The sequence below is a fragment of the Sporosarcina sp. CAU 1771 genome (assembly GCF_054482775.1).
In genome coordinates, this window is sequence record NZ_JBTLRN010000007.1 from 1 (window position 1) to 57,671 (window position 57,671).

Annotated in this window: 58 protein-coding genes, 2 riboswitches and 1 other annotated feature (1 of these 61 running past the window's edge); of the genes, 12 read left to right on the forward strand and 46 right to left on the reverse strand. The window is 37.2% G+C overall.

The features are described from left to right. Nucleotides 1-304: 304 nt before the first annotated feature. On the reverse strand, nt 305-1,738 hold the full coding sequence (locus ACXYMX_RS07280; RefSeq protein WP_459043587.1) for a M20 family metallopeptidase: 1,434 nt from the start codon (nt 1,736-1,738) through the stop codon (nt 305-307). Between the two features lie 181 nt (nt 1,739-1,919). Beyond that, nucleotides 1,920-2,196: a binding site (T-box leader), on the forward strand. A gap of 66 nt (nt 2,197-2,262) precedes the next feature. Between ACXYMX_RS07280 and ACXYMX_RS07285 the strand changes: the two genes are divergently transcribed. After that, on the forward strand, nt 2,263-3,123 hold the full coding sequence (locus tag ACXYMX_RS07285) for an SAM hydrolase/SAM-dependent halogenase family protein (RefSeq protein ID WP_459043588.1): 861 nt from the start codon (nt 2,263-2,265) through the stop codon (nt 3,121-3,123). Nucleotides 3,124-3,198: 75 nt separating this feature from the next. On the opposite strand, the gene ACXYMX_RS07290 is transcribed toward ACXYMX_RS07285, so the two are convergent. Then, on the reverse strand, nt 3,199-3,546 hold the full coding sequence (locus ACXYMX_RS07290) for a YkvA family protein (protein ID WP_459043589.1): 348 nt from the start codon (nt 3,544-3,546) through the stop codon (nt 3,199-3,201). Nucleotides 3,547-3,723: 177 nt separating this feature from the next. Between ACXYMX_RS07290 and ACXYMX_RS07295 the strand changes: the two genes are divergently transcribed. Continuing rightward, nucleotides 3,724-4,335 carry a DUF3298 and DUF4163 domain-containing protein gene (locus ACXYMX_RS07295; protein WP_459043590.1) on the forward strand — a complete coding sequence of 204 codons (612 nt, stop codon included), beginning with the start codon at nt 3,724-3,726 and terminating at the stop codon, nt 4,333-4,335. Between the two features lie 57 nt (nt 4,336-4,392). Here the strand turns inward: ACXYMX_RS07295 and ACXYMX_RS07300 are convergent, their stop codons facing one another. The 8 genes from ACXYMX_RS07300 to ACXYMX_RS07335 all read right to left on the reverse strand — a co-directional run bounded on the left by ACXYMX_RS07300 (nt 4,393) and on the right by ACXYMX_RS07335 (nt 13,071). Then, complete coding sequence (locus ACXYMX_RS07300; RefSeq protein ID WP_459043591.1) at nt 4,393-5,112, reverse strand: NAD-dependent protein deacylase; 720 nt, start codon at nt 5,110-5,112, stop codon at nt 4,393-4,395. A gap of 119 nt (nt 5,113-5,231) precedes the next feature. Then, nucleotides 5,232-6,809, reverse strand: coding sequence for a BCCT family transporter (locus ACXYMX_RS07305; RefSeq protein WP_459043592.1), 1,578 nt, complete (start codon nt 6,807-6,809; stop codon nt 5,232-5,234). A 109-nt stretch (nt 6,810-6,918) separates the two neighbouring features. Next, nucleotides 6,919-8,133, reverse strand: coding sequence for an MFS transporter (locus tag ACXYMX_RS07310; protein WP_459043593.1), 1,215 nt, complete (start codon nt 8,131-8,133; stop codon nt 6,919-6,921). Nucleotides 8,134-8,162: 29 nt separating this feature from the next. Further along, entirely contained in the window at nt 8,163-10,397 is a 2,235-nt protein-coding gene (locus ACXYMX_RS07315) for an EAL domain-containing protein (RefSeq protein WP_459043594.1), read from the reverse strand. A gap of 165 nt (nt 10,398-10,562) precedes the next feature. Beyond that, nucleotides 10,563-11,153: a YitT family protein gene (locus tag ACXYMX_RS07320; RefSeq protein ID WP_459043595.1), complete on the reverse strand. Its 591-nt coding sequence runs from the start codon at nt 11,151-11,153 to the stop codon at nt 10,563-10,565. A gap of 204 nt (nt 11,154-11,357) precedes the next feature. Continuing rightward, on the reverse strand, nt 11,358-11,675 hold the full coding sequence (locus ACXYMX_RS07325) for a DUF4870 domain-containing protein (protein ID WP_459043596.1): 318 nt from the start codon (nt 11,673-11,675) through the stop codon (nt 11,358-11,360). A 90-nt stretch (nt 11,676-11,765) separates the two neighbouring features. After that, nucleotides 11,766-11,999 carry a hypothetical protein gene (locus tag ACXYMX_RS07330; RefSeq protein WP_459043597.1) on the reverse strand — a complete coding sequence of 78 codons (234 nt, stop codon included), beginning with the start codon at nt 11,997-11,999 and terminating at the stop codon, nt 11,766-11,768. 589 nt (nt 12,000-12,588) lie between these two features. After that, nucleotides 12,589-13,071, reverse strand: coding sequence for a PaaI family thioesterase (locus ACXYMX_RS07335; protein ID WP_459043598.1), 483 nt, complete (start codon nt 13,069-13,071; stop codon nt 12,589-12,591). A 123-nt stretch (nt 13,072-13,194) separates the two neighbouring features. On the opposite strand from ACXYMX_RS07335, the gene ACXYMX_RS07340 reads away from it, so the two are divergent. The 3 genes from ACXYMX_RS07340 to pepF all read left to right on the forward strand — a co-directional run bounded on the left by ACXYMX_RS07340 (nt 13,195) and on the right by pepF (nt 15,954). Continuing rightward, nucleotides 13,195-13,644, forward strand: coding sequence for a hypothetical protein (locus tag ACXYMX_RS07340; protein ID WP_459043599.1), 450 nt, complete (start codon nt 13,195-13,197; stop codon nt 13,642-13,644). Nucleotides 13,645-13,742: 98 nt separating this feature from the next. Then, a complete protein-coding gene (locus ACXYMX_RS07345; RefSeq protein ID WP_459043600.1) occupies nt 13,743-14,051 on the forward strand; it encodes a hypothetical protein in 309 nt (102 codons plus the stop codon). A gap of 88 nt (nt 14,052-14,139) precedes the next feature. Beyond that, nucleotides 14,140-15,954 carry an oligoendopeptidase F gene (gene pepF, locus ACXYMX_RS07350; protein WP_459043601.1) on the forward strand — a complete coding sequence of 605 codons (1,815 nt, stop codon included), beginning with the start codon at nt 14,140-14,142 and terminating at the stop codon, nt 15,952-15,954. 60 nt (nt 15,955-16,014) lie between these two features. Here pepF and ACXYMX_RS07355 read toward each other — a convergent pair whose 3' ends face one another. The 4 genes from ACXYMX_RS07355 to ACXYMX_RS07370 form a co-directional block, all read right to left on the reverse strand. Then, complete coding sequence (locus ACXYMX_RS07355; RefSeq protein ID WP_459043602.1) at nt 16,015-16,827, reverse strand: MetQ/NlpA family ABC transporter substrate-binding protein; 813 nt, start codon at nt 16,825-16,827, stop codon at nt 16,015-16,017. 100 nt (nt 16,828-16,927) lie between these two features. Then, a riboswitch (SAM riboswitch) is annotated at nt 16,928-17,037 on the reverse strand. Nucleotides 17,038-17,089: 52 nt separating this feature from the next. Further along, nucleotides 17,090-17,902 (reverse strand): MetQ/NlpA family ABC transporter substrate-binding protein, encoded by an 813-nt coding sequence (locus ACXYMX_RS07360; protein WP_459043603.1) that lies wholly within the window; start codon nt 17,900-17,902, stop codon nt 17,090-17,092. Between the two features lie 20 nt (nt 17,903-17,922). After that, entirely contained in the window at nt 17,923-18,594 is a 672-nt protein-coding gene (locus tag ACXYMX_RS07365; protein WP_459043604.1) for a methionine ABC transporter permease, read from the reverse strand. Then, nucleotides 18,584-19,597: a methionine ABC transporter ATP-binding protein gene (locus tag ACXYMX_RS07370; RefSeq protein ID WP_459043605.1), complete on the reverse strand. Its 1,014-nt coding sequence runs from the start codon at nt 19,595-19,597 to the stop codon at nt 18,584-18,586. Before ACXYMX_RS07370 ends, ACXYMX_RS07365 begins: the two co-directional genes overlap by 11 nt. Nucleotides 19,598-19,722: 125 nt before the next feature. Further along, nucleotides 19,723-19,828, reverse strand: a riboswitch (SAM riboswitch). Between the two features lie 183 nt (nt 19,829-20,011). Between ACXYMX_RS07370 and ACXYMX_RS07375 the strand changes: the two genes are divergently transcribed. Next, entirely contained in the window at nt 20,012-21,175 is a 1,164-nt protein-coding gene (locus tag ACXYMX_RS07375) for an aminotransferase class I/II-fold pyridoxal phosphate-dependent enzyme (protein WP_459043606.1), read from the forward strand. Nucleotides 21,176-21,332: 157 nt separating this feature from the next. Here the strand turns inward: ACXYMX_RS07375 and ACXYMX_RS07380 are convergent, their stop codons facing one another. The 7 genes from ACXYMX_RS07380 to ACXYMX_RS07410 all read right to left on the reverse strand — a co-directional run bounded on the left by ACXYMX_RS07380 (nt 21,333) and on the right by ACXYMX_RS07410 (nt 26,870). Then, entirely contained in the window at nt 21,333-21,776 is a 444-nt protein-coding gene (locus ACXYMX_RS07380) for a hypothetical protein (RefSeq protein ID WP_459043607.1), read from the reverse strand. An 8-nt stretch (nt 21,777-21,784) separates the two neighbouring features. Continuing rightward, a complete protein-coding gene (locus tag ACXYMX_RS07385; RefSeq protein ID WP_459043608.1) occupies nt 21,785-22,132 on the reverse strand; it encodes an ASCH domain-containing protein in 348 nt (115 codons plus the stop codon). 183 nt (nt 22,133-22,315) lie between these two features. Further along, nucleotides 22,316-22,849 carry a hypothetical protein gene (locus ACXYMX_RS07390; RefSeq protein WP_459043609.1) on the reverse strand — a complete coding sequence of 178 codons (534 nt, stop codon included), beginning with the start codon at nt 22,847-22,849 and terminating at the stop codon, nt 22,316-22,318. Nucleotides 22,850-23,033: 184 nt separating this feature from the next. Continuing rightward, nucleotides 23,034-24,299: a glutamate-5-semialdehyde dehydrogenase gene (locus tag ACXYMX_RS07395; protein WP_459043610.1), complete on the reverse strand. Its 1,266-nt coding sequence runs from the start codon at nt 24,297-24,299 to the stop codon at nt 23,034-23,036. 19 nt (nt 24,300-24,318) lie between these two features. Continuing rightward, nucleotides 24,319-25,419 carry a glutamate 5-kinase gene (gene proB / locus ACXYMX_RS07400; protein ID WP_459043611.1) on the reverse strand — a complete coding sequence of 367 codons (1,101 nt, stop codon included), beginning with the start codon at nt 25,417-25,419 and terminating at the stop codon, nt 24,319-24,321. 146 nt (nt 25,420-25,565) lie between these two features. Beyond that, nucleotides 25,566-26,012, reverse strand: coding sequence for an OsmC family protein (locus ACXYMX_RS07405; RefSeq protein WP_459043612.1), 447 nt, complete (start codon nt 26,010-26,012; stop codon nt 25,566-25,568). A gap of 114 nt (nt 26,013-26,126) precedes the next feature. Continuing rightward, nucleotides 26,127-26,870: a FixH family protein gene (locus ACXYMX_RS07410; RefSeq protein WP_459043613.1), complete on the reverse strand. Its 744-nt coding sequence runs from the start codon at nt 26,868-26,870 to the stop codon at nt 26,127-26,129. Between the two features lie 158 nt (nt 26,871-27,028). On the opposite strand from ACXYMX_RS07410, the gene ACXYMX_RS07415 reads away from it, so the two are divergent. Genes ACXYMX_RS07415 through ACXYMX_RS07425 form a run of 3 tightly spaced genes read left to right on the forward strand, consistent with a single transcriptional unit; the run spans nt 27,029 to nt 29,684 of the window. Beyond that, nucleotides 27,029-27,703 (forward strand): response regulator transcription factor, encoded by a 675-nt coding sequence (locus tag ACXYMX_RS07415; protein WP_459043614.1) that lies wholly within the window; start codon nt 27,029-27,031, stop codon nt 27,701-27,703. Nucleotides 27,704-27,705: 2 nt separating this feature from the next. Further along, a complete protein-coding gene (locus tag ACXYMX_RS07420) occupies nt 27,706-29,127 on the forward strand; it encodes a sensor histidine kinase (RefSeq protein ID WP_459043615.1) in 1,422 nt (473 codons plus the stop codon). Further along, a complete protein-coding gene (locus tag ACXYMX_RS07425; protein ID WP_459043616.1) occupies nt 29,124-29,684 on the forward strand; it encodes an SCO family protein in 561 nt (186 codons plus the stop codon). The genes ACXYMX_RS07420 and ACXYMX_RS07425 overlap by 4 nt, the downstream gene beginning before the upstream one ends. Before the next feature lie 501 nt (nt 29,685-30,185). On the opposite strand, the gene ACXYMX_RS07430 is transcribed toward ACXYMX_RS07425, so the two are convergent. From ACXYMX_RS07430 to ACXYMX_RS07495, 14 genes are all read right to left on the reverse strand, one after another. After that, complete coding sequence (locus ACXYMX_RS07430) at nt 30,186-30,959, reverse strand: DUF2935 domain-containing protein (RefSeq protein WP_459043617.1); 774 nt, start codon at nt 30,957-30,959, stop codon at nt 30,186-30,188. 130 nt (nt 30,960-31,089) lie between these two features. Continuing rightward, a complete protein-coding gene (rlmN, locus tag ACXYMX_RS07435) occupies nt 31,090-32,154 on the reverse strand; it encodes a 23S rRNA (adenine(2503)-C(2))-methyltransferase RlmN (protein WP_459043618.1) in 1,065 nt (354 codons plus the stop codon). 113 nt (nt 32,155-32,267) lie between these two features. Continuing rightward, nucleotides 32,268-33,134 (reverse strand): 5-oxoprolinase subunit C family protein, encoded by an 867-nt coding sequence (locus ACXYMX_RS07440; protein WP_459043619.1) that lies wholly within the window; start codon nt 33,132-33,134, stop codon nt 32,268-32,270. Then, nucleotides 33,131-33,895, reverse strand: a complete 765-nt coding sequence (locus ACXYMX_RS07445) for a LamB/YcsF family protein (RefSeq protein WP_459043620.1) — start codon at nt 33,893-33,895, stop codon at nt 33,131-33,133. The genes ACXYMX_RS07440 and ACXYMX_RS07445 overlap by 4 nt, the downstream gene beginning before the upstream one ends. Next, the gene (gene pxpB, locus ACXYMX_RS07450; protein WP_459043621.1) at nt 33,895-34,644 is read right to left on the reverse strand and encodes a 5-oxoprolinase subunit PxpB; all 750 of its coding nucleotides are present in this window, start codon (nt 34,642-34,644) and stop codon (nt 33,895-33,897) included. The genes ACXYMX_RS07445 and pxpB overlap by 1 nt, the downstream gene beginning before the upstream one ends. Next, nucleotides 34,634-35,248, reverse strand: coding sequence for a pyroglutamyl-peptidase I (locus ACXYMX_RS07455; RefSeq protein WP_459043622.1), 615 nt, complete (start codon nt 35,246-35,248; stop codon nt 34,634-34,636). Before ACXYMX_RS07455 ends, pxpB begins: the two co-directional genes overlap by 11 nt. Nucleotides 35,249-35,266: 18 nt before the next feature. After that, nucleotides 35,267-38,122, reverse strand: coding sequence for a M14 family metallopeptidase (locus tag ACXYMX_RS07460; RefSeq protein ID WP_459043623.1), 2,856 nt, complete (start codon nt 38,120-38,122; stop codon nt 35,267-35,269). A 12-nt stretch (nt 38,123-38,134) separates the two neighbouring features. Then, nucleotides 38,135-39,034 carry an ABC transporter permease gene (locus ACXYMX_RS07465; RefSeq protein WP_459043624.1) on the reverse strand — a complete coding sequence of 300 codons (900 nt, stop codon included), beginning with the start codon at nt 39,032-39,034 and terminating at the stop codon, nt 38,135-38,137. Continuing rightward, complete coding sequence (gene nikB / locus ACXYMX_RS07470) at nt 39,034-39,966, reverse strand: nickel ABC transporter permease (protein WP_459043625.1); 933 nt, start codon at nt 39,964-39,966, stop codon at nt 39,034-39,036. The genes ACXYMX_RS07465 and nikB overlap by 1 nt, the downstream gene beginning before the upstream one ends. Nucleotides 39,967-40,039: 73 nt before the next feature. Next, nucleotides 40,040-41,617 (reverse strand): ABC transporter substrate-binding protein, encoded by a 1,578-nt coding sequence (locus tag ACXYMX_RS07475; RefSeq protein ID WP_459043626.1) that lies wholly within the window; start codon nt 41,615-41,617, stop codon nt 40,040-40,042. Between the two features lie 25 nt (nt 41,618-41,642). Continuing rightward, nucleotides 41,643-42,440, reverse strand: a complete 798-nt coding sequence (locus ACXYMX_RS07480; protein WP_459043627.1) for an IclR family transcriptional regulator — start codon at nt 42,438-42,440, stop codon at nt 41,643-41,645. Continuing rightward, complete coding sequence (locus ACXYMX_RS07485) at nt 42,437-43,435, reverse strand: ABC transporter ATP-binding protein (protein ID WP_459043628.1); 999 nt, start codon at nt 43,433-43,435, stop codon at nt 42,437-42,439. Before ACXYMX_RS07485 ends, ACXYMX_RS07480 begins: the two co-directional genes overlap by 4 nt. Next, a complete protein-coding gene (locus ACXYMX_RS07490) occupies nt 43,436-44,422 on the reverse strand; it encodes an ABC transporter ATP-binding protein (protein ID WP_459043629.1) in 987 nt (328 codons plus the stop codon). It abuts the gene before it with no gap. Between the two features lie 254 nt (nt 44,423-44,676). After that, entirely contained in the window at nt 44,677-45,870 is a 1,194-nt protein-coding gene (locus ACXYMX_RS07495) for a CynX/NimT family MFS transporter (protein WP_459043630.1), read from the reverse strand. Between the two features lie 214 nt (nt 45,871-46,084). On the opposite strand from ACXYMX_RS07495, the gene ACXYMX_RS07500 reads away from it, so the two are divergent. Next, nucleotides 46,085-46,453, forward strand: coding sequence for a hypothetical protein (locus ACXYMX_RS07500; RefSeq protein ID WP_459043631.1), 369 nt, complete (start codon nt 46,085-46,087; stop codon nt 46,451-46,453). 58 nt (nt 46,454-46,511) lie between these two features. Here ACXYMX_RS07500 and ACXYMX_RS07505 read toward each other — a convergent pair whose 3' ends face one another. After that, on the reverse strand, nt 46,512-46,685 hold the full coding sequence (locus tag ACXYMX_RS07505; RefSeq protein ID WP_459043632.1) for a hypothetical protein: 174 nt from the start codon (nt 46,683-46,685) through the stop codon (nt 46,512-46,514). Between the two features lie 235 nt (nt 46,686-46,920). Between ACXYMX_RS07505 and ACXYMX_RS07510 the strand changes: the two genes are divergently transcribed. Further along, a complete protein-coding gene (locus ACXYMX_RS07510; RefSeq protein WP_459043633.1) occupies nt 46,921-48,246 on the forward strand; it encodes a TrkH family potassium uptake protein in 1,326 nt (441 codons plus the stop codon). A 74-nt stretch (nt 48,247-48,320) separates the two neighbouring features. Here the strand turns inward: ACXYMX_RS07510 and hisC are convergent, their stop codons facing one another. The 8 genes from hisC to hisZ are packed head-to-tail and all read right to left on the reverse strand — an operon-like array spanning nt 48,321 to nt 55,239. After that, the gene (gene hisC / locus ACXYMX_RS07515) at nt 48,321-49,379 is read right to left on the reverse strand and encodes a histidinol-phosphate transaminase (RefSeq protein ID WP_459043634.1); all 1,059 of its coding nucleotides are present in this window, start codon (nt 49,377-49,379) and stop codon (nt 48,321-48,323) included. Further along, nucleotides 49,372-50,013, reverse strand: coding sequence for a bifunctional phosphoribosyl-AMP cyclohydrolase/phosphoribosyl-ATP diphosphatase HisIE (gene hisIE, locus ACXYMX_RS07520; RefSeq protein ID WP_459043635.1), 642 nt, complete (start codon nt 50,011-50,013; stop codon nt 49,372-49,374). Before hisIE ends, hisC begins: the two co-directional genes overlap by 8 nt. 6 nt (nt 50,014-50,019) lie before the next feature. After that, nucleotides 50,020-50,778, reverse strand: coding sequence for an imidazole glycerol phosphate synthase subunit HisF (gene hisF / locus ACXYMX_RS07525; protein ID WP_459043636.1), 759 nt, complete (start codon nt 50,776-50,778; stop codon nt 50,020-50,022). After that, nucleotides 50,768-51,490 carry a 1-(5-phosphoribosyl)-5-[(5-phosphoribosylamino)methylideneamino]imidazole-4-carboxamide isomerase gene (gene hisA, locus ACXYMX_RS07530; RefSeq protein ID WP_459043637.1) on the reverse strand — a complete coding sequence of 241 codons (723 nt, stop codon included), beginning with the start codon at nt 51,488-51,490 and terminating at the stop codon, nt 50,768-50,770. The genes hisF and hisA overlap by 11 nt, the downstream gene beginning before the upstream one ends. A 15-nt stretch (nt 51,491-51,505) precedes the next feature. After that, nucleotides 51,506-52,090 (reverse strand): imidazoleglycerol-phosphate dehydratase HisB, encoded by a 585-nt coding sequence (gene hisB, locus ACXYMX_RS07535; protein ID WP_459043638.1) that lies wholly within the window; start codon nt 52,088-52,090, stop codon nt 51,506-51,508. Between the two features lie 2 nt (nt 52,091-52,092). After that, nucleotides 52,093-53,367 (reverse strand): histidinol dehydrogenase, encoded by a 1,275-nt coding sequence (gene hisD / locus ACXYMX_RS07540; RefSeq protein ID WP_459043639.1) that lies wholly within the window; start codon nt 53,365-53,367, stop codon nt 52,093-52,095. 6 nt (nt 53,368-53,373) lie between these two features. After that, the gene (gene hisG, locus ACXYMX_RS07545; protein ID WP_459043640.1) at nt 53,374-54,000 is read right to left on the reverse strand and encodes an ATP phosphoribosyltransferase; all 627 of its coding nucleotides are present in this window, start codon (nt 53,998-54,000) and stop codon (nt 53,374-53,376) included. Then, on the reverse strand, nt 54,001-55,239 hold the full coding sequence (hisZ, locus tag ACXYMX_RS07550; protein ID WP_459043641.1) for an ATP phosphoribosyltransferase regulatory subunit: 1,239 nt from the start codon (nt 55,237-55,239) through the stop codon (nt 54,001-54,003). Nucleotides 55,240-55,369: 130 nt separating this feature from the next. Between hisZ and ACXYMX_RS07555 the strand changes: the two genes are divergently transcribed. Next, nucleotides 55,370-56,170, forward strand: coding sequence for a histidinol-phosphatase HisJ family protein (locus ACXYMX_RS07555; RefSeq protein ID WP_459043642.1), 801 nt, complete (start codon nt 55,370-55,372; stop codon nt 56,168-56,170). Between the two features lie 73 nt (nt 56,171-56,243). Here the strand turns inward: ACXYMX_RS07555 and ACXYMX_RS07560 are convergent, their stop codons facing one another. Beyond that, nucleotides 56,244-57,455 (reverse strand): argininosuccinate synthase, encoded by a 1,212-nt coding sequence (locus ACXYMX_RS07560; RefSeq protein ID WP_459043643.1) that lies wholly within the window; start codon nt 57,453-57,455, stop codon nt 56,244-56,246. A gap of 173 nt (nt 57,456-57,628) precedes the next feature. Next, nucleotides 57,629-57,671: the 3' portion of an NADP-specific glutamate dehydrogenase gene (gdhA, locus tag ACXYMX_RS07565; RefSeq protein WP_459043644.1), read on the reverse strand. The gene runs 1,340 nt beyond the window's last position; 43 of the gene's 1,383 nt are visible here — the last part of the coding sequence; its start codon lies beyond the right edge, outside the window; its stop codon occupies nt 57,629-57,631.

Here is a 57,671-nt window from a genome sequence, read left to right on the forward strand (position 1 = left end):
AGGGAATTTCACTTGTTTTCTATATTTATTTGAACTTATGTTCCTATACTCTCTTAGCTGATTGGAGTGCAGAGCGGCGACTCCTACGGGATGAAGCGGGACAGTTGAGACCCCGCAGGAGCATAGCGACGAGGAGGCTCAACGCACGCCCCGTGGAACGCGTCCGCTCGGAACGGAAATCAGCGGTTAATAGGATTTATCCAATATATTTATAAAAAATGACGTTAGTGAAATTCCATCCCTTTCTCTTTTATTAGAGAAGGGGATTTTCTTTCACCAACGTCATAAATTGTACAACCTTTTTTTAATGTTTAAGCGGTGAAGGTTTTACTTCTGCTGGTATCGGACATACATACGGCGTTTTAGCCAATTTCTTTTTGTGTTCTTCCTGTACAGCTTTAAGTACTTCAGGGTTGTGTAAAATATGGATTGCAGTTTGAGCCATTGCTTCTCCTGCACGTAACATTCCACTATGAGCAAATGACGTAATCCCCTGTGCAGTCATTTGCCATGTATGAAGTGCTGTACCAAGTGCAGATGTAGCTGCAGTACACTGCGCAGTTGGAACAACCCAACTAACATCTGCAACATCCGTTGAACCCGCCATTACTTTATCCGATGGACGATAAGATGAGATTGAATCACTTAAATATTTCCCCTCAAAATCATCTTCATCGCCAATGTATCCGAAACCTTGCATTAGATCGATAAAGTTATCCCTTTCTCCATCTGTTAAGCTGTTCCAAATCGATTTAGCATAGCTTACCTCATCATCTGCAGGTGTTCCTGCTCCTGCTTCCATCAACTTTTCATGAAGCACTTCTTCTAGTGCGCGGTTCGGGATATAGTTTGAACATGCTTTATCAAATATTATTGTCAATTCTGTTTCAGTCATTAAAGCTGCGCCTTCAGCTACTTTACAAACACGCTTAAAGATTTCATCCACTTGCCCCACTTTAGGAGCTCGAATTAGATATAGTACTTCCGCATCGGCTTGTACTACGTTGGGTGAATAACCACCTGTGTTTGTAACTGCATAATGCATTCTTGCATCTGTGATTACATGTTCACGTAAATAATTCACTCCTACGTTCATCAATTCGACAGCATCTAGTGCACTTCTTCCAAGATGCGGTGAGTTCGCAGCATGTGACGTAATTCCTTTAAACCGGAAGAATACTTGATAATTTGCAAGCGACGACATACTCATAATTGCATTTGCAGGGGATGGATGCCACGTCAATGCGATATCTAGATGATCAAATATGCCATCTCTAGCCATGAACGTCTTTCCTGATCCGCCCTCTTCTCCTGGACAACCGAAAAATTGAACCGTTCCGCTCAATTTGTTTTCCTCCATATAGGCTTTCACAGCAAACGCGGAAGTTAATGCACCTGTTCCAAGAAGGTTATGTCCACAACCATGCCCTACATCTTTACCTTCAAGTGCTTCATACTCGGTACTATTTGCTTTTTGACTTAAGCCGGATAATGCATCAAATTCACCTAAAAACCCTAAATAAGGTGCACCCTCTCCAAACGTTGCAACAAATGCTGTTTCAATCCCTGCAACATTTCGTTCAACTTTAAAACCTTCTTGTTCAAGCTTGGTAGCTAAATATTTGGATGACTCATATTCTTCAAAACGTGTTTCAGGATGTTCCCATATATATGTGCTTATTTCCTCAAATCGACTACGATTCTCTTCTAAGTAAGTTTTCACAAAAGACTTTCCCATCGTAACTCCCACTCCTTTAAAAATATCTAACTCCTTAAGTATACCTGATTTCCTTGTCAATTTCGTCCTACCATGCTTCATTTGCACTAATTTTTCAAGGATACTATTCAAATCTTAGCGGACTGAGTTTTCGAATGAATTTGACTTTTGTTATAACTTCGTGTATTTTATTGGTTAATACAAAAAAGCATTGATGAGAAAAGTAAAGTGGTTCGGGTTTCTTGACAGAAAGCTTCTGGAGATGAAAAGAAGTACTAAACCTTCACTTGAAAATGGCCTCTGAGCTCTGAATTGAACGTGCAGTATTTTTGCATTAGTAGATATCAGCGGGAATTGGTACCCGTTATCTATACCACAGTCTAAAATCCATTTCGACAGGATTTTGCACTTGCTGAGGTTACTTATGTAAATAAGTAACAAATAAAGGTGGTAACACGAGATGGAATCTCGTCCTTTCAATCATTTGATTGGTATGGGCGGGATTTTTTTGTTCTCAAAAATATTTTGAATGGGAGTCGATTTACATGACGAATGGCTTATTGGTTTTTCAATCGGATTTTGGGAACGGGGACGGCGCAGTAAGTGCAATGCACGGTGTTGCAAATTCGGTTCAACTCGGGATTTCTATTTTTGAAATTACACATCAGATCCCTCAATATAATATTCGAGAGGCTTCTTATCGTCTCTTGCAAACAGTTAGTTATTGGCCAAGCGGGACCGTATTTGTATCGATTGTAGATCCAGGTGTTGGATCTGACCGGCGCGGAGTTGTAGCCAAAACAATTGACAACCACTTTATCATTACTCCAGATAATGGAACACTGACACATCTAAAAGAATTTATCGAAATTACAGATGTTCGTGTAATTGACGAATCAAAAAATCGTCTACCGAATTCAGGTGAATCACATACGTTCCATGGACGGGATATTTTCGCATACACAGGTGCTCGCCTGGCAGTCGGTAAAACTGTTTTTGAAGACATAGGGCCCGCGGTAGAACCTTCTACAATTGTTGAACTTCCTTTAAGAACTTCAACAATCGTCGACGGGGTCATTACTGGAATCATCGAAATTATCGATAGTCCTTTTGGTAACTTATGGACGAATATTAGTCGCGTCCAGTTCCGTGAGCTAGATGTAGAGTTTGGAGATTTATTTGAGGTTTCAATAACAAGGGATGGGCGAACAATTTACAATAGCATTTTGAAATATGGGCGTTCTTTTGCAGATTCACATATAGGTGAACCACTTGTTTACATCAATTCGCTGGACAACATCGGCATCGCCATTAACCAAGGATCCTTCGCTGACGCTTATCGCGTACGTACAGGCACGAGTTGGGAAGTTTCAATTCGCAAAGTAAACAAGAAAAAACCCGAATAAAGCAAACAAAAAAATGAAGTATAGAAGACGTATCTCTATACTTCATTTTTTATTGTTTGCTAAAAAAGTAACTTGTCAATTTTTCATTAACTCATTCGAATGAAAAAGTCGTTTCATCTTTTCAGAGGCCTTATTTTTTACCTCATCGTCAATATGTGAAGCCACTTTGTACACTGCTGCAGCAATAACACTTGCATCATCGGCGAGTCCGATAACGGGTATAAAATCTGGAATCAAATCAATCGGTAAAATTAGATAACTGATTGCACCAACAATAATCATTTTGGAGGATTTGGGAACTGCAGGATTTTTAGCTGTATAAAATAGCAATAAGCTATAATAGATTGTTTTTTTACCAGCCTTTTCACCATAGTTCCTTAGCTTGCCCCAAAACTTTTTATCCGAGTTATTTTCTTTTTTCATACAATCACTCCTCGTATATCGCCTATAATTTCATAATACACGCCTTATTTAATCCTGTCATGTTCGGCTTTCTAGTAAATTTAATATAAGTACGTATTCAATCCGTACTAGAACCGAATCTATATAGGTACCTATGCATATCATGAACCAAGCCTACTTATAGAAAGGAAGTCGTTCATGCATCTGCCCCTATCCATTCGAACCAAAATATTGCCACATGTTTCCCCAAATGTAAAAGTGTATTATCCCGTTATCTTTAATTTATCCAATCATGGTGTTCAACAAAAAATGAATCATGCCATCGTAGCAACTTTAAATACAATCCTCATTGAACAAAGCTTTTACGAAAGCAGCTTAGTTGAGCTTATAGCTTACTATGAATTAAAAACCAATCAGCGTGGGATCCTAAGCTTGAATATTATAGTTTATTCATTCACTGGTGGCGCTCATGGAATGACAATCATTAAGTCCCTAACCTTTGATACCACTATCGGAAAACAATACACCCTCAAAGAGCTTTTTAAACCTGGTACTGACTATGAAAAAGAACTCTCTTCGATCATTAAGAAAAAAATCACAGATTGGGACATTCAATTGATAGGCAAGTTTGAAGGCATACGAGCTGATCAAGACTTTTATATTGCCGATTCTGTTTTAGTAATTTATTTCCAACTGTACGAAATTACTCCGTATGTATGGGGATTTCCTTACTTTCCTATTCCAATTATGGATATTAAAGAGATTATCGAACCTGGCGGAGCACTTGAACGAATGATGTCCTTCACATAGTGAGATTCTAATAAAACCAACCTGTACTCAACGTAACATACAGGTTGGCTTTCTATTTCAACGGCTTGATAACTGCTTATTTTCTTCTAAAAGCACCTCACCTATTTTTCGGTTATTAATTACTAAATCGGCATACTTATCAAATTCCGTTGGCTCTAAATTGACGATTACTAACTGAGCACCATTATCTTTTGCAAGTAACGGAAATTGGTTTGCTGGTGTAACCGTTAACGAAGAGCCTAATACGATAAATAAATCCGCCTTCTGGCTTTCAACAACAGCTTGGTTAAAAGCATCTTCTGGTAATCCTTCCCCAAAAAGTACCACTGATGGCCGTAATGTCCCACCACAACTACAATAAAACTGCTCAGATTCATACATATCATTCGCATATTTTTTTCCGCAACTCTCACAATGAACTTGTTGCAGCGTCCCGTGTAACTCCATTACATTCTTCGAGCCTGCCACTGAATGGAATCCATCGACGTTTTGAGTAATTATACTTTGTATCCTTCCATTTCTTTCCCATTCGACCAATATCTTATGGCCTGCATGTGGTGTACAATCTTTCACACCGAGGACGCGTTTACGATAAAACTCGAAAAACTTTTCAACGTCTCGATTCATAGCTTCTGTACTGGCAATTTTTGCAGGATCTTCTTGTTCCCAAAGCCCTGTCTTTTTTGAGCGAAAATCAGGCAATCCACTTTCTGTCGACATACCTGCACCGGTAAAGATAACTGTGTGATTCGAATTTCTTAGTAAATCTGCAAGCACAATTCACTACCCCTTCCATTAACATACTATCTTAAGTCTATCATTAATCACCAAACGAGCAACGGAGGAGGGATGAAAAATGCTCAGCCCTATCACTCAGGCTAAGCATTTCTTGAATATTACTTCTCTTTTACTTTGTTACTTCGACTTCTCGCTCTTTTTTTAACTTCTTTTTCTACATGTTCAAACTGCCTAATATCTGAAGGTCGAACGGTAATCGGCTCTTTCTTCAGTAATTTCATCATCGAAAACATTAATAGTATCAAAAGTAATGTAAAGGGCAATGCCGAAACGAGGGAAGCTGATTGCAGTGCTTCTAAACCTCCAGCATATAATAATACGCCTGCGATTGCTGACATTAAAACACCCCAAGTCATTTTTACAATTAAAGGGGGAAGCAAACTACCATTCGTTGTCATACTCGCTAAAATATATGTTGCAGAATCAGCAGAGGTAACTAGAAATGTTAAAATAAGAATGATTGACATAAACGAGATTACACCTGAAAGCGGAACTTGTTCAAACGTTGTAAATATAGCAGATGTAATGTCTGCATCTACTGCACCCGCAATATCAGAACCATTATATAAATCATTGTATAGTGCTGTTCCACCAAGTGTTGCGATCCACATACAAGCAAATATTGGCGGAATAACCATAACACCTGTTATAAATTCTCGAATCGTTCTCCCTTTCGAGACTCGTGCTACAAATGCACCAACAAAAGGAGACCATGCGATTGTCCAAGCCCAATAGAAGATTGTCCAATCTTGTACCCAAGTGCCTCCTTGATAAGGCTGTAAGCGCAAGCTATATTGAATGAAGTTCGTGATATAATCACCAATCCCAAGTGTAAAGGATTCTAAAATAAACACCTTAGGTCCAACCATAAAAATAAATAGTAAAAGTGCTATTGCCATACCTAAGTTAAAGTTACCTAAATAGCGAATTCCTTTATTTAAACCTGTTGAAGCTGATAACATATAGCCAATTAATATAAAAATGATTATTGAAATTTGTACTAAAAATGTATTTTCTATTTGGAAAACAGATTCGAGTCCCCCACTCATTTGTAAGACACCTAATCCGATTGATGTTGCAATTCCCATCACTGTAGCTATTACGGCCAGTGAATCGATACCCGTTTTTAAATATTTATTTGAACCTAGCAATGGCTCTAAAGCTGTAGATATTAATCCGTTTTCTTTTTTCCTAAACTGTAGGAAACCAATAACTAAGCCAACAATCGCAAAAATTGCCCATTGAGAAATACCCCAGTGAAAAAATGAATACCCCATTGCAATTCTTGCTGACTCTCTAGAAAGAGGTTCAACACCGTTTATTGGTGAGTTCAGAAAGTGACTCATCGGTTCAGCAACGCCCCAAAAAACAAGCCCTACACCAAAACCAGCTGAAAAAAGCATGCCTATCCATGTAAAGAAGGGATAATCTGGTCTTTCTTCATCTCCACCAATGCGTATCGCACCATATTTACTAATTGCAAGTCCTGCTAGGAATATAATAATGACAAATACAGATAATAAATAAAACCAACCAAAGTTCTGAGTTGTAAAACCATATAGCACTTCCGCAATTGCTTTGAATCCTTTAGGGTCTATAGATCCTGCGACGACTAAGAAAAATACTACAATTACTGAAATTAAAAATACCGGGTTCTTCCAAAACTTCCTATCCAAAAAGACCGACTCCTATATTATATTTGAATATTTCTATACCCCTAAAAAATATAGACTAAACATTTTTTAAAGCAAAAAAGCTAACCAATACGGTTAGCTTTTTCAATGTTTATGCATGTTTCATCGTTATTTTTTGATCACGAGGAAGCCCGAGACCTACAAGTCCAATAATCGGTAGAAATGAGATGATAATCATCGTTTGATAGACACCAATATCATCCATTAAAATACCGATAACAACTGAACCTATTGCGCCCATTCCGAATGCTAATCCCACAGTTAACCCTGCCATCGTGCCAATCTTACTCGGAACTAACTCCTGAGCATAGACTACTGTCACTGAAAAACTTAGCATTATAAAGAAACCAATAATTACCAACATGAGTATAACGACTGGTAAAGAAACATATGGTAATAAAATACACAATGGAATTGGGACAACTAGTGATAATACAATTACATTTTTTCGGCCAATAGCATCTGCAATAGGTCCACCAAAAAAAGTTCCGGCTGCTCCTAAAGCTAGAAACAAGAAGATGACTAATTGACCATTTTTGATTGTTAAACCATAGGCTTCCATCAAATGGAATATGTAAAAGTTCGTGATATTTACGACATAAAATGATCTAGCAAAAATAATAATCAACAAAAGCCCTAGCGCAATACCAATTTGTTTCTTTGTTAAATTTGCCATTGAAGATAAGAGAACTCGTTTTCGATTGTTTAACTTTTCCTGATCTAGCTGATTTTTATACCATATTGATATCTTCACCAATATAAACACCGCAAGCCCCGCCACGATTATGAATAACGCCGCGCCCGTTTGTCGAAAAGGAACTAAAATAAAGGCACTAATAAGTGGTGCTAGCGCTTGTCCTGTATTGCCCCCAACTTGATAAATCGATTGTGATAATCCCCTCTTTGGACCAGCAGCCATAAAAGAAACTCTTGAACCTTCAGGATGAAAAACGGCAGACCCAAAGCCCAAGAACATCACTGAAACGAGGATCATCCAATATTCAGGCGCAAATGCTAAACCCGCGATTCCAACAAGCGAAAACATCATTCCAATAGGAAGAGCGAAAGGTTTTGGCTTTCGATCACTTAGATAACCAACTACAGGTTGCAATACTGATGCAACCATATTTAATACAAAAGCAATGAGTCCTAACTGTGTAAACGTTAACCCCATATCTTCTTCCAATATCGGGAACATAGCTGGAATAACAGATTGCAATGAATCATTTAGAAGGTGGACCCCGCCGATTGCAAACATAACGGGATACACTGGATTGCCAACAATTGAAGATGCTTTCTTTTCCATAACTTATTCTCACACTCTTTCCGCACTTTTTAAAGCTCTATCACATCTCGCTGAATTTCTACAAATCTTGTTTCGAGCTCTTCCGCAGAAATTGGCTTACTATAATAAAACCCTTGTATTACATCACAGCTATGAAGACGTAAAAACTGCAATTGCTTGTCATTTTCGACTCCTTCTGCAACAGCTTCTAATTCAAGGTTATGGGCGACCTGAATGATTAAAGCTACGATGTTTGCATCGCTCTCCCCTTTTTCTATGTTTTGAATAAAAGAACGATCAATTTTCAGTCGATTAATATTAAATTTCGACAAGTAACTTAACGAGCTATAACCAGTTCCGAAGTCATCAATACTTATATAAACGCCAAGTTCTTGCAATCCATTCAAGATTGGAATCGCATGTTCCACGTCCATCATCATTGTTTCCGTTATTTCAATTTCTAAATACTCTGGGCGTAATCCGGTTTCAACTAGAGTTTCTCTTACAAGTTGAACTAAATTACGGCTTGCAAATTTTTTAGCAGATATATTTACAGCTATTCGAAAAGGAGGTAAGCCATCATCTTGCCATTTTTTATTTTGTATACATGCTGCACGTAACACCCATTTGTCGATTTCAATTATAAGCCCACTTTCTTCTGCATTGGGAATGAATTCCATCGGATACATTAAACCTTTTTCAGGATGCTTCCATCGAATAAGTACTTCCACTCCATTAATTAGTCCTGTTGCAACTTCAACTTGTGGTTGATAAAAAAGAACAAACTCCTCTTTCTCTATTGCTTTGCGTAATGATGAATCAAGAAGTGTACGTTCCTTCGATTTTGAATCAAGTTTCTCTGAATAATAGACAATTTGATTTTTCCCCATCTTTTTAGCATGAAACATTGCAGTATCCGCCTTAACAAATAAATCTTCCAACAACAAACTATCATCTGGGTAAATTGCAATTCCACTACTTGCCGTAATATGAAATTCAAAATTACCCATTGATAATGGATGACTAAATACTTGTGACAATCTTTTATCGATTAAGGTTAAATCTTTTTCTTTAGTAAAGGGCTTCACTATAATAAATTCATCCCCACCAACCCTTGAAATAAAGTCTTCTGGATCTAAAATATTTTCCAGTTGTATTGAAATTCTTTTTAAGAATACGTCACCTTTGGTATGTCCCAATGTATCGTTCACAAGCTTAAATCGATCTAAATCTATATGAATAAGAGCAAACTTATTTTTTTCAATAGGGTTTTTGTTTACGTCCAAAAGATCAATTAATTTTTCTGTTAAAAGTCTACGGTTCGGTAGACCCGTTTTTTCATCATGATTCGCTAAGTAATTAATTTTTTGTTGAATTTCAAACAACTCTGTAATATCTCTAATTTGCGAAAAAGCACCAATGACCTGACACTTATCATCATAAACGGGAAATGCATCCAATAAACATACATTTTTTGTTTCATCTTTACTAATAGTAATCTGTACATCTTTATAACTGGCTTTTTCATTGATTACCTTAAGAGCATATCCCCCTATTGGATCTAGATTAGAAATATTGCTTCCAATAACATCCTTAGATGACATATCCAGTAGGTTTTCTGCACTTGAGTTAAATTCTACGACTTCTCCTTTAGCGTTTGTCACTAAGACACAATATAGATTATTATCCATCATAACTTGATTTAAAATATTCAGTTCTTTATTTTTCTTGCGCAGCAACAATTCCCTTTCAATGCTATCAGAAACCGTTGATAACATTGCTGGATACAACGGATTATGATGTTCCAATGTAGTCATAATTGCAAGCGTACCAATAATTTTATTCGTTTCAATATCTTTAAATGCGATTCCATAGCATGCGCAATCATGAAATCGTTGAAGGAAGTGCTGGTCCCCTAAAACTTGTATCGGTTCACAATCATTCAGTAATGCCAGACTGATAGCATTTGTTCCCATCACTGGAATGGATATTTCATAACCCGGTTGTACTCCTAATGTTTTTGCAGCAATACGCATCATATTATCTCCAAACACACTAAGAATAACTCCATTGTGGTCCGTCACTAAGAATTCTAATGGGGTATCAGCTAATAAATCTAGGATTTTGTTACTGAAAAACTTTGTTACTGAAATTATTTCTTCATATTCCTCTATTTTATCTGATAAATTTAATTGCGATACATATGTTAATGGACCCAGTGTCTTTTCAGGGTTCATACCTAGCTTATGACAAAGCTCATTAACTTCATTAATAGAACATGCCATCTAGTTATCCCCTTCCTTCTTCTTTCAAAAAATGCTCATTTATAATTTCTTCCTAGTCTAAGATACTTCAACAAAAAAGATCAAATTCCTCTTAAATAATGTACATTTAGTCAAAATTTCACAATAATTCTGGAAGTAGTTCTTTCTCAAGAGCTAGAATTGTATTTAATCTACTTTTTCTTTTTGAGAAACTAATAAACTCGTCACTGTGCCTACGAAGAAAACGGTTGTATAAGATAAGATTAAATGAGAGGAAGCAATTAGTAAACAACCAATAGAAACAATTAGTAGATCAATAAAAAAAATTAGTACACCAGGATTTAACATTAGTTTCCTTGCCAGCATTTGTCCTAGTAAATCAAGACCGCCAATACTTATATCATTTCGAAACATCAGCCCGACTCCAAACCCAATAAGTATACCTCCAACTGCAGCACTTACTAAAGGAGTGAACATCAGAAGATTTCCGTACAAATGCAATGGATGCAGTGCATCAATAAGAACGGAGGAAATTAGCATTCCATGAATACCATTGTAAAAAAAAGCTCGATAATAGAACCAGGCCATTATAAATATTGGAATACTTATTAATAGAAATGTGAATCCAACTTTTACATCTAGTAAATAGTGAAAAATCAGGCTAACGCCTACCGCTCCACCTTCCAATAACCTATGCGGAACGAGAAACATATTTATTCCAACAGCAATTAATAAACTCCCAACAAGTATTATAAATGTTTTCTGTACAAGTTCCATTTGCCCCCACCTTTTAATAGATGTATATGTTTGGGCACAGAGAGTCTTTACTTGAAAAGCATTGGAAATTAGGATCGCTTATCTTTAAGTTGAGGATTACTATGTTCCACAAACAGAAATCGGAACTGATTAAGATCCCACTTTTTTAATTTCACCAAAAAAATACTTTCCAGTGAATGTTCACCTGGAAAGTACTACTCATAATCAGAACCATCTACCCACTACTGGGTATTTATATTCTTCGTAATTTAGCGTCTTGATAATAGCAATTATTGGAATTACTAACCATGCAATACCTAAAGCGATTACAAGTGGTATACCAATTAATACAACTATCAATGCAAAAGAAATCATAAAGAATGCGCCCATAACTAACTGAAAAAGAACTGCTTGAATTGCTAAACTTTCCACTTCAAGATCCTTTTTGTAAAAATGACAAAAAATATAAATGATAATAGGCACTGCATATGGCGCAAAAAAAGCACTCGCATGTACCAATATTTTTAACCCTCTATTATCCATTTTTAAAAACCCCCTACACGTTCTTAGTAATTAATTATACGAATGAAATGTAAGAAAGTTTCATTTATCCGAATTCGTTTTTCTAATTACCTATAGTTTCGTTAACTCATCAACATCAGACGTATAGCTTAACTTCATTTTCTCCAATTCAAGTTTCATCTTTTCAGTTTCTATGATGTAGTTCTGTTGTTTTAATTTTTCAAGCTCAATTTCTTCACGTACACTTCCCACTTTTATTTTCGCAAGTCTTCTTTTATGGTCTGTAACTATTGCAATTACTGGTATACTTATAACAAGCGCTACTATCACGATTGCTTCAATCAATTTCAACACCCCCAAGATTATTAACTACTTCAATTGTACATTATACAATTCAACTATCTCTAATTTATTCAAAATTAATTTTATACGTTGATGGGCAAAATAACAGCATACAAATAACAATCAAATATCGTAAAAATATGGTATGCTTCAAAGTATTCAAATCAAACTGAACGATGGAGGTATTCTACCTGATGAATGATTCGATACAAAGCATCTCCACACTTTCGTATAGTACAGTTGAACGCACAATATATTGGCATGAACAACGCAGGAATCAAACTGAACATCACATTTCTTTATATGTAGATACAATAGTTACAACCAAGCATATTTTCAAATTAGAACAAGTCAATGATATTTCTTATAAACCTTTTTCTAGTGGCACCGGGCTTTTCTATTTGCACACAATCCAAGGTGTATTCACATATCAAATCGACTCAGATCCTAAACATTTCATTCGAGAATATAAGAAGTTATGCTAGTAATATTTTACCTATTTTTCTGTAGCTAAAATACAACCAGCACCAAAACAGGTGGAACAACTATCTTACGTTGTTCCACCTGTTTTTTTATTTCTTCTTATTTCATTTTATTTCTGGACAAATGATGCAGGCATAATAACACCGACAACTTCTCCACTTGCGCATAGTAGATCATCTGCGAAAACTTCAATAACTGCTTTCCATTTCTTCGGGTGAATCTCTTCCACTTTACCGATAGCTTTTAAAACTTTACCTTGTGGCGTAGGCTTCAAGAAATTCACATTTAATGATGCTGTTACAAAACGAGGTGCGTCTTCTCCGTCCCCGGGCTCATGTCCATTTTTACGGTGCAAGGCCAATGCAGCAGATCCTGTACCATGGCAATCTATGAGAGAGGCAATTAAGCCACCGTAGACAAAGCCAGGAATCGCTGTGTGCTTTTCAGAAGGTTCGTAATACGTAACTGTTTCTACTCCTTGCCAACCTGTACGAAATTGATACCCCTGTTCATTTAAACGTCCACAACCGAAGCACATAGCAAAATCATCTGGATAATCGTCCTGAATTGCATGTTTAACATATTCTTTCATAAAACCATTCCTTTCAGAGTAGTAATATCATAATCTCTATTATACCACTTTGGTCGATAACACAAATGCAAATCGATTTGACTGCGTATACTATAGAAACTAGCTACAAGGGGGGAATGAAGATTGAAATTAAGAGCAGTTCTTTTAATCGCGATTTTAGTTGGGGGTTTGTACGCTATCATTCAATCTCACAATGAATTCAAAGAAAAACAGTTTAGTGAATTAATTGATTCAAAAAGTACTAATTTCACTTCACTTTCATTCACGAAACCCGACAAATTAGGGATGGCACCGGAGGTATGGATAACCGAAGATAACAAAGTAGTGGAAAACCTTCTCGTGTTTTTAGAAAACTACAGCATTCAAAAACTAAAAACTGATGAACCAACAACTCACTTTTCAGATAATCAGTTTAGTATTTTAATAGAATCCGAAAATGGAGATGAAATTAGTATCCTTCTTGAAGATAATTTAATCGTATTAAATTCTTTATCTTACTATGAGATTGTTAATGGGCCACTCAATCAAAATTGGATGATTAATTTCTTCATTTCAAATCAAACGCATAAATAGTTTTCATCAACCCGTTCATCTATTAATGCTCCTTTCTACTTGCCTTCACTAATTTCAGATATACTTATAGTTGAATCTGCGAATTGGAGGGCATTCCTATGGAGTACAAAAGCATCGAAGAACAAGTTATCCAAAAGTATCAAGAAGACGAACAAATCATGATTCAATTATTTATCAAGTGGTGCTTCAATCATGAACTTGATCCGATTATGTTATATAAAAAAGCCTATCCTGAACAATTGAAAAACCCCGCTCTACTTAAAGCACTTGAAGAGTTCGACACGAACGAACAAATGGATATTACCAACGAAACTATACTTGATATTCTACAAATGTTTGGTAATGATGATCTTGCTTTCATCGTATCCGATGAAATAGAGCATATTGCAAAAAAACAGAGTAACTAACTAGATAGGAAAGAGTACATTTCCTTTTCAATCTATTATATACTTATAATTAGTTCGAAATTCGTAATAGATAGAAGGAGCGATTATTTTGGTTAAGAGTTTACCCCTACGATCAGATGTAAGAATTGAAGAAACGTGGAATTTAGATGATTTATTTAAATCGGAAGCTGATTTTGATGAGGCAATACTTACGCTAGAAAAAGATGTCGAGACATATGCTATGAAATTCAAAGGGAACATGATTGATGCTGAAGCAGTAAATAGTGCGTTAAGTGGCTATTCTGCTCTTTATGAAAAAATAGTTCCTCTAGGTACCTTTGCTAACTTAGCCGTTAGCACAGATCAAACAAATGATGACGCACAAATGCGCGCTAGTAAATTTGGTTCTACTGCTGCGAAAGTTTATAGTCAATTATCTTTTGTTGAAAGCGAACTTTCAGATTTACCGATTGAGGTATTGCAAGAAGCCATTCAAAGCTCTAGTGAATTCAAAAACTATTTAGAGAAGTTAATTCAAAAAAAAGCACATCAATTGCACCCGGAAGTTGAAAAAACATTAGCTGCATTCTCTACAACTTTTGACGGTCCTTATAGCTTATACAACACTACAAAAATGATTGATATGTCCTTTCCCGATTTTGAAGTGGGAGGAGAAACGTTTCCATTAAGCTATGTATCGTTCGAAGGTGGTTGGGAATCCGAACCGAATACAGAAAAACGCCGTGCTGCATTTGATGCATTTTCTTCAAAATTAAAGGATTATCAACATACAACTGCAAAAACGTATGATTTGCACTTACAATCAGAAAAAACAATGTCAGACTTACGAAACTACCCAACGATTTTTGACTCACTTTTATTTGATCAAGAGGTCGACAAATCGATGTATGATCGTCAAATCGACTTAATAACAAAAGAACTTGCACCACATATGCGAAAATACGCAAAATTGCTTCAAAAGGTACACGGTCTGGACGAAATGACTTTTGCAGACTTAAAAGTTTCTCTCGATCCAACATACGAACCTAAAATTACCGTAGAAGAATCAAAAGTGTATATTGACGAAGCACTTTCAATAATGGGTGAAGACTACTTAAATATGGTAGATCGCTCGTACAAAGAACGTTGGATTGACTTTGCACAAAACATTGGTAAATCGACAGGAGCATTCTGTTCCAGTCCTTACGGCAGTCACCCTTACATTCTTATTTCATGGACAGGTAGCATGGAGGACGTATTTGTCCTCGCTCATGAACTTGGACATGCGGGACATTTTTACAACGCACACAAAGAACAAAATATATTCAATTCGAGACCTTCACTTTATTTTATCGAGGCTCCTTCTACGATGAACGAGATGTTAGTTGCGAATCACTTACTAAAAAACTCTGATGACCCGAAGTTTAAACGTTGGGTAATCTCATCGATTGTTTCACGTACCTACTACCATAACTTTGTCACGCATTTGCTTGAAGCTGATTATCAACGCAAAGTATACGAGCGAATCGATGCAGGTGGCAGTGTAAACGCAACTGTTTTAAACACTTTGAAAAGAGATGTTCTTGAAAGCTTCTGGGGAGACGACGTTCGTATCAATGAGGGTGCAGAACTCACATGGATGCGCCAGCCTCACTACTATATGGGCTTGTATCCATATACATATAGCGCTGGTCTAACAATCTCCACACAAGTTTCTAAACGAATTTTGGAAGAAGGTCAACCGGTTGTTGATAAATGGTTGAATGTTCTAAAAGAAGGTGGCACTAAATCACCTGCAGAACTTGCAAAAATGGTCGATGTGGATATCACTACAGATAAACCACTTAGAGATACGATTGCATATATTGGTGATCTAATTGATCAACTTGTGGAATTAACTGAAGAGATTGATTCTACCAACTAATATTTATCCCAAAAAAGCCATCTAAGAATTCATTCTTAGATGGCTTTTGATATCGTATAGTTAATTCATCCAGTCCGGCTTCCCGAAACCAGCAAATTCTTTGTCTGTAATCTCCTTAAATTCAGCAGATTCAACTGTTTCTTGAATATCCTTCACAAACTGCTGATCTTTATCTTCCGTACGAATAGCTACTACGTTTTGAAAATCAGGTGACAATTGCTCCAAAGCTAACGCATCAAGTAGAGACATTTTCGCTGCGATTGCAAAGTTCCCCGGAATCGCTGCCAAGTCCGAACTTTCAATCGACCTAGGCAACATTGCCGCTTCAATTGGTTGGAAAACTAAGTTTTTAGGATTCACTACTACATCTTTTTCAGAAGCTTTAATTGGATCGATTGTTCCGTCAATTTCTATTAGTCCTAGTCCTTGTAAAACTAATAACGTACGGGCTGCGTTGACCGGATCATTTGGCATAGTGATTTTTGATCCATCCTCTATTTCTTCTAATGAATCAAACTTATTTGAATAGATTCCTAAAGGAGCCGTTGGGATGCTAATTAGAACAGATAAATCCATATTATTTTGCTCAGAAAAGTTGTCTAAATAAAGCGTATGCTGGAACATATTTACATTAATTGAATTATCATTTAGTGCATTATTTGGCTGTACATAATCTCCAAACTCCGTTAATTCAACTTTATACCCTTTCTTCTCAAGACCAGGTTTAATTGCTTTTGTTATCATGTCACTATAAGGCCCTGCTGTCGCACCGAATTTAATTGTTTTGTCATCGCCTGCTTTGTCTTTTCCACCACATGCTGCAAGTACACCAATTAATCCAATAAGTAGTATTGATAAGATCATTTTCTTCATCTTTTCTCTCTCCCCTAATCCATTTTTTAAATTCACATACATACTCTTTCTATAATTAAAAAGCACTTCTCTCATAATGAAAGAAGTGCTGAATAATCTCAGCTTATCTCTCAGAATGATATACACTCCGTAGGAATTGGCACCTTCCTTCTTTTAAAAGGGGTTGCTGGACTTCGTAGGGCCTAATCCCTCAGTCTCTCTTGATAAGTTTACTTATTTAGTTAAGTGGCTACCGTACGCAAAATATAAAATGACAACTAACTTATTTCATCCAGCCTGGTTTGCCAAAGCCTTCAAATTGCTCATCGATTACTTTTTCAAATTCTGGTGATTCAACTACCGCAATAATATCTTTTGCTAATTGTGAATCTTTGTCTTCAGTTCTTACCGCAACAACATTTCGGAATTGATCGGGCATATTTTCTAAAGCTAACGCATCAAGTAAATTCATATCTGCAGCAATTGCGAAGTTTCCTGGAACAGCTGCTAAATCTGTACTTTCAACAGAGCGTGGCAATTGTCCCGCTTCAATTGGTTGGAACACTAAGTTTTTATGATTGACTGTAACGTCTTTTTCTGAAGACTTAATCGGATCAACTGAACCGTCAATCTCTATTAGTCCAAGCTCTTGTAATGTTAGTAAAGTACGTGCTGCATTCACTGGGTCGTTTGGAATTGTAATTTTAGCACCGTCTTCGATATCATCAAGTGACTCATACTTATTCGAATAAATTCCAAGTGGAGCTGTTGGTACACTTATTAAATCAGATAACTCCATATCGTTTTCTTTAGAAAAGTTCTCTAGATAAACGATATGTTGGAAAAGGTTTGCATCATTCGATCCACTGTTTAACGCATTATTTGGTTGAACATAATCGCTAAATTCTTGTACTTTTATTTTATATCCTTTTTTCTCCAATTCAGGAATAATTGCTTTTGATAGCATATCGCTATATGGTCCTGGTGTTGCTCCAAATGTTAGTTCTTTCGTGTCTCCTGCTTTGTCTTTTCCACCACATGCAGCAAGTACACCTATAAGTACTACTAATAATACTGTTGAAATAATCTTCTTCATCTTTTTTCTCTCTCCCTAAATTAACTTTTATCTATTGATTTTGAAATACGGTCTCCTGAAAATTGAATCACTTGAACTAATAAAATTAGTATGACAACCGTTACAATCATTATTAAATCATCGTAACGATAATAGCCGAATCGAATGGCTAAATCACCAATTCCGCCTCCACCAACAAAGCCAGCCATCGCAGAATACCCAACTAAACTAATTGCAGTTAATGTTAGGCCTTGAATGATACTTGATCTTGCTTCTGGCAACAAAACATCTTTTATAATCATCCACGGAGTTGCACCCACTGCAATAGCAGCTTCAATAACTCCTTTATCGATTTCCCTCATCGAAGTTTCTGTGATTCGGGCAAAAAATGGAATGGCCGCGGCGGATAATGAAACACTTGCCGCTGTCGGTCCGTATGCATCCCCAACTATCAAAACAGTTAGTGGTGTAATCGCGACAAGTAAGATAATAAATGGAATCGATCGAACAATATTAATGACAAATCCTAATATATTCTTTACGGCGCTATTCTCTAAAAATAAACCTCTATCTGTTACAAATAATATGAGTCCTAGTGGCAATCCAATTAGTAGAGCAACTCCAAATGCAATCCCAATCATATATATTGTTTCCCCAAAGGCCTTTGTAATTTCAGGTAGTAATTCTACAATACGTCCGAATTCATTTTCCATATCCAATCACCTCCACTTGCGCTTTTCTAGAAGTCATATAAGCAATCGCTTTATCTACCTCATCCTCTTCACCTTGCAGTTCCATTAAGAAGATTCCAAGAGGTCTCTCTTGAATATACTCAATTGAACCATGTAGAAAGTTTCCTTGCACTTTATAGTTCTGAACTGTATCTGAAATAATACCTTCACCTGCGATATCACCTTTAAACATCACTTTAATAATGCGCCCTGTACAAGTATGTAGAATTTCTTTAGGAACATCGAAGGATACAACACTGCTAATAAATTCCTTCGTTAACTCCGTTTTCGGATCAGAAAAGATGTTATAAACCGATCCATCTTCAATCACTTTTCCGCTTTGCATAATGGCCATGCGATCACAAATTTCTTTCACCACATTCATTTCATGCGTTATGAGAACAATGGTTATTTTTAATTCCCGATTGATTTTTTTAAGTAAACGTAAGATGGACATTGTCGTATTGGGATCTAACGCAGATGTAGCCTCATCACAAAGCAATACAGATGGATTATTGGCTAATGCCCGTGCGATTCCAACACGTTGCTTCTGTCCCCCACTCAACTGTGCAGGATACACATTCTTTTTTTCTGAAAGCCCAACCATTTCAAGTAGTTCCTCTACACGCTCATTAATTTTATTGGCAGGTGTGTTGGCTGCTCTTAAAGCGAATGCAATATTTTCATAAACCGTTTTTTGGCTTATTAAGTAAAAATGTTGAAAAATCATACCGATTTTCAAACGAGCTTGGCGCAGTTGTTTACCGCCCAATTTTGTTAAATCGACACCGTCCACTAAAATAGTACCACTTGTCGGTCGTTCCAATAAATTCAAACAGCGAATTAACGAACTTTTTCCAGCGCCGGAATAACCAACGATACCAAAAATCTCACCTTTGTTAATCGTAAGGGAAACGTCATCGACACCTTTTACAACTCTTTCTTTTGTCTGATACACTTTTGATACGCCTTTTATTTCTATCACGGTATTCCCCTCTTTCTAAAAATCAATCCTAAATTGGAGTGATCGCTTCAAGTTTTGAACAGATACTACAATGAAAATAAAAAATACCTCTTTCATAATGAAAGAAGCACTGAATGAATGGGTTCAGATTATCTCTCAGAATAGAATTATTCTGTAGGAATTGGCACCTTCCATATAAATGGGGTTGCCGGACGTCATAGGGCCTAATCCCTCAGTCACTCTTGATAAATTCCATATTAAGTTATCGTTGCATAAAACATAGTATAATATACAACCAGTAAGTTGTCAACATATTTCGAATTTCAATTTTTTATTTCATGAAAGTCTGTTGCTTTGTTATTCTATAGACATTTTCCTGCAAAAACTATAAGATTTGGAGTAAGCTAGTCAACTACATAGAAACGGGGTTTTCCAATGAAAGTTTCAAAACGATTAAAAAGTTTTCCACCACACTTTTTTGCTTCACTAACTCATAAAGTTGAAAAAGCACTCGCTGAAGGAAGAGACATTATTAACTTAGGACGTGGAAATCCAGACCAACCCACGCCGGCGCATATTGTAGAAGCTCTTAAAGATGCTGTCGATGACCCAACTACGCACGGGTACTCTCCGTTCCGGGGCGTTATGGAATTCAAACAAGCCGCCGCCGATTTTTATAAAAGAGAATACAATGTTGACATCGATCCTAACACAGAAGTCGCTGTCTTATTTGGAACTAAACCAGGTCTAGTAGAGCTTCCCCTAGCCCTTATGGATGAAGGTGAACTTTTATTACTACCGGATCCAGGGTACCCCGACTATTTATCAGCGGTAAGTTTGGCAAATATTACGTATGACACAATGCCATTGCTTGAGTCTAATAACTTTTTACCCGACTTCAATCTGTTAACTGCTGAGCAACGGGAAAAAGCAAAATTAATGTACTTGAACTACCCGAACAACCCTACAAGTGCAACAGCTACTGTTCCATTTTTCGAAGATACCGTACAGTTTGCAAAAGAAAACGACATAGCGGTTCTTCATGATTTTGCTTATGGTGGCATTGGTTTTGATGGTGATAAACCAGTTAGTTTCCTCCAAGTAGACGGGGCAAAAGATGTAGGTATTGAAATGTATACGTTATCAAAAACGTATAATATGGCTGGATGGCGCGTTGGATTCGCAGTCGGTAATGCAGAAATCATAGAAGCACTCAGTCTTTTGCAAGATCATCTATTTATAGATATTTTCCCAGCAATTCAACGGGCAGCAGCTGTCGCTTTAACTGAGAGCCAGGACTGTGTTGTTGAACTTGCCGCACTTTATGAAGCTAGACGTAACGTCTTTATTTCGGAGTGCAAACGAATTGGTTGGGATGTAGTTGCTCCGGGCGCCTCATTCTTTGCTTGGTTGTCGGTTCCTGATGGTCATACGAGTGAATCCTTCTCTGACCTCTTATATGAGGAAGCCGATATCATCGTTGCACCGGGACATGGTTTTGGTAAGCATGGCGAAGGTTATGTGCGTGTTGGCCTTTTGGAAGACGAAGATCGATTAAGGGAAGCCGTTGCACGTATTGAAAAACTAAATCTATTTTAAAGTTAAACCTCATTAAATTCAAAAAAAACTGACGTCCCGTAAAAGGGCACGTCAGTTTTTTCTCTTATTTACTTTACAGTTAAATCATAAGTTGAAAAGCAACTTGTATTTTAAGTTAAATAAACCTCTTGCCCTTTGGACATATGTATTCCATCCATCACCAGAACATCGGCTTTTCGACCATTAACCATAACATCACAAGCATCAGTCCAATATAAATCCAAGACGTCCGATTTAAAAGATTCAAAGCATCATTTTTACTCATTCCAGGCAGGTGAAACTTTCGTAGAACTCGAGTAAAACCCGTTGATAAAAAAAATGCGGATACACCCATTACAACAACCGTCATTACAACCCATGATGTATACCAAGGCCAAGGACCAAGGAGTAATAGCAAAACACCTGTAACAACTAGAACGTGTCCTGCATGCATAACAATACGGATTACAACATCGATAATTGACAAGTATGCACTTTCGATTTTTTCTTCAGCGCCACGTAATCTTTTGATGATTGGCATTAGCAGGAATAATGGACCTATGGATAGAACGGCACTGACGACGTGTAGAAAGACAATCACGCCATAAATTTTAAAATACATTCAGTTCATCATTTCTCTACCGGGCTGAATTCATGAACCCATACGTTCATCGTCGGCAACCAAGGCATTTTTGGGTGTAGTGCAAGGATTGAATCCTTATATTCCTCCATATTATTAAAGCCTTCTTGTTTAGCGTGTTCATCTGTCATTTCACCGAGTTTTTGTCGATAAAGTGCATCCACTATATATTTTCCACCATCTAATTCCATAATTTCACCTGGATAAGCATAAACTCCATTACGTCTAGTCGCTCTTTTTTCTCCACTCAACACTTTTGCAACATCAGCTTTGACTGTTACAAGTCGTTCAACTGAACACGTTTTTTCTGGATATAGGTTATTTACATTTTCACTCATAAAGTTCTCCCTTTTCATTACGTATTTATTCATCTATCATAACGATTTGAAAGGGATAATGCGAACAATGTGTATATATATCAATAGTAATAAGTGAACTTTATGTGTTCATGATTTTGTTCAGATTTAAAAAATGCCTAAGACTCTACCTGCCAACAAAGTCTCAGACAACAATATAATTCTTTATTTGTTGACGGTATAGATTACTGCCAATGAATATTCACCATCTTCACCCATAAACTGATACATAAGAAAGACATTATCTTTTCTAGCTTGCAAAGATACAGCAGTATCAAAAGGCTCAACAACTTCAACTTCATAATTATTTTCAGCTAAGTAATCTTTAAAAATTTGTACGTTGTCCTTCATGCTATCCTCCAGCTTGTAGGTAATGGAGTATTGATCCTTCTCTTCGTCAGAGGATTCTAAAAAGCTAATTGCTTTGTCAGCATCTGGTAATAAAATCTCACTAGAAACTTTCGTAGAAATTTCAACATCAGACCCCATCTGGATTTTAGTACCATCATCAGTTGTTATTGTTGAGCCACCATCTTTTGTATCAAGATCTATTTTCCCTTTTTTTCCGTCTTCTCCTTCAATTTCAACTCCATCTTTTGAGACTTTGATTTTTCCACCATCGCCAGTTGGTATTGTAATACAACCTGAAAGTACAAAAGAAATAAGCATTAAGCTGAATATAAACTTAAGTTTTCTCATCTTTCTTCCTCCATTCGTTGAATAGTAATGCATAATAGTTGCTTTCATTTTAATTGATAAAGGTTAAATTAAGGTAAAGTTTATAAAACTATTCTACCCACTATACTTTCGATTTAACTTATCAAATCAAAACAAGCCATCTCACTGGATAGGTGAGATGGCTTGATAGAATAGCATTATTGAATTATTCGCGAATTTGACCTGTGCCTTGAATTACAAATTTACTAGATGTAAGTGCTTCTAAGCCCATCGGACCTCTCGCATGCAGCTTCTGCGTACTAATCCCAATTTCTGCTCCGTAGCCAAACTCAAAACCGTCTGTGAATCGCGTAGACGCATTATGGTATACGGCAGCAGCGTCTACTTGCTGTAAAAAGAGCGCTGCGTTATTTTCATGATTGGTGACAATTGACTCCGAGTGCTTTGTACCATATTTATTAATGTGTTCGATTGCCTCTTCCACACTCTTAACTGTTTTAACGCTAACCGATAATCCCAAATACTCAGTTTCCCAGTCGTCTTCTGTCGCTACCTTTACTTGTGATGAGATTGCAGCAACTTTTTCATCTCCAAATACTTCTACACCATTTTTCAAGACTACTGAAACAAGTTCTTTCCCATGTTCAGCAAACCATTTTTCATGAATTAAAATGGTCTCGATTGCATTACAAACAGATGGACGCTGCAATTTGGCATTTATAACTATTTTCGTAGCCATCTCAGCTTCAGCAGATTCATCTATGAATACGTGGCAATTTCCTGCGCCAGTTTCCAACACTGGAACTGTCGATTCTCTCACAACGGTATCTATTAATTTCTTACCACCCCTCGGAATAAGAACATCTAAATACTCTTTTAATGTAAATAATTCTTTCGCGGTTTCTCGACTTGTGTCTTCAATCAACTGGACAGCATCTACGGGGATAGAACTTTTTTCAAGTGCAGAATGAATAGACTGAATGAGTACCTTGTTCGAGAATTCTGCTGAAGAACTTCCTCTTAAAATCGCCGCATTACCTGTTTTAAGAGATAAAGTCGCGGCATCTATTGTTACATTCGGACGTGCCTCATAAATCATGCCGATAACCCCGAGTGGAACGCGCTTCTTATTAATTAGTAATCCGTTCTCTTTCGTAATTGATTCAACGATTTCACCAACTGGATCTTTCAATTCAACCAAAAGCTTAATTGCATCTGACATATCTTGTATCCGCTTTTCATTTAGCATGATACGATCAAGAACTTCATCCGTAAGGCCATTAGACTTCCCAGCAACAAGATCCTTCTTGTTTTCACTAAGGATTATATCTTTATCCTCTAACAACTGTTTTGCTATTAAAAGAAGTGCTTCATTCTTCTCTTCAGTAGTAACAGATACTAATTTCATGCTTACAAGTTTAGCTTTTTTTCCTTTTAACTGAACCTCACTTGTGGAAGTTATATTCATCATTTATAGGTCCTCCCTTTAGTTAAATACTTACCCATTTATCTCGGTGAATTACTTCTACTTGCGTTTTACTAGCACGTTTTCGACGTTCTTCACTTCGTTTTCCAATTACGTCAAGTAAATCAAAAGAGGAATAGGTTACTTCGCCTTTTCCAATCAATCCATTCATCCCAAATACCTCAACGACGTCCCCTTTTTCAAAGTCGCCTTGAACTTTATAGATTCCTGCAGGTAATAAGTTCTTGCTATTAAAAAGAATTGCTTCTTCTGCACCTTGATCGACATAAATCTTCCCAGACGGTTCTGAGTGCATCGCAATCCATTGCTGATTGATATTGATGGAGCTTTGTTTTTTCTTGGAAATGTATGTACCATCTCCTTTTCCATTCATAATATCAACTAACTTCTCAGATCCTTTTCCGTCACCGATAAATACAGGTACACCTACGGAAAGTGCCGTTTTTGCTGCCAGTAACTTGGATTTCATACCACCCGTTCCAACTTTTGAACCTGACCCTTTGGCATAACCTAACATTTCATCCGAAATCCCCTCTAGAAAATCAAACTTTTTTGCATTGGGGTTATCTCTTGGATTGGCATCATAAATGCCATTAATATCAGTTAAAATAATCAGCTGGTCTGCGCGTACAAAACCACTAACAAGGGCAGAAAGCATATCATTATCTCCAAAGGTTAGCTCTCTGATGGATACCGTATCATTTTCGTTAATAATCGGCAACATTCGTCGTTCAAGCAATTCCATAAGTGTTGCATAAGCATTTCGATAGCGACCCTGGTTGGTGAAATCATCACGGGTTAATAAGATTTGAGCTGGGACAATTGAAAACTCACTGAATTTATCAATATAGGATTGGATAAGTAACCCTTGTCCGACTGCAGCAGCAGCTTGCCGCCCCTTAAGTGTAATAGGTCTTGAACTATAGCCCAACTTTGCAAATCCAGCAGCAACAGCTCCAGATGATACTAACAAAACTTCATGCCCAGCTTGCCGAAGAGCGACAACTGCATGAATATGATCATCAAACATTTCCTGATCTATTTCACCTTGGTCATTTGTAAGTGAACTGCTTCCAATTTTAACAACAATTCTTTTTCTTGTCATAATGCATTCCCCTAAATATTATATTTACCATTCGCTTAAGTTTATATTAAAAATCATTCATATCTTGCATTTTACTATAATTGAAGGGAAAAAGAAAGCATAAAATGATTATTTATTTGACTTTGTGTATATTTATTCAATTATACTTATTTAATCTCGACAGTTGCCTCTACTACTACTCTAACATTTCCTTTTATCGCACGACTGATCATACACGAAACTTCTGCTTGTTCGGTTAATTTCTTAGCGAATAAAAGATTTTTTTCAGTCGCATCTTTTTTAAGGATCAGGTGAGGTCTATGTATGATTTCTTTATATGTGATTATGCCGTTTGTAACATCCACTACTCCAACTGACTCCATCGTTAATGACTGCTTTTCGATTCTGCTTCTTTCAAGCATCGCGGCAAGTGTAATTATATAGCAAGTTGCAGCAGCACCTAACAGCATTTCATCTGGATTCGTTCCTACGCCTGGACCATCCATTTCTGGTGGAATTGAAACTTTTGTTTTTAGATTTCCTGAATGAATCATTCCGACATCATTTCGTAAACCGGGCCACTCTGCTTGTAATTTAAAATAATGTTCTACCATTATTATCGCTCCAATCATTAAATTCTCTCTTATTATACATATAATGCAGCAAACTATGTCAAAAGAGCAAACCTTGAATCGGTTTGCTCTGAATGGTTTTCAATATAGGATTGTTTACTTTTCCACACTTATTTGAAATTCTTCATGTTCATGCAATCCGGTATCATCCTCAACATGAATCACGATAATAAACTGACCTTCCTCAGAAAATGTGTAAAGTGACTGGTATTCCCCAGCAACAGTTTCATCGGCATCTATCCAGTCATGGTTGTCTGGGTCACTTTCGCTCCAGATTTCATAACGAACGTTGGCATCTTCAAATGGATGTCCATCCATATCCAAATGTACAACTAAATCCTTCTCATCTAACTTCTTTACATCTTTAGGCTCAATAAAATGCATTGAGAAGCCTTCTGATTGACCTTCGTTTTCTTCATCTTCGGTGACTTCATAGTTTCCACCAGTACCGACAGTTACTGTTTTTGTTGGCATTGTATGCATATTTCTAGCAGTAACATGCACCTGAATATAAAAGAATCCATCATGATCAAATGAGGTTTCACCTGTATACACTCCATCTTTCTCGTTCACTGAATCAATCATAATACTTTCTTCTTTTTTACCTTCTTCCCATATTTCAAACTCGACTTGTGACGCATCATCTACTTTTTCCTCGCCCTGTGTTACTAATGTTTCCATTTTCACTACTTCATTCACATCAACAGCTTCAGGCACGGTCAGTTCGACTGTTATGGGGAGAAGGACAAGATCTTCTTCAACTTGCTCGTCTTCCTTGCCACACGCAGCTAGTACTCCGATAATAAATACTAATGAAAATAGCATATACCTTTTCTTCACTTTCATTCCTCCAAGTTCTTATTGCTTAACCAATTTCTCTTTCTTCAGTATGATTATAGTAGCTGATTAAGAAGTATTTATGAAGTTGGTCCAATTCACATAAATTTCGTATTTACAAGCGATAATGAGTTTGCATATAGATGAAATGAGGTTATTTTATGAATCAATTTACAGTCATGATTATAGACGATGAACAACAAATGAGGCAACTCGTTCGAACTTTTTTGGAGGCTGAATCCTATTCAGTTATAGAGGCGACAGATGGCTTGCATGCCCTTTCACTAATTAAAAACACACCCCCTCATCTTTTAATTGTTGATGTGATGATGCCGTTCATGGATGGTTTTGAATTTGCTAAAGAGGTTAAACAGCTCTATAATATCCCTTTAATTTTCCTTTCCGCTAAAGGAGAAGAGTGGGACAAAGTTCGTGGACTCAAACTTGGTGGGGATGATTATATCGTTAAACCCTTTCTTCCGGCAGAACTAGTCGCTCGTGTCGAGTCTGTCTTACGGCGAACTTATCAAACTCAAAAGCCATTTGATGTACTTCATATTGGTCCAATAACAATCGACCGGGATGCGCACAAAGCCAGTATTGAAGGGAATACCCTTTCCTTAACATTGAAGGAATTCGGCCTTCTAGATATCCTTGCAAAAAACAGAGGACGCGTTTTTACTAGAGAGCAGTTACTTGAACTTGTTTGGAGCGAAAATCAAAACAGTAGCGAGCGAACAGTCGACACACATATAAAAACGTTGCGCTTAAAATTAGGCAAGTATGGTGAACAAATTGAAACCATCTGGGGTGTCGGTTATCGGTTCGAGGTGTGAAGATGAAGAAATGGAAACTTACCCTGAGTAAAAAAATACTTCTACTTCTTCTTTCAAGTGTCGGGTTCACAATACTCTTTTCATTTTTCTTCATTCATTTTCTTTACTCTGAGCTGTACTTATCCAGTACAAAAGAATCGATTATTTATCAAGGACAACGAACAGCCTCTCACTATCACTACGGAGAATTAAGTGATGAAATCGTTGAAAAAATCCACTGGTATAATATTGTCTCTGAATATGACATTATTGTCGTAGATGAGTTAGAGAAAATCTCTTCTTATTTTCCTTATCAAATCAACTATGAAACACTTGTAGACGAAAAAGATCGAACAGATTTGGAGAACGGGAAGTATGTTATGAAAGAGGGATTTGTAGAAGAATTGAATACCGAAGTGCTTGGTGCAATTTTCCCGATTAAAGGCGATTCCGATTTAATCGGCTTCATATACATTTATGTACCTTTAGCCGCGGTTCAGGATGTGTTTAAAGAGAGTATCCCTTTACTAATCTTCGTTGGTGTCTTGTTTTTCTTTATTTTATTTTTAATTGCTAATCGATTTTGGAGTTCTTTATATAAACCCATTCATCAACTTCAGCAACATTCCTATGAAGTGTCTCGTGGAAACTACACCCATAGATTAGAAACAGATCGAACGGATGAAATCGGTCAATTAACAAATGCGTTCAATAAAATGAGTCGATCTTTAGAACAGCAGGACATACGTAAAAAAGAATTCCTCTCGAATATAGTGCATGAGTTACGAACCCCCCTTACTTATATTAGTGGATATACTCAAGCCTTAATTCATAAAAAATATACTTCATTCGAAGAAGCCAACAACTACATCACTACAGTTGAAAAAGAAACCGAACGTCTCAACCAATTAATCAATGACCTTGTTGAGTTAAGTTATCTAGAAGAAAACCTCTATACACTAGAGAAGCAACCTATCGCTCTTGCACAAGTCTTATTCGATACAGTTGACCTGTTTACAATCCATCTCGACAGTAAAAAACTAACTCCAAAGTTATCAATAGATGAAGACCTTATCATTATAGGTGACGCCAAACGTCTTGAACAAGTATTTTATAATGTGATTGACAATGCGATTAAATATTCCAATTCAAATGGTGAGTTAACAATTGCCCTGAAAAAAAATGAGCAGTATGCTCAGTTCAAAGTGACGAACCAAGGAATCAGTATTCTACCAGAGGATATCGATCGTATCGGTGAACGCTTTTTTAGAACAGATAAAGCTAGAACACGAGCTACTGGTGGTACAGGTCTGGGACTTTCCATCGTTAAGGAAATTGTGCGTCTTCATGAAGGAACATTTTCTTTAGAAAGCGATCCAAATTATGGGACCGTAGTAACCATTGAACTCCCGATACTGTTCCTTCCGGAAGGAGGACTACAATGAGTAGAACAATATTGCTTCAACTGTTCTTTGTATTAATTCTTTTAACTGCATGTAGTACCAAACCAACCGAGAGAATTATCGCACCTTTTATATTCACCGACCAACACGGCCAGCAGTTTGGGACGGACAACTTAGTAGGTAAAGTATGGGTAGCTAATTTTGTTTTTACAAAGTGTACTACAGTTTGTCCACCCATGACTGCGGAAATGGCAGGGTTACAAACTTTATTTAAAGAAGAAGGTCTTGAAGTCGAATTGGTGTCTTTTTCAGTAGATCCAATAGTAGATTCCCCAAGTGTACTTACCGACTATTTGAGTGCGTATACCACTGATGACTCCAACTGGCATATGTTGACGGGATATCCACAACTAGAAATTGAAACTTTTGCACGAGAACAGTTTCAAACGATGGTTCAAAAACCAACTTCATCTAGCCAAGTTATCCATGGTACTACATTTTATCTACTCGATAAAAATGGAGCACTAATAAACGAATATAGTTACATTGACAACTCCTTTGCGAAAGAAATGATGAAGGATATTAAGAAGTTAAAATAAGGCTCTGTTAAATAATAATGTTGATAAAACTTATTACACAATAGTGCTGTTGATTTCCGTTTCAGCCGGACGCGTTCCGGAGGGCAGGCGGTGGACCAACCCGTTCGCTCCGCTCCCGTTGGTTGTTTCACCTGACCCGCTGTCCTCCCGGAGTCGCCGTCTTCCACTTCAATCAACTAGGAGTGTACAAATAGTATTAGTACTGCATTAACCATGAAATAAAACGAACTAGCGTAGAAGCGACAAGTGTGAGCCGAAGTAGTAAGACCGACAGCGAACTTTCTGACGGGCTTACTACGGGAGGCCATCACCAATTAATGTTCATTATTTTAGCTGCGCTAAAAAACGTTTACGCGACGATATTTCCACGCCTCCCATTACACTCGATAAGGAGTCTAAAAGTACTTTATCTACTATCAACAGAATTTTTTAACATACCCTAAAATAAATAAAGTTCAAACACTCCCTAGTAAATTCGGGAGTGCTTGAACTTTTATTTGATTAAGTTACTCTTTTCTCTTCTAAGTTCCTCCATAAGTGATGTGCTTCTCTAGCGATATGCTCTAGCAGATTCGGTGGGGCGGTTGTTACTGCAGCACATGCTTTAATTAATTCGCTTAATTCCAATTTGAAGGCTTCAAGTGCTTTGGCTTCTTTGATTACCATCTGGTTAAATGTATTTAATACCGGAGAAATTTCATTTCGAGGGCGTCGAATAATTGTTTTTAGTGAATTCGCTTGTAAAAATAGATTTTCAAACTTCTTTGTCATTGCCCGGACTTGATCATGAAGTTCATAGTTTGAAGCGTCTACATAATGACTAATGAAAATTAGATGATCTAGCATTTGTCGTAACCAGAAGTTATTTTCATGAATCGTTGCATCTGCGGGAGATACGTAGGCACCGGTTTCTATTAATTTAAACACTTTTTGCGCCTCTTCAGCTTCCCTAATCATATGATCGAGAAGTGAGACCGGTGTTGAAATTATGACTTCACAATGCAATGCTTTATCCATTGTATGAAGCAGCAAATCACGAAATTCTGCTGTAGAACTATTCGCTTCATCGAGCAGAACACCAATGTCTACCTTCTTCTTTTCTGCCTTTTCAAAGATTGTCCCCATTCGTTTAACCATCTGGTGATTTGCACGAGCTAGTTCAAGTTCATGGTGACTAATTTCTCTATCGAAGAATTCGCCGTGCTCAAAATTATTTCGTACCCAAAAATCGATAATGCCATAGGTATCCCTTTGGTAGTTATCCGTATATGACAACTTTCCACCTCTTTCATATTTGTAACAGCAACTTATCATATGCTGGGCATTTTCTTTAGTTACTGAAATAAAAAAGGCGATATTAAAAAGAGTAATGAACCACCTTAACAGGTGACTCATTACTCGAAGATTAGACTACTTTTTCTTTTTTAATTTGTTTACTTCTTAACTGACCACATGCTGCGTCAATATCTGTTCCTTGCTCGTGACGAACACCACAATTAATCCCTTTACCTTTTAATGTTTCATAAAAGGCTCTGATTGCTTCTGGCTCACTTCTACTATACTGTCCATGTTCATCGACCGGATTATATGGGATTAAGTTTACGTATGACAAATGACGTTTGTTTTGAAGCAATTTTGCAAGTTGTTTCGCCTCTTCAACATGATCATTTACATCATGTAGTAGAATATATTCAAATGTAATTCGACGGTTCGTTTTCTCTAAATAATAATCTATAGATGCCATTAGTTTGTCGATTGGGAAGGCACGGTTGATTTTCATGATTCGAGTACGTAGCTCATCATTTGGTGCATGTAAGGACACGGCCAAATTCACCTGGAACTGCTCATCAGCGAACTCAATAATCTTATGAGCTAGTCCACTCGTTGAAACTGTAATATGTCTCGCTCCGATAGCCAATCCTTTAGCATCATTTACTGTGCGTAGGAAATTCATTAAATGCGTATAGTTATCAAACGGCTCGCCAATTCCCATTACGACAATATGGCTCACGCGTTCTTCTAACTCTTTATCATCAAGATGCTGCTGAACTTTCATGATTTGCTCGACGATTTCTCCACTATTCAAATCGCGGCTTTTTTTCAATAATCCACTTGCACAGAAACTGCAGCCAATATTACAACCAACTTGAGTTGTTACACATACAGAAAATCCATAATGGAATTTCATCAACACAGTCTCAATCAAATTCCCATCTTGCATTTTAAATAAAAACTTAATTGTTCCGTCTGTTGATTCTTGCTTAACAGACTGCTCTAGTGTCTGGATAACGAAATGCTCTTCTAGTAATGCCAGACATTCTTTATTCATATTTTTCATATCACTAAAATTCTTTACTCTTTTTCTATAAAGCCAATCCCATATTTGCTCAGCACGAAACTTTTTTTGTCCGTGCTCCACTAACCATTCAGCTAATTGATCCTTTGTGAATCCATATAATGATTTTTTCATTTATTTGTTGCCCTCATTTCGAAAATTACAATTCACTAATTATACTACTTCTTTTTATGAAAAGGAACAACTATTTTACCTGAAAGATAAAAAACAACCTGTCGAGAATTCGTTCACTCAACAGATTGTTTGACAAAACGAATCGTTCCTCCGATTCGAAGTTGGGCTACTTTGGATAAATCTTTATTTGCAATTTTACCTATCGTTGCATAACCACCTACAGTTTGGGCGTCCGCCATTAATAGTATAGGTTGTCCGCTCGTTGGAACCTGAATGGTACCAAATTGTGTTGCTTCACTAATGATATCCGCGCTGTCTTTAAACTCTAAAGCAGGGCCATTTATAAAGTAGCCCATTCGATCTCCACCACGCATCGTATATGTAGTATTAAAAAATGTTTGAACACTCGTTTCAATAAATAAATCTATATGTGGGCTTGGCCATACATTGACCTCGATATCCTTGCTATATACCGGTATACGAGTATGAGTCAGTCCACGATTCAGACGCTTTTTTTTAGCTGAATTCACATAAAGTATTGAATCCTTCTTTACGACTTCACCTATTTTTCCTTTTGGATAAGCCGATCGACTACCCAATATTTCAGGTGCATAAAACCCACCTTCTGGGATAAGATAGGTAATTGACCCACTTCTTGGTTTTACAAACCGAAGTATTTGCCCCTTAACTATATCAAAGGACTTCCACATGGGCGCCTCAACATCATCAATCAGAGCAGTTAAATCAGCCCCCGCTATCGTTATACGATGGTCCATAAGTACTTTTAACGTTAAGCCCCCCAAAAACAACTCCAGCGCACTTTCTTTCTTATCGTTAGCAGCGATTTCCATTCCAGTTAGAAATGCATGTTGATCCATTGGACCTGAAACCGGCATTCCAAATCGTCTATACCCTGTCCTACCCATATCCTGAATGGAACTGTATACTCCAGGCTGAATCACCTGAAACAAAGGAATCATTCAGATTCACCTAACGCTTGTACAAGTATATTCTTTGTTCGCAATAACTTTCGGAGCTCTTCTACACGCTTAGCTACTTCATTTCCATCACCATGAAAACAAATCGTATCCGCCTTTAATTGGATAACCTTACCGGTTCGAGTTTGAACTTGGCCTTTCAGTATGATGTCTAGAACTTGTTGTTCTATTTCCTCTTGTGTATGTAAAACAGCATCTGGAAGCAAACGCGAACTAAGTGACCCATTGTCAGCGTAGCGACGATCAGCAAATGCTTCACTTGCCGTTTTAAGACCTATTTTCTCGCCTGCGAGAATCAATTCACTATTACATAATCCAAATAAGTAGGCTTCGGGTGCCGAATCATAGACAGCTTCTGCAATCGCGTTCGCAACTTCCTTATTTATTGCAGATGTGTTGTATAAAGCGCCATGTGGCTTAACATGCGCAAGCGGTACATTGTTAATAATACAAAATTGCTGAAGTGCTCCAATTTGATACACAACGGCACTGTAAATTTCACGAGAGGTCATCGATAGATTTCGTCTCCCAAAACCTTGTAAATCTGGATATCCTGGATGTGCGCCAATTGCTAATTTGTGCGTAATGGCTTTTTTCAACGTGTCGTCCATTACATTAAAGTCGCCTGCATGAAAACCGCACGCAATATTAGCTGAAGTTATAAATGGAAACAAATTTTCATCTTCACCTATTGTGTAGGAACCAAAACTCTCTCCTACATCCGCATTTATATCGATTCTCATCAAGGCACCTCCTTTATACTTTCATAGATTTTTTGGGGATCACTTTCTAATTCTCGTTCGATTTCCAAGTACTCTTCAAAACTAATTGAATGGAATGAAACACAATCTCCCGACTGTAGAAGAAATGAATCTTCACGTAGTGGACAATATAAATCCAATGGCGTTCTACCAAGAATATTCCAACCGCCCGGAGATTCCAAAGGATAGATGCCCGTTTGATTAGAACCGATTCCAACTGTTCCTTTCGGTACTTTTAATCGTGGTTTTACAAGCCTTGGTACATTTAGAGCTTCATCTAATTCACCTAAGTACGGAAACCCAGGTAAAAAACCAATCATGTAAACCGTATATATCCGACTTGTATGCAAAGAAATTACTTCTTCACGTGAACAACCCGTTTGTTCAGTAATTCTATCCATATCTTCACTAAACTGTTCGGCATAACACACAGGTATTCGAATTAACCTTCGAGAAGATAACGTTTCTGTTATTTCTATTTCCGACCACTTAGTTAAGATGTCTTCGATTAAAGACGGTGCATCTTCAAGTTCTTTCTTATAAAAAAGTGTAACTGTATGATAACTTGGTACAACCTCTGCTAATAAATAATTTCCATCTTGGTTAATAAATGTCGTAAAGGCTTGAATTACTACATTCGTTTCTGCATTAATGGTTGTGCCAAATTGAAAACGAATAGATTGTTCACCTGTTACCATTACTTCGGGTATATGCGTATTCTTACTGCCCATCTTCAGACAACATTTCGATACAAAGTGAGACCCCTTTTTTCAAATCTTCATGCGACCAACTTGGTATTTTTCCATGTTGAATCGCAAGTTCGTGAGAGGCTGGAATATGGAGGAAGCCTGAAAGCATAGTCGGTTTAAACTTTTTGGCATATGCTAAGCCTTCGTACATCACGTTATTACATAAATAAGTCCCTGCACTATTCGAAATTTCAGCAGGTAAGCCGTTTGCAAGTAAATGATTTACCATTGCTCTAACAGGCAAGGACGACAGATGAGCGGGTTCGCTATTCATATGTATTGGTTCATCTACAGGGATATGACCTTCATTATCCGGTTCCCCGTCTTTAAAATTAATAGCAATTCTCTCGGGTGTCATTTTGTATCTTCCACCTGCTAACCCCAATGAAATGACCGCATCGGGTTGGATACTCTCGATATGTCCAAGGAGTTGAGTTCCTGATGAATTGAAATCCACAGATAATACTTCACTATGAATAATATAATCACCAATTACTAAGCCATTTAATTCTTCCACAATTTTCATTGTCGGATTAATAGTAAATTTTAAAAATGGTTCGAATCCTGTGAGTAATAATTTCTTCATTTATATTAGCCTACCTTTCTATAATAGAATGGGTCGATTTCTTTTTTTAGAAGCCGTTCCCATCGTATGTGAGCTCTTTGCATTAGCTACCAGCTTTAGGACTGCCAGATTAAATTTCATTTGTGCTTCTACACATGTATCAAGCGCATTACCAGAAACAATTTCGTCTGCTGCTTCAGTAATAACATCTGCTGCTACCCAATCTGGGTAACGTAAAATTCCTACAGATGTGTATGTCGGTGTAACAGACATTTCTCGATAAAAGTGAATACCCGAAGCTTCTTCAATCGGAAATGTATTGGGGAGCCAATCGTTGCCATATTTCTTAAATCTTTTTTTCCAGTATTCATTTTCTACTGCGATTGCAGAACCTTGAATTTGAGTGCTTACCGCTTGAACGATCTCTTCTAGATTCTTTTTTTGCAGTTTGTGATTCACCTCAGCGGATACTCTACCGATACCGTAGATTTTTGCACTAGGCAAAAAGTAAGATACAGGAAATCTTGGTGGACTATTATATCCAGCAAACGGCTGAATCCATTCATGCGCAGGTATTCCGTGATTGTCAACAAGTACATCGGGCGCCCATTTACGCATTATCTCCGCATAGACATTTGCTTCAGTAAATGCTGTTTGTTGAAAGCGCACATGTGCAAATTCTAATCCTACTGCATTATATCTAGCTGCATGATGTTTCCACTCCGGGTGTTCAATCATCAGCCTCTCCAACAATTGATAACCATCCGGATTTGCCATTGGGATAATCACAATATTTATCTTTTGTAGCAAGTCCTTTACCATTGAAGTATTTGTTTCTAGTAACTGGACAATTGCCGGTGTACTGGATACTTCATTCGCATGATGTCCCGCTTCAATAAATAGAGTCTTTTTCATTAAGGTCATTTTAAGCGCAGAATAAAATGTCTCTTCAGATGTCCCGAAACATTCGATAACTGGAATTGCATTGCCTAGATAGGAAAATGCAGGGTAGACAATTCTATGATTTTTCACAGTAGATAACCAGGTTGATAGCATCGGGTGTACATGTTCTTTTGGATAAATAAAAGACTGAATAGGTACAATTATTTCTCTTGTGCCTGTTTCCATAATAGCATCCAACAAGTTTCCATTCATATCAAATACTATTTCATTTGTTTTAATCCCTTTAACCTTTACATCATCCCACTTATAAATACGTATTACCGCTTTGGGATTTTCTCCAACGTGAACATGCATAAATGGTTGTATTCCGCCAGGAGCATTAAATGGCTTCCCATCAAGGTCCTCACCCATTTTCGCAAAATAATCCAACGTATTAAAGTACAAATCTTCATGAAGTGCCTCAAGTGCAGAAATACGTTCCTCATCTACAGGAAGCTTTGCTTCTTCTTCACTTATCCAGACTTCAATTTCTATGCGATCGAATAATGGTCGCGAATGACCTTGGCCCTCATTAAAGTTGCTTGTAGAAGCTCGTAATTTCGGGAGTACCTTATTCATGTAATAGGAATAAAAGCGTGCTCTGTCTGTTTCAATTATTTTCTCCTCAACAAGACTGCCATTCTTAACTATTCGCAGTGCACTCGTAGAAGGATAAACTGAATGAACACCATCCACATAAGCCATCTTTGAGATAGGCACATCTAAACATCCAAGTGTTATTGTTTCACCATTTTCTAATTCTGCAAAGACTATATAAGTATGTTTTTGTTCCTCTTCCAACGTAAATATAACCTGATCAGATTGGATCTGCGTCATTTCCTCAATATATCGATCGATTGGATAAATTTCCTGTATCCAACGGATTGGCAGTTCCAATGCATTCAAATTTTCCTCTTTTTTAACTGATATAATGATTTTCTTTATACCCATTGGAAATAACGGGATAAGTTCCTCGCTAAACCAGTGAAACGCCGTTTTAAAAGCTGACCGAATAGTTATGGTTTCAATCTGCGGGAAACTATTCTTCCATTTTTCCTGCAATGCCTCCCTGACTTCTATAGGCTCTGAGAGATAAACTTCTATACTACTGCCATCCAAATAAACCGAGCTATTTATAGATTTGAATACTTCTTCCACTTCACCTACATCCGACCACTTTTCTTCAAGAAGCAGTTTTGCTTCCTTCGTTGAATCGTGCACAAGTTGTTCTTCCCAAAAACCCATTGATCCTCCTTCACTCCAATGTGTACTTCGTGAGAAGGAATGCAAAGTTTTTGGAAGCTGATCAATTGGGCCTTCTAATTGAAATGCGTTATCTTTTGTCAACAACAACTTATTTTGTGTACCTTCCACAAGAGTAAAAGAGATTTTGGCTCCTTCTCTTTTCGTAATTGGAAATTCAAGTGCTGTACTATACAAAGCAGCCCTTGCAGTAAAATAACAGAGTTCCTTTAGTAAAGAAGTAGACAAGACATTTTCTTGAACATCTACAGATAAACTAAGCGTTCGGGTAGGCGATGCTTCATTGTGCGTTCCAAATCCTGAATGACTCCAAATCTGACTAAGGCTTTTAATTTCACTATAAAAACTAGTTTCTTCAGCCATTTCTTTCTGTAAATCGGCATAAGCAAGTTCTCGTAATAAATCTGAAAGCTCTTCATCGTTTCTATACGTTACTAGCAATTTTTCTTCTTGAAAGGATGCGACGGTTTCATGGTAGGATTCCTGAAACTCCATATGAACTCGTTGTTGCTTTTGTTCAAATAAGTCAAATGAAAACTCGGTTGTTTCATATCCGATTCGAGCACAGAAATCAATCAGACCTATCGGCATAAGTCCTTCTGGTAAGTCGATGTAAAGCGATACACCATCAATTACATGATCATTATTTTTATCGACAAAAACACCATTTGTTGACCAAAACTTTTCCATCATTATACTCACCTACAATTTCAAATTCGGATCAAAACGATCACGCAGCCAGTCTCCTAGTAAATTAAACCCAAAAACCGTCAACATAATTGCAATACCAGGGAATACAGATGTCCACCACGCGGTTGTAATGTAGTTTCTGCTATCTGCTAACATTCCTCCCCATGAAGGTATTGTAGGATCAACACCAAGACCGAGGAATGTAAGTGAGGCTTCCAATAAAATAAATTCAGCCATATACATTGTTCCCAATACTAAAATTGACGACATGACATTTGGTAATATATGCTTTCGAATGATGGTGAATGTCGTTCCACCTATTGCTTTTGCTGCATGTATATACTCTTGCTCTTTTAATGAAATAACCTCACCACGTATTAATCGGGCGAAACCAACCCAATAGGTTAATCCTAATATAATGATAATTTTCCATACTCCTGTACCAAGTACACTCATAACTACGATAGCAAATAAAATGAAGGGAAATGCTAATTGAACATCCGCAACGCGCATGATGAAATCATCCATCCATTTTCCAAAGTAGCCTGATATCAAGCCGAGAATTGTACCTAAAACTAAAGAAATAAGGACACCGAAAAAGCCAACCATCAATGAAATTTTTGCACCATATAGGATTCGACTTAGTAAGTCTCTACCTAATTGATCCGCCCCTAGAAAGTAAATTGACTCTCCTGTTGGATCAGCCCAAGACGGAGGCGCTAATCGAGATCCCAAGCTAGCTTTGGAAGGGTCGAAAGGGACAATCCATTGAGCGGTTAAAGCAACCAACACACTTGCTACAACAAGCACAATGCCTAATACACCAGCGGGATTCTTTTTAATGAAACGCCAAATAGAGCTAAGTATAGTTCTTTTTCTTGGATTCCCTTCGACGGCTTTACTATTTACCATTAGCGCCCACCTCTTCCTGCTTTAATGCGTGGGTCTATCAATGTATAACTTAAATCTACAATTAAATTTACTCCAACCATTATAATTGCAAGCACAATAACTCCACCTTGAATGACAGGATAATCTCTTTGATTGATGGCATCGATAATGAGTCGTCCAATACCTGGCCAAGCAAATACTTGTTCCACAATAACTGTTCCACCTAAAAGCGATCCAAACTGTAATCCTAAAAATGTTATAGTAGGTAACAGTGCATTTCGAAATGCATGTTTAATAACAACTGACCAATCACTGATTCCTTTTGATTTTGCCGTCGATATATACTGTTGTCCCAACACTTCAAGCATCGAAGAACGAACCAATCGAGCTAAAATTCCTGACAAAATCAAACCTAAAGTAATAGAAGGTAAGATTAGTGATGAAAAACCATCAAAACCAGATGCAGGAAGCCAACGTAAATGCACCGCAAATATAAGGATCAACATAATTCCTAGCCAAAAGTTTGGAAATGAAACACCAATTAATGAAAAAATTCTACCAAAGAAGTCAATAGGCGTTCCACGTCGAACAGCTGATAAAATACCTACTGGAAATGCAATACCTATGGCAACAATAATTCCACCTAGAGCAAGAACCAGTGTCGCACCGAGCTTTTCACCAATTAAACTGATAACCGATGCTCCACTGTGGAAAGACGTTCCTAGGTCAAGCGTGAAGATGCCTTTTAAAAAGATTCCATATTGAATCCAAATTGGTTTGTCCAATCCTAATTTTGCTGTCAATTCTTCAATTGCCTCTTTTGTCGGTTCTCCAGCGGAAAACATAACTGACACAGGATCCCCTGTTAAGCGAATAGCGAAAAAGATAATTAATGAAATCGCAAGCACAACAAATACTGTGTGTAATAATCTTCGAGTAACATATGCTAACATTGTAGTTCCTCCGTCCTCTTTAAAAGAAAGAGATAGTATGAGGACCATACTATCTCTAAATTATGCTAATCGTTTACTTCACACTTACTTCTTCAAGTCTCATGCGATCCTCATGCGGTGCTTGGAAGTTTTCAATACGATTGTTCACACCATATAAATCTACTGCTGAATAAAGATTTACTTCTGGTGCCAAATCATAAAGAAGTTCAGTTAGTTCCATAAAAATTGCTTCTCGCTCCTCTTGATCAACTGAAGCACGCTCTGCTAACAATAACTCTTCTACTTTTTCGTTTTTAAACGTTGGGTTCCAATGCTCTCCTTCGAAATACATTAAGTAAGCTGTATTATCAAAGTCCAACGTCCAGCCACCCCAACCATTGTGATACATATCTCCTGCTTGACCCGTTGGAATAAGATCACCAGTTAACGTTGTGCTATCAACACTGTTAATGTTCATTTTCAATCCTACTTCTTCCAAATAAAATGCAACAGCTTGTGTAATTTCTTTGAATGTAGAGTTATTTCCAGGAATAAATACTTCAATTGCTGTTCCTTCTTCAACACCTGCATCAGCTAGCATTTGTTTCGCTTTTTCAGGGTCATAAGCATACGGCTCTAGATTTGGGTTATTCCCAAATGAGATTGTACTTTGGAATGTACTAATTGGTTTACCATAACCGCCTAAAATTTCATCGATAATTGTCTGTGTATCTATCGCATAATTAATCGCCTTACGTACGTCTACTTGATCGAATGGTTTTCTAGCTGTATCAAATCTAAGCGCATGAGCTGTAGGTGTTCCTACTTCTTGCAACTCTAGTGAATCGCTTCCTTTAACAGTTTCAGCTTGAGAAACTTCTACGCGCTTCATAATATCAATCGCGCCTGTTTGCAATTCTGCAAGTCGTGTTGAAGCTTCAGGAATAATTTTAAATGTAACTTTATCTACTTTTGGAAGTCCATCTTTCCAGTAATTCTCGTTTTTCTCTAATACAACTTCTTGATCACGTTTATATGAAACCATTTTAAACGGTCCAGTACCTACTGGATTGCTATCAAAAAATTCATCTGTATTTTCTTGTACATATGTTGGTGGAACAATCACTGCGCCATAACCAGATAGTTTAGTTAGTAAAACAGGATCTAATGTATTTAGCTTCATAATAATTGTAAATTCGTCTTTAACTTCCACAGATTCAATAGATGTATAATTTGAATATTGTGGTCCACTTTGGCCCTCTTCACCTAACAAACGGTCAAAAGTGAATTTAACCGCATCAGCGTTAAATGGCTCGTCATTGTGAAATGTAATTCCTTGACGTAATTTAAATTCAATCGTTTTGTCATCTAAATATGTCCACTCTTCAGCTAAGCCTGGCTTCAATTCTAAATCTAAATCACGCTCTGTAAGACCTTCGAATACAGACGTTGCAACTGTAGACCAATCCAATTTGAATGAATCAATTGGATCCCAACTTTGTGGATCTCCTGGAACACCAATTACAACCTCATTTTTACTCTCTGATGAAGGAGTTGCTTCTTTATCCGTCTCTTTGCTCTCTTCTTTCTTACTATCTCCACTACCACCGCATGCTGTCAATGCTAACATTGCTGCAAACAACATGGGTAAAAACCATTTTCTTTTCTGCATTCTTATTCCTCCTAATAAAATAATGTTATTCTCTATTTCCATATGGATATGAATCTTTGAAACCAATTTCAAATGATATACGGCTAGCAACTTCCCATAGTGGCTCTACAAAATGATGAACATTTTCCAAAGGTAGTGAAACTGGAAATCCAGCAATACTAATTGAATACTCTACTTTACTTTGATTATTAAAAATAGGTACTGCAATGGAGACCGTTCCTTCTTCGAGTTCTGAATGGCTATAGGCGAATCCTTCTTCTCTAGTTTTAGATATCAATTCCCATACTTCTTGAGGAGTTCCAGGAGTTTGACTAGCAAACTTTGTAATTGGTTTTTGAAGAATTTCTTCTATTTTTTCATCAGGTAAAAATGCTAGCAACAATCTTGTACAGGCACCTGCATATAAAGGTGCTTGCCGTCCGACGCGTGTATAAAGGCGAACAGGTCTTGTGCTTTCAACTTTCTCAATATATATTCCATTTTCATTGTCGTATGCTACAAGCTGTACAGCTTCATTTACTTTTGATTGCAATTGTTTCATATATGGTAAAGCAATTGTTCGTATTTCTAGCCCGCTCGAAACCAGTTCACCAAGCTCAAGAAGTTTTAGTCCAAGAATATAATTATCACCTTCTACCAATTCACCGTTTTTTTCCGTAATCGGTCGTTGTAAAAATCCTACATTGACCAAAGACCGAAGCAAACGATAAGCTGTTGGTTTTGGCATTTTTGAAAGATTTGCTATTTCTTCTAAAGCCATAGACGGTTTTTCTTCTGTAAATAAATCTAGTAAGCCGATTCCCTTCTCCATCGTTTTACTCATTCGGTCTTCGCCTCTTCCATCGCGTAAAGATGACATGAAACATAATGGTCAGGAGCAACTTGTTGGAGTACCGGTTCAAGTTCGCTACAAATTGCCATGCGCGAAGGACATCTCGGATGGAACGTACATCCACTTGGCGGATTTGATGGACTAGGAACATCGCCTGTTAAAATGATTCTTTCCTTAACTTGTAAAGGATGAGCTTTGGGCAATGACGATAATAATGCTTTTGCATAAGGATGTCTTGGTTCATCATACAAAGCCTCTTTACTAGCTATTTCAGTCATTTTCCCTAAATACATCACGCCAATGCGATCACAAAAATGTTTGATAACACTTAAGTCATGCGAAATGAAGATATACGTTAAACCAAAATCTTTTTGTAAATCCTTCATTAAATTTAGTACTTGAGATTGAATCGAGACATCTAATGCGGATACAGGCTCATCTGCGATAATTAACTTCGGTTTTGAAATCAATGCTCTTGCTATCCCTATACGTTGCCGCTGACCACCTGAGAACTCATGCGGCAGTCTTTTAAGCTGTGCTTGGGTTAAACCCACTTGTTCAGCTACTTCGAACACACGCCTTTGTCTTTCCATTTTGTCAGTTACACCGAAATTTATTAATGGTTCTTCTATAATTTTGTATACACGCATTCGAGGATTTAACGATGCAAAAGGATCTTGAAAAACAATTTGAATATCCTTACGCAGCTTTCGCATTTGATCGTTATTCAGTTTTGTAATATCCTGTCCCTGAAAAAAGATATTTCCAGCTGTAGGTTCTAACATTCGCATAATTGTTCGACCAGCTGTACTCTTTCCGCATCCAGATTCTCCAACAATCCCAAATGTTTCACCTTGTTTTACACTAAATGAAATATCGTCAACCGCTTTAACGTATTGTAAAGTTCTTTTTCCAAATACCCCACCTTTAATTGGAAAATACTTTTTCAAGTTTTCTACCCTTAATAACTCTTTTTTTTCTGTCATCTAGTTACCTCCTAACCTACCTTTTTCATCAAAAAGCCAGCATTGTACACGTGAACCACTTTCTGTTGTGATTAAAGGTGGCGGCTGGATACAACGATCATGAACCATTGAACACCTAGGAGCGAATCGGCATCCTTCGGGCATACTTCCAGGAGCTGGCACCACACCAGGAATCGACGTCAAATACTCTTTTTGTACGTTGATATCTGGTAATGACGATAACAAACCTTTAGTGTATGGGTGCTTTGGATCATCGAATAAATCAACGATATTGGATTCCTCGATAATCTCTCCCGCGTACATTACAATTACTCGATCACACATTTCGGCTACTACACCTAAGTCATGAGTGATCAATACAATGGACATCCCCATTTTCTTTTGCAGATTATTCATTAAATCTAGAATTTGCGCTTGGATTGTCACGTCAAGTGCAGTTGTTGGTTCATCTGCAATTAATACTTCGGGATTGCAAGATAATGCAATTGCTATCATTACACGCTGTCGCATACCTCCTGATAATTGATGGGGATATTCATTTAGAACTTGTTCAGGTCTGGGTATTCCAACAAGTTGTAGCATTTCAAGTGCACTTTGACGTGCCTCTTTATGACTAACTTTTTCATGACTTAAAATCATTTCTATAATTTGTTTTCCGATTGTATAGACAGGATTTAGCGAGCTCATCGGCTCTTGAAAAATCATCGATAGTTTCTTCCCTCGAACGTTGCGCCAATCTTTTCTTTTAAAATCCTTGAAATGTAATTGATCGAGTTGAATATCTCCACCTTGCCATTCAACACCTGCTGGTAATAGTCCCATTAAAGAAAGTGAAGTCATGCTTTTTCCGCATCCAGACTCTCCAACAATTCCAAGAGTTTCTCCCTTGTTCAAATGAAAACTAATTCCATTTACGATAGGAATCTCTATGCCATCTTCATTTAATCCAACTTTTAAATTATTTACTTCCAATAGCTTTTCAATCATCGTGACACTCCTAATCGATTTCATTATTTGAAACGCGATTTCATTTTTCGTTCTTTTAATTAATTATACAGAAAATAAACAACTTTACAATAGCAGTTTATTGTAATTTCTCAATCTTTCTATTTTTTTCACTATTGGATTACTAAGTGCAGACTTTGATGCAAAGTTATGACAGTATATATTTACAGAAATAAAAAAAGGGTGCGCCTGTTCTTTTTTAGAACGAGGAACAACCTAGTTTTGATTTATACTTTTTACACTGTTTGCTTCTTTCCTGCACCCATCCCAAAAATAATAATAAGAACAGATACACCTATAAGTAAAATGATTGAACTAGACCAACTCCCTGTTGCATCCCGAAGAAAGCCAAAAAGAAGTGGACCAATTGCTGCGAGTAAATAGCCAAATGTTTGGGCCATCCCAGATAATTCGGCCGCTTCTTCTGAATTTTTTGTTCGCAAGCTAAAGAAAATCATTGCTAGACTGAACGCAGAACCGCAAGCAATTCCTATTGCTATCATACTCAGCGTAATTACTAAGCTTCCTCCCAGCGAAATTCCACCAATACCAAGAATGAAAAGGAAACCTGTGCAGGCAACTAGTAGCCGTTGATTTTTCATACGTCCTGCGATAATTGGTACAATAAATGTAAAAGGCAATACCGCAAACTGCATCAATGAAATCATAAACCCTGCTCCTGATTGAGTAAAACCTTGTTCCGATAATATTTCAGGAAGCCAGGCTATAATAGAATAGTAAATCAAAGATTGAAGCCCCATAAATAATGTGATCTTCCAAGCTAAGCTGGAACGCATAAGTTGTGTTCTGGGTCTCTTTTCATCTTCAATAAATTCGGTTGTGCTCTGTTTCTTTCGTATCTGAGGTAGCCAAAAGAGAATCGCTAGTAACGGTAACACACCAAATACCGCTAGTGCCCCGCGCCACCCTAATGAAGATATTGAAGCCAAAGGCACAGTCACTCCTGATGCGATCGCAGAACTTAAATTCATTGAAACTGCGTAAACCCCAGTCATTAATCCAATCCTTAACATAAAGTTCTTCTTAATAAGCGCAGGAAGTAAAACATTACCGATTGCAATAGATAAACCGATTAGTAACGTTCCTAAAAATAACGTTTCAATACCATTTATAGATCGCAATCCGATTCCCACGATTATAAGTAAGAGTGATATAAAAATCGTACGTTCCATTCCGAAGCGTCGTGACAGTTTCGCTGCAAAAGGAGAAACGAATGCAAACGCTAATAAAGGTAATGTAGTCAATGCGCCTGCAACTGTATTAGAAAAGTGAAGACTGTCCTTTATTGAACCAATTAAGGTTCCAACTGAAGTAATAGGTGCTCTTAACGTAGAAGCAAGTAAGATTATACCTATAACCAGTATGATGCCATTAAAATTGTGACGCCCTTCTCTATCAAATTCATTCACTTAATATCCCTCGCAATTTCCTTAATTGATTAATGCTACTAGTTGGCTTGCAAAAGGTTTCGATTAGTTTCCGTAGCTTTATGGCGTTTCGACTACGCTTACTTTAACCTCTTACAAAACATTTTACTTATGTTTATTCAATTTCAAACTAACCCATTTGATAGCCCAGTCTATCTTATTTTGGTATGATATCTCTAGAAAGTTGGTGCGTAAGATGGAAAGACATTTCGGTAAATTTGGAGCTATTTCTGGACTCCTAACATTCATACTATTAGTTACTGCTGTTCGAAATGTGCTGGGTAATGACCTTGAGATTAAAAACATTATCGCATTTGCTGTTTTCGGTCTTATTATTGGAATCGCCTGTGCCGCATTTTTATATTATAAACTTAGGATTGCTTTCCCTATTTTTCTAGTCGCAGTCGTTTTGGGCTTTTTCGAACTGTTCCGTAACTTCTTAGCTGATCATGAAGGTTTTGGTGATTTAGTTGGGATACTGTCCCTCTTTATTTTCACATCATTCGGCCTTGGCCTTGCACTTATCGTGGAAGGAATCGTATATTTAATTCGTAAAAATAAATAAGTATCGATTTATTATAAAAAGACTTCTGATTTTTGATTAACAAAAATCAGAAGTCTTTTTATTTTTGTTGTCCTGCGGCCTCATTGGCTCTTCTACGCTTCACTACAGCGGAAACAATATTCAATGCACAAAGCAATCCGAACATGAATGCGATAAAATACTCACCATTCACTAAACGATTTATCGCAAAAAGTCCTGTAAATACAATTAATATGTAATCTAGAATTCTCATTTTTTAATCCTCCTGATGATGTAAAAATACTCTCTACTAGTATAACAGCTTTCAGGGAATCTTTGTGATATATCTAATTTAGGTACGTATACAGGTGTATATCATTTTTTCAAATTTCTATACATACCTGAATTAAGTTATAATGAACTTAATAGAGCATTGACTAGCGATGCAATAAGTGTTTTGTAAATGAGTGTACGCTGAATTACTATCCCATCTAGGAGAAGGTGAACGAATGCAATCATTTAATGATCCGAAACGAATTCTTTCGCCACCGCTTGTCATTGCCGGAAGCTATTTATTGCTCATAATAGTAGGTACCATTCTTTTAAAATCACCTATTTCAACAACTCATTCCATTTCATTTACCGATGCGTTGTTTACAGCGACCTCTGCTTCAACGGTGACAGGTTTGACTGTTTTCAATCCAGGAACAACCCTAACTTTATTTGGACAAATCGTCTTATTGATTCTGATTCAATTCGGCGGGATTGGACTAATGACTTTTGGGGTAATGATTCTTACATTATTAAGGAGAAAAATTGGGTTACAAAACCGGATTTATGTCCAAGAATCTTTTAATCTGCATACTATTGGTGGAATGGTTAAACTTGTACGTGAAATTATTATATTCGCATTTGCAATTGAAGCAATCGGCATCTTTTTATTGTCACTTTATTGGGGACCTTCAATGGGGTGGAGTAACGGAATATTTGCAAGTGTGTTCCATGTGATTTCTGCATTCAATAATGCGGGATTTTCAACATTTCCAGATAATTTAATTGGCTTTGCCGATGATCCAATTGTTACCTTCATTTTATCCTCCTTATTTATCATTGGCGGCTTAGGATTTATTGTTGTTATTGAAGTTATTGAGAAAAGAAATTTTCGAAAATGGTCACTTCATACAAAAATCATGTTGCTTGGTACTTTGTTTATTAATAGCACCGCTACACTTACTCTTTTTTTATTCGAATTTAACAATACGAAAACTATAGGTGACTTTTCATTAACTTCTAAGTTGATGGCTTCTTATTTTCAAGCCGTTTCCCCTCGAACGGCTGGATTTAATATAATTTCAGTTGGAGATATGACCGATCCATCCTTGCTAATTACTATGTTGCTTATGTTTATTGGAGGAGGTAGTGCATCTACTGCTTCGGGAATTAAACTCACTACATTCATCGTTATTCTTTTCGCTACATTTTCCTATTTGAAAAGAATACCCGAACCCCATTTCATCGGGAAGACACTGAAAACCGAAACTATGATTCGCGCTGTAGCAATAACTGTAGTAAGCTCTGGCATTGTATTCTTTTTCATTCTTTTATTGACTTTTATAGAAAAAATCCCGTTATTGCCAATGGCTTTTGAAGTTGTCTCTGCCTTTGGTACTGTTGGATTATCGATGGGAATTACCGGAAGTATGAGTGATTTTGGAAAGGTTCTTTTATGTATAGTGATGTTTATCGGTCGGATAGGTCCACTTACCCTTTTCTTCTTAGTACGTTCATCAAAGGAGCATATTCACTACCCTTACGAAGAAATTCAAACTGGATAGGTATTTCTTGCATATTAAAAAATCACTCAAGTAAGTAGACTTGAGTGATTTTCAATTAACAGTAGGTATTTTAATCAGACCATAATTTTACTTAGTTCCATAAAAAATCTTTCCATCTGGTCATCTGTTCCAATTGATACTCGTAAATAGTCGTCTATCGGTTTTTTATTAAAATGCCTAACAAGAATTCCTGCTTCTTTTAATTTCAAATATAAATCCTCTGCTGCATATGTTGGATGCGTTGCAAATAAGAAGTTTGCTTGTGAAGGCAATACGCTAAATCCTAATTGCTTCATTTTTTCCGATGCAGCTTCTCTCGTTGAGAGGATTTTTTGAGTAGTTTCTTTAAAATGCTCTACTTCTTCAAATGCAGCCTGTGCGCCAACCATGGCAAGCCGATCAATTGTATATGAATTAAATGAATCTTTCATACGTATTAGCCCATCAATCAATGAACGATTTCCCAATGCATAGCCCACCCGTAATCCAGCTAACGACCGTGATTTCGAAGTTGTTTGCACAACGAGTAAGTTATCATACTTTTGGATAAGGCTAGCCGCAGACTCTTCCGCAAAATCTACATAGGCCTCATCGATAATAACGACATTCTCGGGATTGTTTTTAATGAGTTCCTCAATATGTGAAAGCCCGAGATACAAACTTGTCGGCGCATTGGGATTGGGAAGTATAACGCCGCCTTTTGAATTGAAGTAGTCCTCAACTTTTAAAGTGAAATCATCATTCATTGCTATTTCTTCAAACGGAATATCATACAACTTTGCATAAACTGGATAAAAACTGTACGTTACCGCTGGAAATTGTATTGTTTTTCCTGGTTCGAAAAATGCCATGAATGAAAATGCCAACACTTCATCAGAACCATTGCCAACGAAAACTTCATCTGCAGTTAGTCCGAATTGCAGTCCAATTGTTGCACGTAGTTTTTCCGCTGTTGGAGAAGGATATAAGTTCAGATTGCCTGTAAGCTCCTTCTCAATGACTTCAACTACTTTTGGACTTGGAAGATAAGGGTTTTCATTCGTATTCAATTTCACCAAATTCGGTTGCTCAATTTGTTCTCCAGGTACATAAGGTTCTGCGCGCTTTGCCATCGTACTCCAATATTTATTCATTGGCGGTCTCTTCTCTTTTAGAACTTCTACCTACTAAAACTTCCTTTAGATCTTCTATACTTACACCGGCAATTTCCATTAACACGAGTGTATGGTACGTCAAATCTGCAAGTTCGTTCGTAAGCTCTTCTTTATCGTCATTTTTCGCTCCAATGATTACTTCGCTGGATTCTTCGCCTATCTTTTTTAGTACTTTATCGATGCCTTCACTGAATAAGTATGATGTATATGACCCTTCAACTGGGTTGGACCGACGACTTTTTATTTCAGTAATTAGTTCTTGAACAATTGCACGGTTCGATGTCACTCCAATAAAACCATTGTCCTCAAAACAGGTTTCTGTTCCTGTGTGACAAGCTGGACCTTGTGGTGTAACTTGCACCAAAATCGTGTCTCCATCACAATCTAGAGCTAGATTCTTAACAAATTGACGATTTCCAGATGTTGCTCCTTTGTTCCATAACTCTTTTCGGGATCGACTAAAAAACCACGTTTCTTTTGTTTCAATCGTTTTTTCTAATGATTCTTTGTTCATATATGCGAGCATCAATACTTTGCCTGTTTGATCATCTTGAACGATTGCGGGAATTAACCCCTTTTCATCGAATGAAATCGATTCGATTTGTATACTCATCTATACTCATTCCTTCATTGGGATATTTTCTGAACGCAAATACGCTTTAAGCTCTTTAATATTTATCTCTTCGTAGTGGAATACCGATGCAGCAAGTGCAGACGTTGCTTTTCCTTCTGTAAGCGCGGTAACAAAATGTTCTTTTGTTCCTGCTCCTCCGCTCGCGACTACTGGAATGCTCACGGCTTCTGCAATCGTCCGTGTTAACTCGATGTCATATCCACCTTTAACACCGTCACCGTCGATGCTGTTAATAACAAGTTCTCCGGCACCTAGTTGTTCACCACGTATTGCCCACTCAATCGCATCGATCCCTGTATCTGTACTGCCGCCTTTAGAAAATACAGACCATTTTGAAGGAGCAACTTTTTGCACGTCCATTGCAAAAGTAATACGCTCTGAACCAAACTTTTCTGCAGCCTCTTCAACAAACTTCGGATTTTCAATTGCAGCACTATTAATCGATACTTTATCCGCACCTACATCTAACACATTTTGAATATCTTCTAATGTACGAATGCCTCCGCCTACTGTAAATGGAATCGGCACTTCCTTCGCAACATTTGCTATTGCATCTAGAAACAAACTTCTATTTTCAGTTGACGCTGTGATGTCATAAAAAACAAGTTCATCAGCACCTTCACTTACATACCTTTTGGCTAACTCAACTGGATCTGCCACATCTTGAATATCTTGAAACTTCTTGCCTTTTACTACTCTTCCTTTATCGACATCTAAACATGGTACGATTCGTTTACTTTTCATAAGTTACGTCCCCCATTAGTTTTTCTAGTGATAAATTACCATCGTAGAGTGCTTTTCCGATAATTGCACCGTATAGATCCATCGTTCTTAACTTTGCGATATTCTCTTCTGTTGATACACCGCCTGAAGCAATTACATCGATTGCTGATGCTTTGTTTACCGCATCTAATTCTTCAAAATTTGGCCCTTGCATCATTCCATCTTTAAATATATCTGTGTAGATAACCGTTTGTACGCCTAGTTGTTCAAGCTCCTTCAACAAATCAATCGCTTGTACATCTGTCGTTTCCGTCCACCCATCTGTAGCTACAAAACCATTACGTGCATCAATAGACACGGCAATTTTATCGCCGTATTTTTCAACAGCTTCTTTCAAAAACGCTTTATCATTGATTGCTGCTGTTCCGATGATTACCCGACTCACACCACTTTCAATATGCGCATCTATAATCTCAATCGAACGAATGCCGCCACCAACTTGAATTGGTATCGTAACTGCTTTAGCAACTTCCCGAATCGCTTCTTGGTTTAATGAATTTCCAGATTTTGCGCCGTCCAAATCAATAATATGTAAATATTCAGCACCTTGCCTTTGCCATTCCAATGCCATATCTGTTGGAGAATCTCCGTAAACAATCTCTTTATTATAATCCCCTTGAATAAGACGAACACAGTTGCCGTTACGTATATCTATTGCTGGAAAAAGTATCATGAATGGATCTCCTTTTTAAAGCATTCCTTTGGTAGATGGAATTCCTTTAATATTTGGGTTAATTGTACTTGCCGTATTTAATGCACGACCGAACGCTTTAAAAATTGACTCAATAATATGGTGCGTATTTTTTCCGTATTGCAAATTAATGTGTAAAGTTACTTTCGCATGACTTACAAAGGCTTGGAAAAATTCTTCTACTAGCTCCGTATCAAATTCTCCTACTTTATCTTTTAGCCCTTCTACGTTATAGACAAAAAACGGTCGGCCACTAATGTCAATCGATACTGTCGACAAAGCTTCGTCCATCGGAATTGAAATCGTTGCATATCGATCGATTCCTTCTTTTGTTCCAATGCTCGCATTGAATGCTTGCCCCAATACGATTCCGATATCTTCAACGGTATGGTGCTGATCCACTTCAATATCACCGTCGCAAACTACCTTTAAATCAAATAAACCATGTTTCGTAAATAAAGTGAGCATGTGGTCAAGAAAACCGACACCTGTCTGAATAGTAGTTTCTCCTGTTCCATCAATTGTAAAGTCCATTTCAATTGATGTTTCAGCAGTTGCTCTTGAAATACTTTTCTTTCGCATATTTAGTAGTCCGCCTTTCTAATCTGAATTGAATTCGCATGTGCTGATAATCCTTCAGCTTTTGCAAGGGTGATAATCTCGTTTGACACTGCATCCAAAGCCTTTTTTGTGTAATGAATAATACTTGATTTTTTCATGAAATCATAGACCCCAAGTGGCGATGAAAATGCCGCCGTCCCACTCGTCGGGAGTGTATGATTCGGTCCCGCCACATAATCTCCTAGTGCTTCAGGTGAATAATTTCCTAAAAAGATTGCGCCTGCGTTATGGATGTATTGCATTTGTTCCATTGGATTTTCAATCATAAGTTGTAAATGTTCAGGTGCGCTATTATTTACTAAACGAAACGCTTCCTCCAATGAGTCGACAAGTACAATTTTTCCATTGTCTCGAATCGACTGTTCGATGATGTCTTTTCGATCGGATGTGCTCATCTGTTTTTCTACTTCAACGATTAATGCTTCAGCAAACGCTCTACTAGTTGTTATGCATATTGCCGTAGCCCGTTCATCATGTTCGGCTTGAGAAAGTAAATCTGCTGCTACATAACTTGGAACCGCAGAATCATCCGCTACCACACAAATTTCACTTGGCCCTGCAATCATATCTATTGCAACTTCTCCATAAACCCATTTTTTTGCACGAGCTACATATGCATTTCCAGGGCCTACAATTTTCACAACTTTTTGTACCGTCTCTGTCCCATAGGCTAAAGCTGCAATTGCTTGTGCTCCACCAACTTTGTATACGATATCGACTCCAGCCTCGGCTGCTGCAACTAGTACATGTGGATTTATTTTCCCATTTGTTTGAGGAGGTGTCGTCATAACTATATTTTGCACGCCCGCTATTTTTGCAGGAATTGCATTCATTAAAACAGTTGATGGATAAGACGCTTTCCCGCCTGGTACATAAACCCCGACACTAGTTAAAGGGGTTACTTTTTGGCCTAATAATATTCCATGTTCGCCATTTATAAACCAAGATTGTTCTTTTTGCACTTCATGAAATGTAGTGATGTTTTGCTTGGCTTTACGTATTGCTTGCACAAATTCAGGTGTAACAAGGGACTGCGCTTCAGCAAACTCTTCTTTTGTTACTTTGATTTCTTCTAGTTTTACATTATCAAATTGCTCCGTGTATTTATTTAGAGCACCATCTCCATTTTTTTTAACGTCTCCAATAATAGATAGGACTGCACGATCAATTGCCTCGTCATTATCATCACTTTCCATTTTCACTTCGTTTTCAAATTGTTCAGCATTTATAATCTTCATTCACAATCACTCCAATACCTCTTTTAGCTCCGCAATAAATTGTTGAATGCATTTTGTTTTCGTTGCATAACTAGCCTTATTGACAATTAGCCTTGCACTAACATCTGCAATTTCATCTAATATAATTAAACCATTTTGCTTTAATGTTGTTCCGGTTTCTACTATATCTACAATAACATCAGACATTCCTATTAAAGGGGCTAATTCGATTGAGCCATTTAATTTAATGATGTCTATGCGTGTGCCTTTTTCTTCAAAAAAGTTTTTCGTAATTTCAGGGTATTTAGAAGCTACTGTTACTATTTTTTTACTATCTTCACGTTTATCAGGAAAACCCGCCACTACAACTTTACATTTCCCAATATTCAAATCCATCAATTCGTAGACATCTGGCTGCTCTTCCATAATTGTATCTTTGCCAATAATTCCTATGTCTGCTGCTCCTTTTTCAACATAAGTTGGTAAGTCTACAGCTTTCACAAAAATTAATTTGATGGCTTGATTTTTATCGAAAATCACTAATTTTCTACTTTTATTATGAAAGTCTGGAAATTCAATTCCCGCTTTCGCAAGGAGCTCCATCGCTCGATTTGCCGTGCGACCCGAACCTATCGCTAAGGTTAAATAACTCATTTACACATCACCTTTCGCCCGTATAAGAAGATTCAATAATTCTTTCATTCCGGAGAAGGGTCGAGATGTCCCTTTATAATGAAATGTCTGTTGTTCTTCATCAATTCGGATAGAGTAAATACATTGTTGCTGATTCACTTGTTCTTTTTCCATTGGGAATGTGAGTACACTGAAATTTCGTTCGCGTAATTCATTCGCAATGGTAATCGATTCTCCGATCCAAGACTTTGCATATAAGATTTTTACATCTATAGGCACACGAGAAAATATTTTTTGATCAGAAGAAGCTACTACTAGTGAATCGATTTCACATGCGAAACCAATGGCAGGAAGTGTCGCACCAAATTCATTCCCTAATTGGTCGTATCTTCCACCCATAAGTACCGGTTGGCCAAATTTCTCTACAAATCCTTGGAATATTACGTCGGAATAGTAACCCATATGATTAATGAGACCTAAATCCATAATGATATTGTCTTCTAATCCGTATATTTTAAGTATTTCATAAACATCTATTAGGTAGTCTATTTTTTCTTTCATTTTATCTGTAAATAAAATTTTCATTGCCCGTTCACTTACATCTTTAGGATTTCCATATAAGAATGGAATCATTTCAATCGCTTCTCTTATTTCTTGCTCAATAGGTAGGTCTTTTAGAAAGGCTTCAATATCTACAAAGTTTTTTGCTTGAATCATACTTTTTAGTTGCCTCAACTGAGTTTCAGTCAATTCTATTTGTCTAACCAGTTCATTAAAGAAACCTGCGTGGCCCAATTCTATTTTGATATCAATAAACCCTAAATCCTTCAGCGTATGACTAGCTAGAGCAATCACTTCTGCATCCGCCTCTGGTGAACTTTCACAAAAACACTCTACCCCTGCTTGCGTGCTTTCGATTTCATTGACTTTATCGAATGACTGGCGAAAGACGTCTTGCACATAAAAATAACGCAATTCTGTTGAAAGCTTCGATTGATCCTCTGCTAATTTACGGGTAATCGGAATTGTCATATCAGGGCGTAATACCAACACTTGCCCCTTATGATCGATTACTTTAATCATTTCATTTTGATTGATTGAACTTTTTACCTTTGAATACAAATCGTATTGTTCAAAGGTTGATGTTTTTATTCTTTTATAACCATATGTCATAAAACGTTTGCTTATTGTTTTAATAATTCGTTCCTGTTCCTCGTACTCTTTAACATTCTCATCTGTTATCTTATAATCAATAGACACTACTATATGAACCGCCTTTCAGTTTCAAATAAGCTTAATTTTAACAATACTTTAACGCTTTACTAGAGTGAAGTTATTTAGTACTATAAGGGTGTAAAAGGAAAATGTCAACAGAAGGAGATATTATTTTATGTTTGATTATCATATGCATAGCGACTTTTCAGCAGATTGCTCCATTCCTATGGAAGATATGGTCCTGGGAGCGATTGAAAAAGGCCTAAAAGAAATCTGTTTTACTGAACACATCGATTATGAATATCCCGACGATTCAATTGTTTTTGATTTTGATTTGAACGTATATGATGCCAAAATAAATGAACTTCGTGAAAAATACGGACAACGAATTCATATTAAAAAAGGCATTGAACTTGGTGTTCAACCTCATATTTTACATAAGTATGACGAATTAGTGAAAGCCAATTCTTTCGACTTTATTATTTGCTCGATGCATACTACTGAAAAAAAAGGACTCCATTACGGTGATTTATTTAAAGGTAAAACGCTAGAGGAATCTTACCAAGTGTATTACGATGAGCTGCTTTACTGTATTAAAAACTTCAAACAATTTTCTGTCCTAGGACATGTAGACTTAGTGAAGAGATACACGTTGAAACATTGTGAAAATAACTTTCATGAAGTTCTTAGAGAGATGTTCAACGTCATTATTCCTGAAGGTAAAGGAATCGAGTTGAACACCTCAGGAGTTCGTTACGGACTCGAAAACGGGATGCCAAGTGATGATATCTTAAAGCTTTATAAACAAAGTGGTGGCGAAATTATCACATTGGGTTCAGATGCACACAGAGTATCTGAGCTTGCCTTCCAGTTTAAGGAATCCCTTGACCTGTTAAGATCGATTGGCTTTAAATACATTTCAACTTTCGATAATCAAAAGCCTTCATTCCACTCCATTGAGAGCTTAATTAAATGAATTAGTAAACGGTCTTCCCCTTCTAGTTATCGAAGGAGAAGACCGTCTTTTTATAATTGGATTTAGTTTTTAATTATTCCGTTACTTCCAATTTCTTTCTTTGGATTGTACTGTGGACCTCAGTTGGTAATCCCCAAAGTTTTATGAATCCAACTGCTGCAGTCTGATCAAATGCATCCGCTGATGTATACGTTGCTAGCTTTTCATCGTAAAGAGAGTTTGGGGATTTTCTCCCTTCTACGATCACGTTGCCTTTAAATAGCTTCAGACGTGCCGTTCCATTTACGTATTGTTGTGTATCTTTAATAAATGCTTCCAATCCATTTCTAAGTGGCGAAAACCATAGGCCCTCATAAATTAGTTGTGTTAATTTATTTGCAACAACTGGTTTAAAGTGAGCGATGTCTTTAATAAGCGTAATGTCTTCAATCTCTTTGTGCGCTTTGAGTAGCGTGATCGCACCTGGACACTCATAAATTTCACGTGATTTAATTCCTATGAGACGATTTTCAACGTGGTCGATTCTTCCAATACCGTGTTTACCTGCCAATTTATTTAAATAAAGTATTAGATCACTTAGTTTATAATTTACACCGTCAATGCTTTTCGGAACTCCTTTTTGAAATTCAATCTCAATAATATCAGGTGTATTCGGTGCATCTTCAACAGCCACCGTAAGGTCATATGCATCTTCAGGAGGCGTTGTCCACGGATTTTCAAGGGCACCACACTCATTTGCACGTCCCCATAAATTTTGGTCAACGGAGTAAGGACTATCTAAATTAATTGGAATCGGAATGTTTTTCTGAGTCGCATATTCAATTTCCTCTTCACGAGACCAGCTCCACTCTCTTACAGGGGCAATCACTTCTAGCGAGGGATTGAGAGCTTTAATAGAAACCTCAAAACGCACTTGATCATTTCCCTTTCCAGTACAGCCGTGTGCAATTGTTGTTGCATTTTCCAGTTCAGCAATTTCAACTAATTTTTTCGAAATGAGAGGGCGAGACAATGCGGATACAAGCGGATATTTATCTTCATAATAGGCTTGTGCTTGCAGTGCAAGGAGCACATATTCATTTGCAAACTCTTCCTTAGCGTCAATTATATAACTACTAACAGCCCCAGATTGTATTGCTTTTTCTTTAATGCTCTCTAAATCTTTCCCCTCGCCAACATCCAAACAAACAGCAACAACATCGTATCCTTCATCTGTTAGCCAATGAACTGCTACAGATGTATCTAAACCGCCTGAATAGGCCAAAACAACTTTTTTATTTGTCATAATACATTTCTCCTTCCAAATTACAGAGTGAATATTTATTCGGTTACTAGTATATTTATAATAACATAATCCTGTAATTGTGCAAGAATTTTGTATGCAAATTTTCTTTATATTATTAAATTCCGTAAAAAAAAGATCTTCGCTATTTGCATAGCAAAGACCTTTTTACTTAATCATCTGACGCCGTGTGCAACCATTGCGTTTGCAACTTTTAAA

What these genes read in the sequence shown, in the direction of transcription:
- ACXYMX_RS07325 (WP_459043596.1), bottom strand. Translation starts at nt 11,675, where the DNA reads ATGGATAATAGAGGGTTAAAAATATTGGTACATGCGAGTGCTTTTTTT.
- ACXYMX_RS07465 (WP_459043624.1), bottom strand. Translation starts at nt 39,034, where the DNA reads ATGGTAAATAGTAAAGCCGTCGAAGGGAATCCAAGAAAAAGAACTATA.
- ACXYMX_RS07485 (WP_459043628.1), bottom strand. Translation starts at nt 43,435, where the DNA reads ATGACAGAAAAAAAAGAGTTATTAAGGGTAGAAAACTTGAAAAAGTAT.
- ACXYMX_RS07365 (WP_459043604.1), bottom strand. Translation starts at nt 18,594, where the DNA reads ATGGAAAATGAATTCGGACGTATTGTAGAATTACTACCTGAAATTACA.
- hisF (WP_459043636.1), bottom strand. Translation starts at nt 50,778, where the DNA reads ATGAAAAGTAAACGAATCGTACCATGTTTAGATGTCGATAAAGGAAGA.
- ACXYMX_RS07510 (WP_459043633.1), top strand. Translation starts at nt 46,921, where the DNA reads ATGCAATCATTTAATGATCCGAAACGAATTCTTTCGCCACCGCTTGTC.
- ACXYMX_RS07355 (WP_459043602.1), bottom strand. Translation starts at nt 16,827, where the DNA reads ATGAAGAAAATGATCTTATCAATACTACTTATTGGATTAATTGGTGTA.
- rlmN (WP_459043618.1), bottom strand. Translation starts at nt 32,154, where the DNA reads ATGAAAAAATCATTATATGGATTCACAAAGGATCAATTAGCTGAATGG.
- hisIE (WP_459043635.1), bottom strand. Translation starts at nt 50,013, where the DNA reads ATGAGTATACAAATCGAATCGATTTCATTCGATGAAAAGGGGTTAATT.
- ACXYMX_RS07555 (WP_459043642.1), top strand. Translation starts at nt 55,370, where the DNA reads ATGTTTGATTATCATATGCATAGCGACTTTTCAGCAGATTGCTCCATT.
- ACXYMX_RS07405 (WP_459043612.1), bottom strand. Translation starts at nt 26,012, where the DNA reads ATGGTAGAACATTATTTTAAATTACAAGCAGAGTGGCCCGGTTTACGA.
- ACXYMX_RS07415 (WP_459043614.1), top strand. Translation starts at nt 27,029, where the DNA reads ATGAATCAATTTACAGTCATGATTATAGACGATGAACAACAAATGAGG.
- ACXYMX_RS07395 (WP_459043610.1), bottom strand. Translation starts at nt 24,299, where the DNA reads ATGATGAATATAACTTCCACAAGTGAGGTTCAGTTAAAAGGAAAAAAA.
- ACXYMX_RS07360 (WP_459043603.1), bottom strand. Translation starts at nt 17,902, where the DNA reads ATGAAGAAGATTATTTCAACAGTATTATTAGTAGTACTTATAGGTGTA.
- ACXYMX_RS07285 (WP_459043588.1), top strand. Translation starts at nt 2,263, where the DNA reads ATGACGAATGGCTTATTGGTTTTTCAATCGGATTTTGGGAACGGGGAC.
- ACXYMX_RS07460 (WP_459043623.1), bottom strand. Translation starts at nt 38,122, where the DNA reads ATGGAAAAGTTTTGGTCAACAAATGGTGTTTTTGTCGATAAAAATAAT.
- ACXYMX_RS07480 (WP_459043627.1), bottom strand. Translation starts at nt 42,440, where the DNA reads ATGAGTAAAACGATGGAGAAGGGAATCGGCTTACTAGATTTATTTACA.
- ACXYMX_RS07280 (WP_459043587.1), bottom strand. Translation starts at nt 1,738, where the DNA reads ATGGGAAAGTCTTTTGTGAAAACTTACTTAGAAGAGAATCGTAGTCGA.
- ACXYMX_RS07385 (WP_459043608.1), bottom strand. Translation starts at nt 22,132, where the DNA reads ATGAGTGAAAATGTAAATAACCTATATCCAGAAAAAACGTGTTCAGTT.
- hisG (WP_459043640.1), bottom strand. Translation starts at nt 54,000, where the DNA reads ATGAGTTATTTAACCTTAGCGATAGGTTCGGGTCGCACGGCAAATCGA.
- proB (WP_459043611.1), bottom strand. Translation starts at nt 25,419, where the DNA reads ATGACAAGAAAAAGAATTGTTGTTAAAATTGGAAGCAGTTCACTTACA.
- nikB (WP_459043625.1), bottom strand. Translation starts at nt 39,966, where the DNA reads ATGTTAGCATATGTTACTCGAAGATTATTACACACAGTATTTGTTGTG.
- ACXYMX_RS07505 (WP_459043632.1), bottom strand. Translation starts at nt 46,685, where the DNA reads ATGAGAATTCTAGATTACATATTAATTGTATTTACAGGACTTTTTGCG.
- ACXYMX_RS07310 (WP_459043593.1), bottom strand. Translation starts at nt 8,133, where the DNA reads ATGGAAAAGAAAGCATCTTCAATTGTTGGCAATCCAGTGTATCCCGTT.
- ACXYMX_RS07500 (WP_459043631.1), top strand. Translation starts at nt 46,085, where the DNA reads ATGGAAAGACATTTCGGTAAATTTGGAGCTATTTCTGGACTCCTAACA.
- ACXYMX_RS07335 (WP_459043598.1), bottom strand. Translation starts at nt 13,071, where the DNA reads ATGAAAGAATATGTTAAACATGCAATTCAGGACGATTATCCAGATGAT.
- ACXYMX_RS07455 (WP_459043622.1), bottom strand. Translation starts at nt 35,248, where the DNA reads ATGAAGAAATTATTACTCACAGGATTCGAACCATTTTTAAAATTTACT.
- ACXYMX_RS07345 (WP_459043600.1), top strand. Translation starts at nt 13,743, where the DNA reads ATGGAGTACAAAAGCATCGAAGAACAAGTTATCCAAAAGTATCAAGAA.
- hisA (WP_459043637.1), bottom strand. Translation starts at nt 51,490, where the DNA reads ATGATACTTTTTCCAGCAATAGATATACGTAACGGCAACTGTGTTCGT.
- hisD (WP_459043639.1), bottom strand. Translation starts at nt 53,367, where the DNA reads ATGAAGATTATAAATGCTGAACAATTTGAAAACGAAGTGAAAATGGAA.
- ACXYMX_RS07440 (WP_459043619.1), bottom strand. Translation starts at nt 33,134, where the DNA reads ATGATTCCTTTGTTTCAGGTGATTCAGCCTGGAGTATACAGTTCCATT.
- hisB (WP_459043638.1), bottom strand. Translation starts at nt 52,090, where the DNA reads ATGCGAAAGAAAAGTATTTCAAGAGCAACTGCTGAAACATCAATTGAA.
- ACXYMX_RS07375 (WP_459043606.1), top strand. Translation starts at nt 20,012, where the DNA reads ATGAAAGTTTCAAAACGATTAAAAAGTTTTCCACCACACTTTTTTGCT.
- ACXYMX_RS07425 (WP_459043616.1), top strand. Translation starts at nt 29,124, where the DNA reads ATGAGTAGAACAATATTGCTTCAACTGTTCTTTGTATTAATTCTTTTA.
- ACXYMX_RS07560 (WP_459043643.1), bottom strand. Translation starts at nt 57,455, where the DNA reads ATGACAAATAAAAAAGTTGTTTTGGCCTATTCAGGCGGTTTAGATACA.
- ACXYMX_RS07295 (WP_459043590.1), top strand. Translation starts at nt 3,724, where the DNA reads ATGCATCTGCCCCTATCCATTCGAACCAAAATATTGCCACATGTTTCC.
- ACXYMX_RS07320 (WP_459043595.1), bottom strand. Translation starts at nt 11,153, where the DNA reads ATGGAACTTGTACAGAAAACATTTATAATACTTGTTGGGAGTTTATTA.
- ACXYMX_RS07380 (WP_459043607.1), bottom strand. Translation starts at nt 21,776, where the DNA reads ATGTATTTTAAAATTTATGGCGTGATTGTCTTTCTACACGTCGTCAGT.
- ACXYMX_RS07490 (WP_459043629.1), bottom strand. Translation starts at nt 44,422, where the DNA reads ATGATTGAAAAGCTATTGGAAGTAAATAATTTAAAAGTTGGATTAAAT.
- ACXYMX_RS07445 (WP_459043620.1), bottom strand. Translation starts at nt 33,895, where the DNA reads ATGAGAATCGATATAAATGCGGATGTAGGAGAGAGTTTTGGTTCCTAC.
- ACXYMX_RS07315 (WP_459043594.1), bottom strand. Translation starts at nt 10,397, where the DNA reads ATGGCATGTTCTATTAATGAAGTTAATGAGCTTTGTCATAAGCTAGGT.
- ACXYMX_RS07420 (WP_459043615.1), top strand. Translation starts at nt 27,706, where the DNA reads ATGAAGAAATGGAAACTTACCCTGAGTAAAAAAATACTTCTACTTCTT.
- pxpB (WP_459043621.1), bottom strand. Translation starts at nt 34,644, where the DNA reads ATGGGCAGTAAGAATACGCATATACCCGAAGTAATGGTAACAGGTGAA.
- ACXYMX_RS07290 (WP_459043589.1), bottom strand. Translation starts at nt 3,546, where the DNA reads ATGAAAAAAGAAAATAACTCGGATAAAAAGTTTTGGGGCAAGCTAAGG.
- hisC (WP_459043634.1), bottom strand. Translation starts at nt 49,379, where the DNA reads ATGAATAAATATTGGAGTACGATGGCAAAGCGCGCAGAACCTTATGTA.
- ACXYMX_RS07390 (WP_459043609.1), bottom strand. Translation starts at nt 22,849, where the DNA reads ATGAGAAAACTTAAGTTTATATTCAGCTTAATGCTTATTTCTTTTGTA.
- ACXYMX_RS07475 (WP_459043626.1), bottom strand. Translation starts at nt 41,617, where the DNA reads ATGCAGAAAAGAAAATGGTTTTTACCCATGTTGTTTGCAGCAATGTTA.